Genomic DNA, 56,098 nt, shown 5'->3' with positions numbered 1-56,098 from the left:
GCCACGCCCTCCCTCAACCACGGGGTCACCACCGTCGCCGGCGGGAACTGCGGGTTCACCCTCGCGCCGCTGCACCCGGGCCGTCCGGAGGACGCCGACTACACGCGGCGGATGATGTCCAAGGTCGAGGGCATGTCGCTGGTGGCGTTGGAGGAGGGGGCGCCCTGGAACTGGCACGGCTTCGGGGAGTATCTCGATGCCCTGGAGGGGCGGATCGCCGTCAACGCCGGGTTCATGGTCGGGCACTGCGCGCTGCGGCGGTACGTGATGGGGCCGGAGGCCATCGGCGGGCAGCCGTCCGGTGAGCAACTGGCGGCGATGATCCGGCTGTTGCGGGAGTCCATGGACGCCGGGGCCTGGGGATTCTCCACCACCCAGTCGACCAGCCACTCCGACGGCGACGGGAAACCGGTCGCCTCCCGGCACGCCGGGCCCGCCGAGCTGCTGGCGCTGTCCCGGGCCGTCGGGGAGCACGACGGCACGCAGATCGAGGCGATCGTCGCGGGCTGTCTCGACCAGTTCAGCGACGCGGAGATCGACCTGTTCACGGAGATGAGCGCGGCGGCGGGGCGGCCGCTGAACTGGAACGTCCTGACCATCGACGCGGCCGTGCCCGAGCGGGTGCCCCGGCAGCTCCTGGCGAGCGAGCAGGCGCGGAAGGCGGGCGGCCGGGTCGTGGCCCTCACCATGCCGATCCTCACGCCGATGAACATGTCGCTGGGGACCTTCTGCGCGCTGAACCTCATCCCCGGGTGGGGGCCGGTTCTCGGGCTGCCCGTGCCCGAGCGGATCGAGAGGCTGCGCGACCCGGACGTACGGGACGGGATGCTGCGCCGCGCCCGGTCCAAGGAGGCGGGCGTCTTCCGGCGGCTGGCGAACTTCGGGCGGTACGTCATCGGCGACACCTACAGCCAGGCGAACGCCGGGCTGACCGGCCGGGTGGTCAAGGACATCGCCGAGGAGCGCGGCCAGGAGCCCTTCGCGTGCCTGGTGGAGATCTGCGCCAACGACGAACTGCGCACGGTGCTGTGGCCGATGCCGCCCGACAACGACCCGGCGTCCTGGGCACTGCGGGCGGAGACCTGGCGGCACGAGGACGTGCTGCTCGGCGGGTCCGACGCGGGGGCGCACCTGGACCGGATGTGCGGGGCGCCGTACACGACCCGGTTCCTCGGGGACTGTCTGCGCGGCCGGAAGCTGGCCGGTCTGGAACAGGCCGTGAAGATGCTGACCGACGACCCGGCCCGGCTCTTCGGCCTGCGGGAGCGGGGGCAGGTGCGGGAGGGCTGGCACGCGGACCTCGTCCTGTTCGACCCCGAGCGGATCGACGCGGGCCCCGCCACCCTCGTGCACGACCTGCCGGGTGACAGCCCGCGGCTGGACTCCCGCGCACTGGGCGTGCGGGCCGTGTGGGTCAACGGGGTCGAGGCGATCCGGGACGACGTGGTGACGGGCGCCGTGCCGGGGCGGGTGCTGCGCTCCGGCCGGGACACGGAGACGGTGAGCACGAGGTGACGGCACGGCAGGCGCTGTTCGTCGGCGGTTCCTGGGTGGAGCCGGACGGGGGGCACTACGAGGTGATCGACCCGGCGACCGAGCAGACCGTCGGGTGGGCGCCGGAGGCCTCGCGGGATCAGGTGCACGCGGCCTGCGCCGCGGCCCGCGAGGCCTTCGGGCCGTGGTCGGCCACGCCTCCTCAGGAGCGGGCGGCGGTCCTCGCACGCGCGGCGGACATCGTCCGGGACCGTCTCGTGCCGTACGCCGAACTGGCCCGGGCCGAGACCGGCGCGACCACCGCTACCGCACGCGGCATGCAGGTCGGGGTCGCCGCCGCCCGGTTCCGGCGCTACGCGCGCGTGGAGCCCGCCGAGTGGGCGATCCCGCCGCAGATCAACGAGGCCGGGCCGATGGGGCGGGCGGGCGTCGTGGGCGCACTCGCCGTACGCCAGCCCGTCGGCGTCGTCACCTGCGTCACCTCGTACAACAACCCCTGGGCCAACCCCGCCGGCAAGATCGCCCCCGCCCTGGCCATGGGCAACACGGTCGTGGTGAAGCCGGCGCCCCAGGACCCCCTGTCGGTCTACCGGATGGCTCAGGCGCTGGAGGCCGCCGGTGTGCCGCCGGGCGTGGTCAACGTGGTCAGTGGTGCACGGACCGAGGTCGGCGAGGCGGCCGTGGCGTCGCCGGACGTCGACATGGTCAGCTTCACCGGGTCCACCGCGGTCGGGCAGCGCATCGCCGAGGTGTGCGGGCGCGGCATGAAGCGGCAGTTGATGGAACTGGGCGGGAAGGGCGCGGCGGTCGTCCTCGACGACGCCGACATCGGCTCGGCGGTCGCCGGGATCGGCACCACCTTCTCCTTCTACAGCGGCCAGATCTGCACGGCGCCGACACGGGTGCTGGCGCAGCGCGGGATCTACGACCGGCTGGTCGGCCAACTGGCCGCATACGCACGCCGGTTGAAGGTGGGCGATCCACGGGAGCCGGACACGGTCGTCGGGCCGGTGATCTCGGCGGCGCACCGGGACCGGGTGGAGTCGTACGTCGAACTGGGCCGGAAGGAAGGCGCGGTGGTCGTCACGGGCGGCGACCGCCCCGGCCTGCCGACCGGCTTCTACGTCACCCCGACCCTCCTCGCCGACTGCACCAACGACATGCGCGTGGCCCGCGAGGAGATCTTCGGCCCGGTGGTGGTCGTCATCCCCTTCGAGGACGAGGAGGAGGGCGTGGCGCTCGCCAACGACACCGACTACGGCCTCATCGACTACGTCTGGTCGGCCGACGTGGCCAGGGCCTTCCGGCTGGCCCGGCGCCTGCGGGCCGGCGGCGTCGGCGTCAACACCGTGGGCCGCAACATGGAGGCCCCGTTCGGCGGCTTCAAGAAGAGCGGCGTCGGCCGGGACGTCGGCTCGTACGCCCTGCACTCGTACAGCGAGGTGCAGTCCATCGTCTGGCCGGGGTGAGGGCCGTGCGCCAGGGGGCGGTCAGTCCGCCAGATCCACCCGCACTGTCAGCAGGTCCGTCCCGAACGCCCGCACCCCCAGCCCGTTGAACCTCGGCAGCCGCCGCAGCCGCGCCACCGGGTCGTCGTCCGGCAGCAGATGTGCGACCCCCGTGTGCCAGCGGCCCCGGATCCGCACGCGCACCCGCGGGTCGGCCTTGATGTTGCGCACGTACTGCGACCGTTCGCCGAACTCCGACACCAGCCAGAAGGAGTCGCCGGCGCGGCGGCCGCCCACCGGTGTGCGGCGGGGCAGGCCCGAGACGCGGCCCTTCGTCTCCAGCACGCTCTGGAGGGGGAGGCGCCGCATCAGCGGGTTGACGCGGCGCTGGAAGGACGTGGCGGCGCGGAACCTCCGGTCGCTGAGGCGGGACATCGTCGGTCTCCTTCGCACGAAGCTCTCACGGTTTCTGCAACGGTTCCTGCTTCAATGATCCCTGACGCGGCGGGACGAGAGCGGGTGGCTGCGGATGCGGATCGTGACGTGGAACCTGTGGTGGCGCTTCGGGCCCTGGCAGGCACGGCAGAAGGCGATTCTCACGGCCCTGAGGGAACTGCGCCCGGACGTCGTCGGCCTCCAGGAGGTGTGGGCCGCCGACGGCGAGAACCTCGCCGAGTGGCTCGCCTGCGAGCTGGGCCTGCACTGCGCCTGGGCCGCCTCGCCCGCCCCGGAGCGCTGGCGGCGGCGGATCGGGGACCCCACGGTGGACATAGGCAACGCCGTGCTCAGCAGATGGCCGGTGGTGGACCGGGCCGTGCTGCCGCTGCCCGCCCCGGCCGACACGAACGACGGCCGGCTGGCCCTCTACGCCCGCCTGGCCGGCCCTCACCACGAAGTGCCCTTCTTCACCACCCACTTCACCTCCCCCGTGCACGCCTCGGCGGTCCGCTGCCGCCAGGTGGCCGCGCTCGCCGAGTTCGTCGCCCGGCACCGCGGCGACACCCCGTTCCCGCCCGTCGTCACCGGCGACCTCAACGCCTGGCCCGACTCCGACGAGATCCGTCTCCTCGGCGGCTACAAGTCCGCCCCGGCGGTGCCCCGCCAGGTCCTCCTCGACGCCTGGGAGTACGCCGACCCGGCCGCCCCCTCCGCCACCTGGGACAGGGCCAACCCGTACGTGGCGCCGACCCACGAGCCGAGCGTGCGCATCGACTACATCCACGTGGGCCCGCCCGGCCCCGGCGGACTCGGCCACGTACGGGACGTCCGGCGGGCGTGCGACGGGCCGGTGGACGGGGTGTGGCCCTCCGACCACGCGGCCGTCCTGGCCGACCTGGCGGACCGGGCCGACCCGGACGGGGCCTGACGTCCCGCGTCAGTCGACAGGGCGCCCCAGGAAGATCGGGTTCGTGAACGCCGCCAGCGCACCCGGCACCGGCCCCGCCGCCGCCTCGTGCCGCAGTTCCGCCCGTACGTACGCCGCGTACGACGGTGTCGTCCGCCACTCGACGACTCCCGAGCCGGACACCGGCAGCGGGGGACTGGTGTGCAGCACGCCCTGGTCGGTGACGAAGCGGACCGTGCAGCGCGGGGCGCCGGTGACCTCCAGGCGGACGGTGACCGGGGTGTCGCGGTCCACCCGCAACCGCTCGCCGATACCCGCGTGTTCCCCGCGCCCGCCGGACGCCCCGAACGACAGCTCGACCTTGGCGGACTCGGCGACGTACGACCGCCCCGCCCGGATGCCCTCCTGGATCGCCCGGCGGGTCAGGTCGTCGGCCAGGACGACCGTCTGGGGCCGCCCGACGGCGTCCGGGTCGCGGTGGGCGTCGCTGCTGCCCATCGCCGGGATCCAGTCGCGCCCGTCCCGTACGGACGCCACCAGCATGCTGTCCCAGTCGGCGAGGGCCACCTCGTCGTCGGGCGTGTAGGGGCCGTTCCACACCTCGACCGCGTCCGCCTCGCCGAAGCCGAACTTCCAGTTGCAGCCGACGCACGTGGCGTGCGGATGGGCCGGGACGACCAGGCCCCCGGCGCGGCGGATCTGGCGGGCGAACCGGCCGAAGCGGTTGTCGCGGGCCCGGTAGCGCCAGTCGACGAAGGTGCCCGGGTCCGTGCCGAGCGCGACCACGTGACCGTTGCGCGTGGTGACCTCCTCGCCCAGCATCACCAGCAGGTCGTCCCCGGCCACGTCCGACCAGTGGGCGTGCGCCGAGTGCGTGTTGTGCTCGGAGGAGTTGATGAAGTCCAGCCCCGCCGCCCGCGCCAGCGCCCCGATCTCGGCGGGGGTGCGGCGGCCGTCGGAGTACCAGGAGTGCAGATGGCAGTCGCCCCGGTACCAGGCCCGGCCCCGGCCCTTCGCCCGGTCCGGCGGGTACACCGGCTCGGCGGCCTCGCCCGGCTCGCCGTACGTCAGCGTGATCGTGATCTCGTACGACAGGCCCTGCGGGGCGACCGTGTACGGGCCGAGCGCGATGTGCCAGGTGCCCTCGCGCACCGGGCCCGGGAGGTAACCGGGCGTCGCCTCGTCCGCGCGGAGGAAGAACTCCGTGCGCGCCCCGCCCGACCAGCCCCTGAAGCCCCGGCCGCCCAGCTCGGTGCCGCGCTCGTCGAAGATGCCGATGTCGAGGGCGTTGCCGGTGGTGCCGGCCGGAACGGACGGGCGGTCGTAGGTGTAGGCGACCTTGATCTCCCGGACACCGGCCGGGACCTCGACGGGCACGTACACGAAGTCGGGGGAGCCGGGCGGCAGGGTGCCGCGCACCGTTCTGCTCTCCTGGAGCCCGTCGTCCTGGTTCCCGTCGGCCGCTGAAGCGAAGCTCACGCTTCCCAACGTAAGCGCGGCGGCCGCTCCCGTCACGAACAGAGCGCGCCGGCCGAGCCCGCCGCGGTTGTCCTCGCACATGCTGCTGCTCCCAAGGTGTCGTCGGTGACCAGGCATGGGTGGTGCAGGGGTGGTGCGGTGCAACCCTTGTACTGAGCCGTGAACCGGCGGGCAAGGGAAGGGAATCCGGCGGCGGGAAACAGCCGAACGGGCCGCGTCGGCCGGGGAGTTCAGGCGGTGAGGCCGGCGTCCCGGGCCAGCAGGGCCGCCTGCACCCGGTTGGTGACCTCCAGCGCGGTGAGGATGCGGCTGACGTGGGCCTTGACGGTGCTCTCGCGCATGCCGAGGCGGTCGGCGATGTCGGCGTTGGTCTCCCCCCGGGCGAGCAGGGTCAGCACATCGCGTTCCCGGGGTGTGAGCTTGTCGAGCCGGGCACGGGCGGCGGTCGCCTGCGGGCCGCCCGAGCGGTGGTAGCGGTCGATGAGCCGGCGGGCGGCACGGGGGTGGAGCATCGCCGAGCCCGCGGCGACGAGGTGGACCGCGCGCAGGATCTCGGCCGGGTCCGTGTCCTTCAGCAGGAAGCCGTCGGCCCCGGCCGCGAGGGCGTCGTAGACGTACTCGTCGAGATCGAAGGTGGTCAGCGTGATCACCCTCGGGGGGTGGGGCAGGACGCGCAGCCGGGCCGTGGCCGTGATGCCGTCCATGCGGGGCATGCGGACGTCCACGAGGGCGACGTCGACGCGGTGCGCGGTGGCCTGCTCGACGGCGTGCAGGCCGTCGGACGCCTGGGCGACGACCTCGATCCCCGGGTCGCCGTCGAGGAGGTCGGTCAGGCCCAGGCGGACCAGGGCGTCGTCGTCGGCGATCATGGCGCGGATCATGTGGGGGTGCCGTTCTGTTCGAGGGCGGCGGGATGCGGGATGCGGGCGGCCAGCCGCCAGCTGCCGGCCCCGCCGGGCCCGGCGTGCAGGTGGCCGCCGAGGGCGGTGACGCGCTCGCGCAGGCCGACCAGCCCGAAGCCGGAGGCGACGGCGTGTGCGGCCGGGCTTCCGGGGGCGTTGGTGACCTCCACGGTGGTGGCGGGCGGCCGGTAGCTGAGCCGGATGCGCACCGGGGCGCCTCCGGCGTGCTTACGGGCGTTCGTCAGTGCTTCCTGGACGAGCCGGTGGACGGCCAGCCGGTGCGCGGCGGGCGCCTCCTCGGGCCGGCCGTCGACCCGCAGCTCGGCCTGCTGCCCCGCCGCCCGCGCCTGCTCGACCAGTGCGGCCACATCCCGCAGGACGGGGACGGGAGCGGCCTCGGCGGGCTCGCAGCCGTGGTCGCGCAGGGCTCCGAGGACGTCGCGGAGGTCCGCCAGGGCCTCGGTGGATGCGGTGCGCAGCAGGGCGAGGCGTTCCACGACCGGTGCGGGCAACTGCTCGTCGCGGGTGGCGAGGACGCCGGTGTGCAGCGCGATCAGGCTCAGGCGGTGGGCCAGTACGTCGTGCATCTCCGCGGCGATCCGGGACCGCTCGGCGGTCCGGGCGGCCTCCTCGCGCAACGCCCGCTCGATCCGCAGATGCTCGACCTGGTCGCCCAGCGCCTTCAGCAGCCGGCGGCGGCTGCCCACCCACAGCCCGGCCACCAGGGCCAGCAGCACGAACAGGGTGGAGCCGTACTGCTGCGGGGTCCACAGCGAGATCGCCGGCGGGATGAGCAGGTTGGCGCCCAGCGCTGCCGCGGCGCAGCCCACCGCGACCCGGACGCGCCGGTGCGCCGCCAGGTCGAACAGCGCGACGAGCAGCAGCGGCAGCAGCGGCCATCCCCACAGCCCGGTCGCCGCGGTGGCCGGCACGGCGGAGGCGTACCAGGGCCACCGGCGCACCAGCAGGGCCGCTCCGCACGGCACCGCCGTGACGGCGGCCGGTGTGACGTACCGGCCGTCGGCGGTGGAGGCGCTGTTCAGCACGGCGAGGGCGGTCAGCAGCACGACCAGGCACCAGCGCCCGTACGTGCCCCACGGCAGGCTCACTCTCCGCATCACGCCCCGGATCCTAGGCGGAGCGGGCCCCTCCGGCCTCCGACCTCGGTCGCCCTCGACCCCCTACTTTCGTAGGGGAAGGCCGCCGCACAACGATGGATTTCCGGGCGCGGACTGCTTCCTAGCGTCGAAACCATGGATTCCCGAACCATGGACTGGACGTTCCTCACCGAAGCGGCCCGTGACCCGCGCACCACCGGCGCCGTCGCTCCCAGCGGCAAGGCCCTGGCCCGTGCGCTGACCGATCCGGTGCGCGCCCTCGCGCCCCGGCCGCTGACCGTCCTGGAGGCGGGCGCCGGTACCGGTGCGGTCACCCGCGCCCTGATCCCGCAGCTGCCACCGGGCAGCCGCCTGGACGTCGTCGAGGCCAACCCCCGCTTCGCCGGCCGGCTGCGCCGCCTGGTCGACACGCACCCGCTCCTGGCCGGGGAGCCCGACCGGGTCCGGGTCCACCGCTCCTACGTCGAGGACCTGCCCGGCGAACAGCGCTACGACGTGATCGTCTCCGGCCTGCCCCTGACCAACTTCACCCCCGGCCAGACCGAAACGATCATGACCCGGTACCTGGAGCTCCTCCACCCCGGCGGCACCCTCACCTACTTCGCCTACCGGGGCACCCGGCAGGCCCGCACTCTGCTGTCCTGCCGTGCGGAAGCCCGCCGGCACCACGCCGTCGAAAAGGTCATGGCCGCCTACCAACACCGGTACGCCACCGGCCGCTGGTCGGTGTGGGCGAACCTGCCTCCGGCCAGGGTCTGGCAGCTGCGGCGCCCGGACCGCGAGGCGCCGGACGGGGCGGACGCGCTGTACGGCGTCGCCGGAGCCCGCCGGTGACCTTCCCGTCGGACCTCCTCGGCCAGGTTCCCGCCACCGCCGCCTACGCGGTCCTGGCGGCGGCGGTCCTGGCCGAGTCCGTCCTGCTGGTCGGCGCGTTCGTCCCCACCCTCGGCCTGCTCCTGGCGGCCGGGGCGCTGGCCCGCGCCGGGCAGCTGAGCCTGCCGCTCGTCGTCGGGGTCACGGCGGGCGCCGCGGTCGCCGGTGACCTGCTCGGCCATCGCACCGGAGCCCTGCTCGGCGACCGTCTGCGCACCGGACGCCTCGGCAGCCGGGTCCCCGCCACCGCCTGGCGCACCGCCGAGACCCGGATGGACCGCCGCGGCGGACAGGCCGTGTTCCTGGCCCGGTTCGTCCCCGTGCTCCGCACGCTCACCCCGCACCTCGCGGGCGCCACCCGCCTGCCCTACCACCGCATCGCGCCCTACAGCGCGGTCGCCGCCCTGCTGTGGGCCACCGCCGAGGCCGGCACCGGCTATGCGGCGCTCGCGACGGTCACCTGAGACGGGACGAGGAATGCCGACCGGTCGGTATGGACAGTCGAGTCGACCTCGGGTACAGATGAGTCATGCGCATCGCCGTAACGATCTTCCTCACCGACGAGACGATCACTCCGACCCGGCTCGCACGTGAGCTGGAGGACCGCGGTTTCGCCGGGTTGTACCTGCCCGAGCACACGCACATCCCCGTCGAGCGGACCACCCCGTACCCGGCGGGCGGCGAGCTGCCGCGCGAGTACGGCCGTACGCTCGACCCGTTCGTGGCGCTCGGCCAGGCCGCCGCCGTCACCGAGCGGCTCGGGCTCGGCACGGGCATCACGCTCGTCGCCCAGCACGACCCGATCGACCTGGCCAAGCAGGTCGCGACCGTCGACCACCTGTCCGGCGGCCGGTTCACGCTCGGGCTCGGCTTCGGCTGGAACGTCGAGGAGGCCGCCGACCACGGCGTACGGTGGGGCACCCGGCGCGAGCTGGTCCGGGACCGGATGGCGCTGATGCGGGCGCTGTGGTCGGAGCAACCGGTCGCGTACGGGGGGGAGTTCGGCAGCGTCCGGGCCAGTCACGCGCATCCCAAGCCACTCCAGAAGCCGCGCGGCCCGGTCGTCGGACCGCGCACCCTCCTCGGCGGGGCCGCCGGGCCCAAGCTGTTCGCCCACATCCGCGAGTACGCCGACGGCTGGCTGCCCATCGGCGGGCGCGGCCTGTCCGAGTCCCTGCCGCTGCTGCGGACCGCGTGGACCGACGCGGGCCGCGACCCCGAGGCCCTGCACGTCGTCCCGTACGCCGTCCACCTGAACCCGGGCAAGCTGGCCCACTACGCGGACCTGGGCATCGAGGAGGTCGTGGCGCAACTGCCGCCGGCGGGCGAGGCGGAGGTGCTGAAGGCGCTGGACCACCTTGCGGAGTACGTGTCCGGCTCCTGATAAGAGAGAGCCATGAGAATCGCTTGGTTATCGTGGCTCTTCCGTCACTTCAACGAATACGGCTACAGCCAGGGGCTGTTGCGCGCCGCGATCGGCACGCTGGCCGTGCTCGTGACCGCCGCGCTGGTCTGGTTCGCCCTGCACCGCAACAGGCCGGCCGCCGTCATCGCCGCCGGCCTCACATCCGCCCTGGGCATCGGGTGGCTGGCCTTCCACTGACGGGTCCCGGCCGAGTTGATCAGGGCGATCGTATGCTCGAAGGATGACGACTTCCGCGACCTCCGGAACCGGCCCCACCGAGAACTCCATGCGTCGCGCCCTGAAACGGGCGAGGGACGGCGTCTCCCTCGACGTCGCCGAGGCGGCCGTCCTGCTCCAGGCCCGGGGCGCGCACCTGGAGGACCTGGCCGCCTCGGCCGCCCGGGTGCGGGACGCCGGCCTGGAGGCGGCCGGCCGGCCCGGTGTCATCACGTACTCGAAGAGCGTCTTCATCCCGCTGACCCGGTTGTGCCGGGACAAGTGCCACTACTGCACGTTCGTCACCGTCCCGGGCAAGCTGCGCCGCGACGGGCACGGGATGTTCATGTCCCCCGACGAGGTCCTGGACATCGCCCGCAAGGGCGCCGCCCTGGGCTGCAAGGAAGCCCTCATCACCCTCGGCGACAAGCCCGAGGACCGCTGGCCCGAGGCGCGCGAGTGGCTCGACGCGCACGGCTACGACGACACCATCGCCTACGTCCGCGCCATCTCCATCCGCATCCTGGAGGAGACAGGCCTGCTTCCCCATCTGAACCCGGGCGTCATGTCCTGGACCGACTTCCAGCGGCTCAAGCCCGTCGCGCCCAGCATGGGCATGATGCTGGAGACGACCGCGACCCGCCTGTGGTCCGAGCCGGGCGGCCCCCACCACGGCTCCCCCGACAAGGAACCGGCCGTCCGCCTGCGCGTCCTGGAGGACGCCGGCCGCTCCTCCGTCCCCTTCACCTCGGGGATCCTCATAGGCATCGGCGAGACCCACGAGGAGCGCGCCGAGTCCCTGTTCGCGCTGCGGAAGGTGTCCCGGGCCTACCACGGCGTCCAGGAGCTGATCATCCAGAACTTCCGCGCCAAGCCGGACACCGCGATGCGCGGCATGCCCGACGCGGAACTGGACGAACTGGTCGCCACGGTGGCCGTCGCCCGCCTGCTCATGGGCCCCTCGGGCTGTATCCAGGCCCCGCCCAACCTCGTCGACGACGAGTACGAGCGGCTGATCGGCGCCGGCATCGACGACTGGGGCGGGGTGTCCCCGCTGACCATCGACCACGTCAACCCCGAGCGGCCCTGGCCGCAGATCGACCAGCTCGCCGAGAAGTCCCGGGCCGCCGGTTTCGAACTCCGCGAACGACTCTGCGTGTACCCCGAGTTCGTACGGCGCGGTGAGCCCTGGCTGGACCCGCGGCTGCGCCCGCACGTGGCCGCGCTGGCCGACCCGGAGACCGGCCTGGCCCGCCCCGAGGCCCTTCCGCGAGGTCTGCCGTGGCAGGAGCCGGAGGAGGTCTTCGTCGCTTCCGGCCGCACCGACCTGCACACGTCGATCGACTCCGAGGGCCGTACCTCGGACCGCCGGGACGACTTCGACGAGGTGTACGGCGACTGGGGCGCCCTGCGCGAGGCCGCCGCCCCGGGCATGGCACCCGAGCGCATCGACACCGACGTACGGCAGGCCCTGCGCACCGCGGCCGACGACCCGACCAGGCTCAGCGACGACGAGGCGCTGGCCCTGCTGCACGCGGACGGCCCGGCCCTGGACGCCCTCGCGCGGGTCGCCGACGACGTACGGAAGTCGGCCGTCGGTGACGACGTCACCTACATCGTCACCCGCAACATCAACTTCACCAACGTCTGTTACACGGGCTGCCGTTTCTGCGCCTTCGCCCAGCGCCGCACCGACGCCGACGCCTACACCCTCTCCCTGGACCAGGTCGCCGACCGGGCGCAGCAGGCCTGGGACGTCGGCGCGGTGGAGGTCTGCATGCAGGGCGGCATCCACCCGGACCTGCCCGGCACGGCGTACTTCGACATCGCGCGGGCGGTGAAGGAGCGCGTCCCGGGCATGCACGTGCACGCCTTCTCGCCGATGGAGGTCGTCAACGGCGCGGCCCGTACCGGCATGTCCGTCCGCGAGTGGCTGACGGCGGCCAAGGAGGCCGGCCTGGACACCATCCCGGGCACGGCAGCCGAGATCCTCGACGACGAGGTCCGCTGGATCCTGACCAAGGGCAAGCTGCCCGCGGCGGAGTGGATCGAGGTCGTGACGACGGCGCACGAGCTGGGCATCCGGTCGAGCTCGACGATGATGTACGGGCATGTGGACCAGCCCCGGCACTGGCTCGGGCACCTGCGCACCCTGGCCGGCATCCAGCAGCGCACCGGCGGTTTCACCGAGTTCGTGACGCTGCCGTTCGTGCACACCAACGCGCCCGTGTACCTGGCGGGGATCGCCCGGCCCGGCCCGACCATGCGGGACAACCGCGCGGTCACGGCCATGGCCCGGCTGCTGCTGCACCCGTACATCCCCAACATCCAGACCAGCTGGGTGAAGCTGGGCACCGAGGGCGCGGCGGAGATGCTCCGCTCGGGCGCCAACGACCTCGGCGGGACGCTCATGGAGGAGACGATCTCCCGGATGGCGGGCTCGTCGTACGGCTCGTACAAGTCGGTCAAGGACCTCATCGCGGTGGCCGACGCCGCGGGCCGCCCGGCGAGGCCCCGGAACACCCTGTACGGGGAGGTCCCACAGGAGCGGCAGCGGGCGGCGCGGGCGTCGGACGGACACCTGCCGGAGCTGCTGCCGGTGCTGGACTGAGCGGCCGGCCGGCTACTGGCCCCCGGCGTCCGCAGGCTGACGTGCCGTCACGGCGCGGTCGGCGGTGGCGCCGGGGGGTGCCGGTCGTGGGGGAGGCGTGCGCCGCCCGAGCCAGAGCAGCAGGAGGCCGAGGGAGCAGGCGATGACCGGCCAGTAGAGGTAGCGGAAGTTCGTCGCGGGCATGATCGGCAGATAGCCGAGGATGTAGGCCGCCGAGCTGATGCCCAGCGCCCGGACCGGCATCGCGAAGGCGCCCTTGCCGGGGCGGATCGCGAGCACCAGCGCGACGGCCAGCCAGAACCAGCCCCGGAACAGCCACCGCACGTCCGTGACCATGCCGGTGACGTACGTGTCGAGCATGTCCTCCAGCCGGGGGTGCGCCACCTCGATGCCCAGGTCGTTGCGGCTGACCCCCGCCTTGTACGGGTAGTCGGTCTCGAACAGCAGACCCGCGAAGAGCCGCAGCCGGTACTGGAGATAGTGCGGCACATGCCCGCTCATCTCGCGCAGCCACAGGGACGTGATCTCGCCGGAGTCCCCGCGCAGCCCGTCCGCGGGGCGCTGGTAACAGGCCCAGTAGGCGTCCGACAGGGCGCCGACGCGCCGGCACTCCCGCGCCGCGGCCACGAGGCGGTCGCGCAGCTCGGGTGACACGTCCGCCGTGCGGAGCTCCTCCACCTTCAGTACGTGGACCAGGTCGTCGAGCATGATCTGCGCGCCCTGTTTCGTCTGGAGGGGCCGCGCGAACAGGGAGATGGCGGCGGCCGGCACGACGAGGGCCGCCACGAGCGCCGCCGTGCACGTCACCCACGTACGGCGTCCGGGGGCGCGCCACAGGGCGAGGACCAGCATGACGAAGACGGGGATCGCGGCGACGAAGGCGTTCTTGCGCACCAGCATGGCGTACGCGAGGAACAGCACGCCCAGCCAGAGCAGCCCCCACCGCACGGCGGGCCGGGTGCGGCCGTCCCGCAGCCGCAGCCCGGTCAGGGCGACCGCACACGCGGCGAGCAGCGCGAACGCCGCGTGGACGTCCTTCCACACCACACCGACGAACGTCAGTACGAAGGGGGTCAGTCCGAGCCCCAGCACGGCGAGCGAACCGGCCCGGCTTTCCGTCAGCTCCCAGACGCACCAGGTCAGCACCCAGAGCGCTCCCCAGAGGACGACGGACTGGAGGACGGCCATGGACGCGAACGAGCCGGTCACCGCGATGAGCGCCCGCCACACCAGGCTCAGCACGGGCGGATGCCAGTCGGTCAGGGGCGTCTTGCCCTCGGCCTGCCGGAGCTGGTCGAGGCTGTCGGGACTCAGATAGCCGGGGGCGAAGACGAGGATCGTGCCCAGACAGCAGAGCGCGGCGACGGCGGCCAGTCCCCAGACCCAGCGCAGCGCACGCGACAGCCATGGCATTTGTCCCATATGCCGGATGCTAGCGGGTCGGTACCGACGGCTCAGGGTGCGACGAAGACGTAGCGCCGGTAGGCGTAGAAGCGGAACAGGGTCGCGAGCACCCAGCCGAGGATGCGGGCGGTGTTGTCGCTGAGCGGCGAGTCGAGCCCGAGCAGGTGCCGGGACGCGAAGACCGTGCCCGCGGTGATGGCGAGACCGACGCCGTTCGCGACGAGGAACAGGCCCAGTTCGCGGGACACCTTCTCGCGGTGCTGGTCGCGGTAGGTCCAGTAGCGGTTTCCGGCCCAGCTGAAGAGCGCGGCGGCGCCCGTCGCGACGACGGACGCCTGGACGGGGGAGTTCCCCATCGGCCCGTCCTCGGCTCCGCCGGGCAGGCCGAAGACCAGCAGGTTGTAACCGCCGTTGTCCACGACGAAGGCCAGGGCCCCGACGACCGAGAACTTGGCGGCCTCACGCCAGATACCCCGTACGGCGTCACGGACGGAACGTGTCACAGAGGCGAGAACCGGCACAGAGCGAGCGTAGCCACACGGCGCGCCCCCGCCTCACGGACGCGCTCATATCGCATGATTTACCCATATAGGAATCTCGACACCGGCTCAGATGAGGAGTGGCGAGTGGTCGTGGAACCGACGATCGCGTGCGTCGTGCCGTGCCACAACGAGGAGGCGGCCGTCGGCAAGGTGGTCCGCGACCTGCGCGCGGCCCTTCCCGAGGCCCTCGTCTACGTCTACGACAACGCCTCCACCGACCGCACCGCGCAGGTCGCCCGTGCGGCGGGCGCGATCGTCCGGCAGGAGTCCCGCAAGGGCAAGGGCAACGTCATCCGCCGCGCCTTCGCCGACGTCGACGCCGACGCCCTGCTCATCATCGACGGCGACGACACCTACGACGCCTCGCGCGCCCGGGACATGGTGGACGTGCTCTTCGAAGGGCCGTACGACCAGGTCGTCGGCGCCCGCCGGGTGACGGACGACGGGGCCTACCGGACGGGGCACGCGGTCGGCAACAAGCTGCTCACCGGGGCCGTGCGGTCCCTGTTCGGCAACGACGTGACCGACATGCTCAGCGGCTACCGGGTCTTCTCACGCCGCTTCGTGAAGTCCTTCCCCGCGCTGGCCCGGGAGTTCGAGACCGAGACCGAGATGACGATCCACGCCCTCCACCTCCGTCTCCCCACGGCGGAGGTCGTCGTGGACTACCGGGTCCGGCCCGCCGGCGGCGAGAGCAAGCTGCGCACCTACCGGGACGGCTGGCGCATCCTGCGGGTCATCCTCGACCTGGCGCGCCGGGAGCGCCCCTCCCTCGTCCACACGGTGATCGCCGGTGTCCTGGCCCTGGTCTCGGTCATCCTCGGCATCCCCGTGATCGCCGACTTCGTCCGCACCGGCACGGTGCCCCGCGTCCCCACGGCGATCCTGGCCGCCGCGATCATGACCATCGCCGCGCTCGTCCTGCTCGTGGGCTACATCCTCGAGTCGCTCACGCACATGCGGCAGGAGCAGACCCGGCTCGTGCACCTCGCGTATCCGGCCCCCGCCCGCACCCCTCGCTACACCGCCCACGGAGTCGGCACCGGCCCCGTACCGGTCCGGAAAACCGCCGACGGCCCCTGAGCCGTCCGGGGGGAAGCGGGCTCGCAGTACGATGATCGGAACCCCGGTTGTGCGGGGTCCCGTGACTGAGGAGATGCGTGCCCGTGCCTGCCCGACTTCCTTCGTGGGCCTGGGTGACCGGGCTGACCGTGGGAGCGATAGCCGCGGTGACGGTCCTGGCCGTGCAGGCGGACCGGGGCCCGCACCCCACCGCCACCTCGGCCAAGCCGAGCACCTCGGCGTCGGCGGGCGTGCGGCCCACCCCCACCGCGTCCGTCCCGGCCCGGGTGCCCGACGGCTCCGGCACCGGCCGGCGCATCGTCTACTCCCTCGGCGAGAAGCGGGTGTGGCTGGTCGACGCGAGCGAGGCGACCCGCCGCACGTTCACCGTCTGGCCGGGCACGGTCAGCCCCGACCCCGGCACCTACTCGGTGTCGTCCCGCAACGCGGCCACGACCGGCTCGGACGGCGTCCAGATCGAGCACATCATGTACTTCGCCGCGAAGTCCGGCGTCTCCGTCGCCTTCTCCAACGCGGTCGACGGCGCCTCGCCGCCTCCCGCCGACCCGGGCGCCAAGACGGGCGGAGTCAGGATGCGGAAGGCGGACGGCACGGCGCTGTGGGCGTTCGGCACGGTCGGTACGACGGTGACCGTGGTCAAGTAGCGGCCGGGATCAGGTGGTCGTGGTCTCCGTCCGCGGGGACGGCAGGTGGTTGACGATCAGCACGAGCCCGCTGAACAGGAACACCCGGGTCGCCGCGTCCAGCCCGTTCCAGCTCTTCGACTGCCACATGGAGAACCACTCACCGCCGATCGCGATGAACCCGGCGCCGAACAGCAGCAGCACCATCAGCAGCCCGTAGGTGGACATCCGCCGGGCCTGCTGCTGATCCCGTCTGGCCCACAGCCAGGTCCCGTATATGAGGACGAGCGCGGCGACGGTCTCCCAGACGATGATCAGGACGTAGGCGGTGTCCTGAAGTGCCGTACTGGTGATGGCCCGCCACATCAGGTCCTCGTCCTTGAACGTGGTGTCCATGGCGAGAACATGACGGACGAACTGCTGGTTGGTCCCGAAGTCGGTGATGTTCCCGAACGCGACCAGCGCCATGTAGAGGGCGACGGAGGCGGTCAGCAGGGCGGCGGCGACAGGCAGCGCGCCGCGGCGTGAGGTGGGGGAGGTGGCCATGCCGATCATTCTTCCATCTTGAGCATCGGCTGAACGGGCTTCTCGCCGAGTGAACAGCGTGCGAATTACCTGTGTGCGGACGTAACTCGACCGTGACGTCATACCTGATGGCGGGGTAATCTTCGAGTCACCTTTTCAGTCATTTTTCGCCCTCAACTCCCCTGTATTCAAAGGAGGTTCCGTGTTCGACGAGCGCAAAGAAGCAGAAATGAGGCTGTACTCGGAAAGGCTGGCCGAGGAACTCGCCCTGAAGAAGGAGCGCGACGAGGCCGGTGAAGGCGACGTGGTCATGGAAACGGCCCCGGTCCAGGACTGATGCCGACCCCGTTTCGGCACCGCCGTGCGCGTGGACGGCACCGAGTGGCACAGCGCTCGACACGGCACTCTGCGCCAGCACCTGAGACGGACGACGGCTTCAGCGTCCCCCGCCGTCGAGGGCCGCGACCTCGCGTGCGGCATCGGCGACGGCCCGGAAGTCCTTCTTGAGGATCGCGCCGTGGTTGCTGGTGACCTTCGCGGCGATCCGGATGTTCGGGTTCTGCGCGGTCACCGCGTCGAGGCCGGCGCGGATCCGTTCCTGTTCGTCACCGCGGCTGCCGAAAGAGGTTCCCGAAGCGACCACGTACCGCACCGGGACGGTGATCCCTTCCAGCACGGGACCCAGTTCGCCCTCCCGGGACAGCCTGCCGAGCTCGATGTTGCTGTCGGCCTGCTGTGCGGCCGTCATCCGCGGGGTCAGGCCCGTCGGGCGCAGCAGCGGCATGAACCAGCCCAGCCGCCGGAACAGCTTCCGGATGCGCTGCTCCATGGCCTCGTCCAGCCAGTCGTACGGGAACGCGCCGTCGACCAGCACCGCCCCCACGGCGCGTTCCGGGTTCCGGTCGGCCCAGTGCGCCGCGACGACCGCCCCGTAGGACCAGCCGACCACCAGCGCCCGGTCCACGCCCCGGGCCGCGAGAACGGCGTCGACATCCCGGACGGCGGCCTCGAAGGAGTAGTCCGCCGAACGCTTCGACCTGCCGCGGGCCCGCTCGTCGTAGGTGAGGTGCCGCCACCCCGTCCCGAGTTCGGCGACGACCCGCCGCCAGTACCCCTGGGTGGCGAACTGGCCGTTGAGGTAGACCACCGGGATCCCGGGGCCGCCGGTGTCGGTGACGGCCAGGGCCGTGTCGTCGACCGGCACCATGCCGGTCCAGGTCGAACCGGTCGCGGACGTGCGGTTCTTCGTCATGTGTTCCCCCTGGTGGTGGGCTCGGCCGGACAGTTCTGGCGCTGCTCGTTCAGAGGCTGCGGGCGGTGATGTCGCCGTGCGAGGTGGTGGCGCGGATGTCCAGTGCGGTGGTGCCGTCGTTCTTGAGGGAGTTGCTGACGCGGCCGTGGTCGGTGCCGGCGTCCAGGGCGGCCGAGACACCGGCGGCGGCGACGACCGAGATGTCACCGGACCGGGTGCGGAGCACGACCGTGCCGCCCAGGGCCTCGGCGATCCGGATGTCACCCCTCGCGGTGCTGATCTCCGCCGGGCCGCCCAGCCTGCCGACCTCGACGTCGCCGTCGACCGCGGTGAGGCGGACGCTCGCGGCCTCGTCGATCCTGATCCGGCGGTACGCGCCCTCGAAGGCGACGTCGCCGAGCCGCCCGACGCCGCGCAGCTCGGTGCTGTCGGCCTTGGCTTCCACGTGGGAGCCGACGGGCAGCCGGACCGTGACCTCCACGGCCCCGGAGGGGCCGATGAGCTGGTTGCCGGCAGCCGAGGCCCTGATCCGCAGGACGCCGTCGGCGTAGGCGACGGTGGTCTGCTCGGCGGCCTTGGTGTCGCGGCCCTTGGAGGGGTCGGCGGGCAGAACCTCGACGGTGGTGTCGGCGCGGTCCGCGGCGATGAACTGGACGCGTCCGGCCGGGATGTCGAGGACGGCGGTGATCGGGGCGGGGGTGTCGAACTTCTGCATCGTGCTCTCCTCGGACTCGTTGTTTCGAACGATGGAAAAGCTACGTTGCGTTCGAGGATGAGGCAACATTATCACGGCATTTGTTTCCTATTCCTGCAGGTCAATGGCAAGTAATCGTTGCAATGGCTCAAGAATCAAAGCAACGACTGAGGCGTGATCGTTGCAATGGATAGAAAGTGAACGCACTACTGGAGGCCCACCCCGCCCGTTCGATTACAGTGCTGAGCTGTCGTACGTATGGACGGTCCCTGGGAGGTCAAGGTGGGTGCGACTGCCGGTGCCGTCTGGGGGCGTACGGAGCAGCAGGACTTTCGCAGCAGGGTGCGGGGCACCCTGCTCGGGCTGGCCGTCGGGGACGCGCTGGGCGCGCCCGTGGACGGGCTGGGCATCGACGGGATCAGGGAGGCGTACGGGGCGGAGGGGCTGGTCGATCTGGCTCCCGCCTTCGGCAGACGCGGTGCCGTCACCCACCTCACCCAGCTCACCCTGTTCTCCGTGGACGGGCTGATCCGGGCCCAGGTGCGGCGGGACACCGGCGCCTGGCACCCGCCGACCGACCTGCACCGGGCCTACCTGCGCTGGGCCGCCACCCAGCGGGACTGGGGGCCCGACGAGCGGCGCAAGGACGACGGGTGGCTCGCGCGGGAGGAGTGGCTGTACGCGCGCAGGGATCCGAGCCGCGCGCTGCTCCTCGGGCTCGCCGACGAGACCATGGGGACCCCCGAGGCGCCCAAGAACCCCGGTGAGCTCGGGCCCGAGGCCGCCGCCCGGTCCGCTCCGTTCGGGCTGCTCGTGGGCTGGGAGCCGCAGCTCGTCGTCCAGCTCGCGGTGGAGTGCGCGGCGCAGACCCACGGTCATCCCACGGCGTATCTCGCGGCCGGCGCGTACGCGGTGATCGTGCACGCCCTCGCGCTCGGGGAGAGTCTCGACGGTGCCGTGCAGCGGGGCTTCGCGCTGCTGGCCGCCCGGCCCGGGCACCAGCCCGTGTCGGACGCGCTCCAGCACGCGCTGGGTGCCGTGCGGCAGGGGCTGCCCGGGCCCGAGCGCGTGGCACAGCTGTGCGGGGCCGGTACGGCGGAGAGCCTCGTCGGCGCCGCCGTGTACTGCGCCCTCGTCGCCGCCGACGTCCGGCACGGACTGACCCTCGCCGTCAACCACGACGGTCCCTCCGCCGCCACCGGCGCGCTGACGGGCGCGCTGCTCGGTGCCCTGCACGGCGAGACGGCCCTCCCCCCGGCCTGGCTGGCCGAGCTGGAGGGCCGTCCCACGATCCTGGAACTGGCCGACGACTTCGCCATGGAGATGACCCAGGGCCCGGCCCTGCACAGCCCGGCGGGCGCGTCCCCGGGATGGCTGGCGCGCTACCCCCGGGCGTGAACCGCAGGGCGCCCGCCCGCGTAGGACGACCGCCCCTCCCGGCGTTCGTAAGCGGCCGGAGTGTTTGAGACTCGGGGGGTGTGCTGAGCCGGGGTGTTGCGCAGCCCGGCGTAGCGGGGTGCCGCTGCGCCCGCCCGTGCCGCCCCGAGCGGCACGGGCTGCCCGCAGCCGAGTCGGCCGCTACTCCTTGCGCGCCGCCCCCACCACGCCGTCCGCCGCCCCGGCCGGCGCCGGGATCGCGGCCGACGCCGCCCCGTCCCCGTCTGTGTTGATCTTCTCGATGAGCGCCAGCCGCTCCGGGGTGTCCTCCGGCTTGATGTAGCCGACGAGGACGTAGAGGACCAGCGACACCGCCAGCGGGATCGACACCTGGTACTGGAGCGGCACGCCGCCCTCGACGTTCCAGTTGATCGGGTAGTTCACGAGCCAGAAGGCGAGCAGGCCCATCGACCAGCTGACGAGGGCGGCCGTCGGGCCGGAGCGGCGGAACGCCCGCAGCAGGCCCAGCATCATCGGGATCGCCATCGGACCCATCAGACCGGCCACCCACTTGATGACGACCGTGATGATGTCCTTGAACGCCGGGGAGTTGACCTGCGTCGCCGCCGCCATGGACAGACCGAGGAAGACGACCGTCGCGACACGGGCCACGCGCAGGCCCTGGCTCTGGTTCCAGGCCCGTGCCCGTGCCCAGATCACCGGCGCGCAGTCCCGGGTGAACACGGCCGCGATGGCGTTGGCGTCCGAGGAGCACATGGCCATGGTGTGCGAGAAGAAGCCGACGATGACCAGACCCAGCAGGCCGTGCGGCAGGAGCTGTTCGGTCATCAGGGCGTAGGAGTCGGAGCCGTCGGCCTTCTGCGACTCGACCAGCAGCGGGGACATCCACATGGGGAAGAACAGCACCAGCGGCCAGACCAGCCAGAGGATCGCCGACAGCCGGGCCGACCGCTCGGCCTCCTTGGCGTTCGGCGTGGCCATGTAGCGCTGGGCCTGGTTGAGCATGCCGCCGTTGTACTCGAAGAGCTTGATGAAGAGGAACGCGAGCAGGAAGACCGTGCCGTACGGGCCGACCAGCGGTTTCTCGTGGCCCTGGAGCTCGGGGGAGTCCCACACGCCGAAGAAGCCGCCGTGGTCGTCGAGGCGTACGAACACCGCCACGAACATCGCGACGCCGGCCAGCAACTGGATGACGAACTGGCCGAGTTCGGTCAGCGCGTCCGCCCACAGGCCGCCGATGGTGCAGTAGACCGCGGTGATGCCGCCGGTGATGAGGATGCCCTGGTTGAGGGAGATCCCCGTGAAGACGGACAGCAGCGTCGCGATCGCCGCCCACTTCGCGCCCACGTCCACGATCTTCAGCAGCATGCCGGACCAGGCCAGCGCCTGCTGGGTCTTCAGGTCGTAACGGTTCTTCAGGTACTCCAGCGGGGAGGCCACATGGAGTCGCGAGCGGAGCCGGTTGATGCGCGGCGCGAACAGTTTCGACCCGATGGCGATGCCGAGGGCGATCGGGAAGGACCAGGTGACGAAGGACGTGACGCCGTAGGTGTAGGCGATGCCCGCGTACCCGGTGAACATCACCGCGCTGTAGCCCGACATGTGGTGGGAGATGCCGGAGAGCCACCACGGCATCTTGCCGCCCGCGGTGAAGAAGTCGCTGACGTTGTCCACGCGTTTGTGCGACCAGACGCCGATCGCGACCATCACGGCGAAGTAGCCGATGAGCACGGCCCAGTCGAGACCGTTCATGTGCGCCCTCCCAGGGATCAGCCCGGCGCTCATCGTGGGCGCTGTCGCGTGAACACGACAAGTGAGCGTAGGGTCAAAGGGAGGTAAAGATGTTCGACGTGCTGGCCTTGGTTCAGCTATCTGAACTCAACGCATCAGCTCTCCCGCGTTGACCAGCAACGACTGTCCGGTGATGGAACGGGCCCGGTCCGACGCCAGGAACACCGCCGCGTCGGCCACATCCGTGTCCGTGGCCAGCTCGGGCAGCGCCATCCGCCCCGTCAGCCGCTCCAGAACGGCCGCCTCGGACGCGCCCTCGGTCTGCGCCGTGAGCCGTACGAACGCCCGCACCGGCGGGCCCCACATCCAGCCCGGCAGCACGGTGTTGACCCGGATCCGGTACGGCCCGAGTTCGCGCGCCAGCGAGTACATCACGCTCGTCAGCGCCCCCTTCGACGCCGCGTACGCCGCCTGCCGCACCTGTGACGGAGCCGCGACGGCCGACTGCGTCCCGATGAACACGACGGACCCGCCGCCCTGTTTGAGCGACGGCAGGCACGCACGGGTCATCCGCAGCGTGCCCAGCAGGTTCACGTCCAGCACCGCGCGCCAGGTCTCGAAGTCCGCGTCCTGCAGACCGCCGAAGTGGCTGTCCAGCGCGGCCACATGCACCACCGCGTCGATCCGCCCGAACCGCTCCCGCGCCAGCCCCGCCAGCGCCTCGCACTGGGCCTCGTCGGCGATGTCGGTCGCCCGGTACGCCGTCCGCGACCCGTCCGGATCGAGCTCGGCCGCCGTCTTCGCCAGGTTCGCCTCCGTACGGGCCCCGAGCACGGCCCGGCCACCGTCCCGTACGACGGCCGCCGCGACCTGCCGCCCGAGCCCGGCCCCGACCCCCGACACGACGACCGTCTTCCCCGCGAGCAGTGACATCGAAGCCTCCCGGAACCCTGGCGCATCATCTGACGGAGCGTCAGAGTATGAGCGAGCCGCCACGAGAGGGGAAGGGCATGAGCGACGACACCCGCAGCGAGCTGTACGCCGAACTGGCCGCCGTCGGCCCCTACGGCACCCACCCCGGCCACGCCCTGATCACCCTGGTCGAACCGCACCCGGGCCACGAGTACGCCTACAACCGCTGGTACGAGGACGACCACTACTACGCCGGCGCGATGGCCATGCCCTGGATGTACGCCGGCCGCCGCTGGGTGGCCACCCGGGACCTGCAACTCCTGCGCTACCCCGAGAAGTCGGCGGTCGCCCGGCCCGTCACCACGGGCTGCTACCTCTCCACGTACTGGATCACCGACGGCCGCTACGACGACCACATGCGCTGGACGGTCGCCGTCAACAAGCGCCTCAACCGCGACGGCCGCGTCTACCACGACCGCACCCACGTCCTCACGGCGTTCCAGGACCACGAGGCGACGGTCTACCGGGACGGGGCGGCGGGCCCGCGCGACGTCCACGCCCTCGACCACCCCTACGCCGGCCTGGTCCTCCAGGTCGTCGAGGCCGGCACGCCCGAGCACCGCCCGAGGCTGCTGGAGTGGCTGCGCTCCCGCCACCTGCCCAAGCGGCTCGCGGGCTCCCCGGCGGCGCTCGTGACCGTCTTCCGCCCGACCCCGCTCCCCGGCGACCGGATGACCTACGTCAAGCAGGTCGAGGGCGTCGACACCCGGCTGACGCTGCTGTGGTTCCTCCAGACCGACCCGCGCGAGTGCTGGGAGGCCTTCTTCACCGGCCTGGACACGGCCGTCGGCGAATCCGGGCTCGGGCGGGTGGAGCTGGTCGCGCCCTTCGTCCCGACGGTGCCGGGAACGGACCGGTACGTCGACCGGCTCCGCTGAGAGCCCGGGGTCAGCGCAGCTCCTCCGGGCACGGCGTACCCCGGGGCAGCTGGTAGGGCGCCGCCAGGTGGTAGGTGCCCGGCTTCGGCGCGACCAGCACCGTCCACCGGTCGCCGTTCTCGTCCTCCTCCGTCTCCGCCAGGCAGCCGTTGACGTTGACGTACGTCTTCGGCTCGCCCTCGGGACGCTTCTTGGAGGCCTCCGTCTCCTGCGGTGGCTTCAGGCTCTTGCCCTCCGCGTCGACGATGCTCAGCCAGGGCGAGTACGGGATACGGACGAGGATCCGGCCCGCCTTCCGCACCTGGAGGATCATCTCGCCCTGCTCGGCCCGGTCGACCACCGCGTTCGGCTCGGCCAGCGGGGTGGGGTCGGTCACCTTGAACAGCTGCCAGTTGGCGTCGCCCCAGACCTGGGTCAGGTACGGCAGCCCGCGCCGCACCAGCGCCCGCTCCCGCTGACCCCCGTCGCCGTCCGGCTCGTCCTTCGGCAGCACCACGTAGTGCACCGCCCAGCGCTTCAGCCACTCGTGGTAGTTCGCCGAGTTGAGCGTGTCGTCGTAGAAGAGGGGGTTGCGCTCCATGTCGGCCTGCCGGTTCCAGCCGCGGGCCAGGTTGACGTAGGGGGCGAGGGCGGAGGCCTCGCGGTGGGAGCGGGCGGGGACGACCTCCACACGGCCCTTCTCGGCGCCGACCTCCTGCAACTCGTTCACCAGCGGCGCCAGCTCGCGCGACCAGGACGCCGCCGGGGCCGTGTGCACGATGTCGTCCACCGTCTTGAAGCCGATCCATCCGCCGAAGCCGACGAGCGCGACGACGGCCGCGTACCACCTGCGGCTGTGCGGCACCGTGAACGGCAGCGCGGCGACCAGCGCGACCCCGGCGAACAGCATCGCCAGCCGCGTGATGTTCGAACCGATCTGGGAGCTGACCAGCCACACCAGCACGACACCCAGCCCGTACACCGCGGCCGTCAGCCGGACCGTCGTCCAGTCCTTCGGCACGAGGGCGAAGACGAGCACCGAGTACGCGAGCGGCAGCAGCACCGAGCCGATCGTCATCGGCTGCGTCCCCGAGAACGGGAACAGCCACGCCGACACCGCCACCACCGCACTCGGCGCCAGCCCCAGCGCCCACGCGCCCGGCCGCCGCTTCTGGAGGAACAGCGCCGCCGCGACCAGGCCCACGAACAGACCCGCGACCGGTGACGCCATGGTGGCCAGCGCGGCCAGCGGCGCCGCGCACAGGGCCTTCGCCCAGCGCTTGTAACGCCACCGGTACGGCCAGCAGAACACGACCGCGACCGCACCGAGCGCGAACATCATGCCCAGGCCGAACGTCACCCGCCCGGACACCGCGTTGCAGAACAGCCCGAACACACCGGCCAGCGACGCCCACAGGGGGTTGCGGACGGACCGGCTGCGCAGGAGGAGCAGGGTCAGCAGCCCCGCCGAGACCGTCCCCGCGATCATCATCGTCGTCCGCACGCCGAGCACCGACATCAGATACGGCGACACCACGCTGTACGACACCGGGTGCATCCCGCCGTACCAGGCGAGGTTGTACGCCGAGTCCGGGTGCCGGCCGACGAACTCGGCCCAGGCGTCCTGCGCGGCCAGATCGCCGCCGCTGTTCGCGAACGTGAAGAACCAGAGGACGTGGAGCGCTCCGGCGAGACCTGTGATGGACAGGACCGGATGGCGCAGCATGCGCTCACGCAGCGTCAGTACGGGGGCCGGCCACTCGAACCGCGCCCCGTCGTCTTCAGGCGCCCCGACTTCCGGCGTTTCGGGCAGGCGTATTCGCGTGCCTGATACCGAGCCCGGATCGGCGTCGTCTGCGCGTGTCGGCTCCGCAGTGGCCACTCGAAGGCACTCCCCGTGTCCCGTCTTCTGTTCTCGGCTTCCGCCGCCGCGCCGCCGCGACGGCGACCTGTCCCGATTCGGGACGCTAGCACGCACCCCGCCGGGCGGCGCCCGGATTACGGGCCGTCACCGGCGGGGCGCGGTGGTGCGGGCTCGCGCCCCGGCTCAGCCGAGGCGGGTGAGCTTGTCCGCGAAGCCCGGCTCCACGAGGTCCTTCTGGAGGGCGACCGGGACCTTGACCGCGCTGGTGCTGCCGTCACCGACAGTGAGCGTGCCCACCTTCGTGCCGGCCTTCGCCTGGTGCGGCAGCTCGTCCGCGGCGAACGTCAGCTTGACGGACAGGCCCGCCCAGCCGACGGCCGTGACGTCCTCGGTGGCGACGACCGGCGTACGGCCGCCGAGACCGTCGTCCGCGTACCCGACGACATCGCCCTTCTTCAGGATCGTCGCCGACTCCAGCGCGCCCTGCGCGGCCTTGATCAGCCGGTCGCCCTCATAGAGCGCGGCGCCCAGGATGGTGTTGTCCGGGCCGCCGGCGGGCTGGCGCACCACGGCGCCGACGATCCGGCGCGTCTCGCCGTTGACGTCCTTCTTCGCCGAGAAGACGAGGTTGCCGAGTGCCGAGGTGGTGGTGCCGGTCTTGATGCCGGTGACGTCGTTGGAGCCGACCAGGCGGTTCCAGTTGTCGTGCTTGACGCCCTTGTAGTCGACGTACGACATCATCGCGGCGACCTCGCGGAAGGCGGGCTGCTGCATGGCCGCCTTGGCGAGCTTCACCTGGTCCACGGCCGTGGACACGGTGGTGTTGTTCAGGCCCGACGGATCGGTGTACGTCGTGTTCTTCATGCCGAGGTCCTTGGCGGCGTCGTTCATCTTCTGCACGAACGCCTTCTCGGAACCCGCGTCCCAGCGGGCCAGCAGCCGCGCCACGTTGTTCGCGGAAGCGATCAGGATGCTCTCCAGGGCCTCCCGCTCACTGATCTTGTCGCCCTTGGTGACGTCGACGGTGGACTCCTGGCCGGCGTCGGACTGGTCCTCGGCGGCCTGGTCGATCTCGATCTTCGGCCCGTCCTCACCGCTCTTGAGCGGGTGCTCGCGGAGGATCAGATAGGCGGTCATGACCTTGGCGACGCTCGCGATCGGCACGGGCTTCTGCTCGCCGGACGACCCGAACGTGCCGATGCCCTGCACGTCCAGCGCGGCCTGGCCCTTGGCCGGCCAGGGGATGTCGACCTTGCCGCCTTCGAAGGTGTAGCTGTCCTCGGCGGTGAGGTCGAGGGTGGGCGCCGGCAGGGGGCGCACGCTCTGCACGACGCCGAGGAGGACCACCAGCAGCAGTACCAGCGGCGTCCAGATCTTCACCCGCCGCACGGCCGTCCGCAGCGGGGTGTCCGGCGGCGGCGGGGTGTTCGTCAGCTCGGCCAGCAGATCCAGCGGAGGCCGGGGCGGCAGGGGCTGCTGGGTGGTCCGCTCCGGGCCGACGGTGGGCACGGGGGCGGTGGCGTCGGCCGGGGCGGGCGCAGGGGCCTGTCCGGCTTGTGCGCCGGACGCCGGCTTCCGCGTCGACGGATCGTCCAGCGGCTTGAGCGCGACGAACTTGCTGGTCCGCTCGGCGTCCTTCTCGGGCGCGTCCTTGGCGTCCTTGGCGGCCCCGCCGAGCTTCAGCATGGTGGTCGGCTGATCGACCGGGGGCCGTACGGCTTTGAAGACGGCGGTGGGCTGGTCGACGGGGGGCCCGGCGTCGCCCTTGCCGCAGTCGGTGTCGTCCGACCCGGGGGCCTCGTCCGCGCTGCCGCGGGTGTCGTCGGCTTCGGTGCCCTGGGTGTCGTCGGTGTCGTCGGCGGTGGTGCCGGTGGCCGAGTCGGCCTCGGAAGCGCCCGTGCCGCCGCCGGTGGCGGAACGGTCCGCCTCAGGCTCGTCGGCACCGTCCTTCCCGCCCCGGTCATCGGCACCGACCTCGGCACCCTCGTCCGCGCTTTCGGTCTCCGGCCGGTCCTGGACGCCGGCGGCGGCCTCGGCGTCCTCGTCCGTGTCTTCGGCCGCTCGGTCGTCCCGGGCGTCCGTGTCGGCCCCAGCAGGCTTCGCAGGCTTCTGGGCGTCCGTATCGGTCTCTGCGGCCTCTGCGGGCTCTTCCGCCCGCTCAGCCGCCTCCTGGCCGCTCCCAGAGCCCTTGTCGGCGTCCTTGGCTGACGAGGGCTTCTCGTCCCGGTCGGCCGACGCGACCCACGCGGCCACGGCGTCCCGCAGCCGCCCGTCACCGGCGCCGGCGTCGTCCCCCCGCTCCCCGGAGCCGGAGGACTCGGCAGGCTCCGAGGAGTCGCCGGGCTCGGCCGACTCGGCAGGCTCGGACGACTCGGCAGGCTCCGAGGACCTGGCAGCCTCCGAGGACTTGGCGGAAGCCGAAGTCCCCGCCGCCCCCGAAGACTCGCCGGAGCCCTTCACCGGCTCCTGCGCAGACTCCTGGGACCCGTCGGCCGCCGAGTCCTCGGCGCCGGCGTCGCTCTCGCCCTGCTCGGCGCCGGCCGCCGTGCCCTTGCCGCTCGCGTCGCTCTCGTCCTGCCCCGCGGCACCCGCGTCGTCGGCCCCCTGCTCGGCGTCAGCAGACGCCCCCTCGACGCCGGTGTCGCTCTCGTCCCGCCCGGAGTCGGCCGTGGCGCCCGCGTCACCGGCGTCCTGCCCGGCGTCCGCCGCCGAGTCCGCCTGGGCCGCGTCCTGCTCGGCGTCGGCCGACGTCCCTCCGCCGCTCGCGTCGCTCTCGTCCCGCCCGGAGTCGGCCGTGGCGCCCGCGTCACCGGCGCCCTGCCCGGCGTCCACCGAGTCCGCCCGGCCCGCGTCCCGCCCGGTGTCGTCCGCGCCCGGGGCATCCGCCTCACCGGCGCCCCGCCCGGCGTCGGCCGGCTGCTCCGCCGTTCGGGTGGAGAGCACGCGGGTCGCCGTGTCGGCACCCCCGCGCTTCGCGGACCTCTCCGCGTCCCGGGCCACCGCGAGGCGCGGGTCGCGCCGGGGTGGGGCCTCGCTCCTGGCCTCGGGAACCGGACTCGCGCTCCCCGACGTCGGTTCTGCCGACGACTCGCGCTGCTTCGACCTGTCGGGGGACTCGCCCGCCACCGATGCCTCCTCCTCGCGCCGCACTCCCCGCGTGCGCGTACCGAACCGTGAACCGCCGCCCGTGACACCGCTCCAGGCGCTGTCCGAACCATGTACCAGTGTCCTGTGCGCGGACCGAACCCATCCGGTAGACGAGAACGACATACCTACTGGTTCCACTACGAACCGGTCACGCACCCTCGACAGACCAATGTGAGAGGGGTCACCCTGTCATTCATCCACGCGGGGAGGCATGGATGGGCAGGAGCCGCAGAACACTTCCGGAGGAGCTTCTGTTGCTGGCACTGGACCCGACCACGGGTACCACTGCGCAGCCGCAGTCGCTCGACCTCGGTCTGGCCGGAGCACAGCTAGTGGAGCTGGCGCTGGCCGGACGGATAGCCCCAGACGGGGATCGTATCGCCGTGGTTGTACCACGGCCGACTGGAGATCCAACGTTGGACTGCGCGTTGGAGCTGCTGCGTAGGCGCGGCGCTCCCGTGCGGGCAGTGAACTGGATTGGCGGGCCGCGTCTCGGGCTCCGCCAGACCTACCTCTCGCATCTGGAGCGGTGCGGCATGGTGCATGCCGTGGCGGGCCAGATGTGCGGAGTGCTGCCGACGACTCGCTACCAGGCGACGGACACGGAGATCAGCCGGGAGATCAGGGCCCGGCTGGACTCGGCGATCCGCACCGGCGTACCGCCGGACCCGCGGACCGCCGCGCTCGCCGCCCTGGCCCACGCGGTCGGACTCGGCAAGCACCTGTATCCGGGCAACGAGGGGCGTTCCTCTCGGTCCCGGCTGCGGGACCTGATCAGGCACGACCCCATGGGCGGTCTCGTCGCGCACGCCGTGATGGACGTCCAGAACGGCGTGGCGGCACAGCCGCGCCGCAGCCCGGCCCCGTCCGGCCGTCAGGCCGCCGCCGGAGCCAGGTCCGCAGCGGAACCCGCCCGAGGCGTTCCGATGCAGCCGCGCCACGGAAGCATGGCGCGCGCCGTGGCCCACTGAGCGCCGCCGACCCACGGCACCACGCAGTACCCCAGAGCCCGGTCACGGGAGCCGCTGTCCGAGCGGGGCGGGGAGAGCACACACTCTCCCCGCCCCGCTCGGCGTGCCCGCCCGAACTGGCGTGTACCCGTCGCATATCCACCGTTTCCCAGCGGTAGGAAGCCCCTTGGTGGCAGTCTGCTCAACAGCAGATACGCAAAGTAGAGGCACGCAGCCGGAGGTGCACGTCCCGTGGCGTCCAATGTCAATCCCACCGTCAGGCGGCGCCGGCTGGGCCAGGAGCTGCGCAGGCTCCGTGAGCTCAAGGGCATGACGGCCGAAGAGGTCGCCGAGCGGCTGCTGGTGTCCCAGTCGAAGATCAGCCGGCTGGAGAACGGCCGGCGCAGCATCAGCCAGCGCGACGTACGCGACCTGTGCGGGGTCTACGAGGTCGAGGACCAGCGGATCGTCGACTCGCTGATGCAGATGGCCAAGGACTCCCGCCAGCAGGGCTGGTGGCACGCCTTCGGGGACATTCCGTACAGCGTCTACATCGGCCTGGAGACGGACGCCGAGTCGCTCAGGGTCTACGAACCCCAGATCATCACCGGTCTGCTGCAGACGCGTGCGTACGCCGAGGCCATCATCCGGGGCGGCTCGCCCGAGGCCTCGGAAGCGGACAACGACAAGCGCGTCGAGGTCCGGCTGCGCCGGCAGGGCCGGATCACCGCCGAGACGGACCCGCTGCGGCTGTGGGTGGTCCTGGACGAGGCGTCCCTGCACCGGATCGTCGGGAGCCGGCAGGTGATGCGCGAGCAGCTGGAGCACCTCATCGAGATGTCCCAGCTGCCCCACATCACCGTGCAGGTGCTGCCGTTCGAGGTCGGCGCGCACGCCGGTATCAACGGCCAGTACTCGATCCTGGAGTTCGCCGACGCGGCCGACTCCAGCGTCGTGTACATCGAGGGCGTGACCAGCGACCTGTACCTGGAGAAGCCGCTCGACGTGCAGAAGTACACGGTGATGTACGAGCACCTGCGCGCGCAGTCGCTGAACGTGGACCAGTCGCGGCAGCTCATCGAGCGTCTGGCGAAGGACTACGCACGCTGAACCGCCACCGGAAGAGGCCTTCCACCGGGCAAAGCGCGGGATGTTACACCCCTGACACACCTGACTGGAAGTCTCCCCTGGAATATGCCATCCGGTCGAGTGAATGACTGCTCCGGACGAGGATGTTGGCGAGTAGCGTCGATCACGCCAACCACCAGCACGGGTTGGCGTAAACGCAACTGGCTACGGAGCGAACATGGCAATTCGTCTGGGCGCCACGGAAACGTGGACGACGTCCTCCTACACCAACAACAACGGCGCCTGTGTGATGGTCAGGTCGACCGTCGAAGAGGCCCTGGAACTCGGGGACACCAAGATCCCCGAGGGGCCCAAGCTGGCGTTTCCCGCCGACGCGTGGAGCGCCTTCGTGGCCTCGGTCAAGGCCTGAGCCACGGCTCGACAACAGCACAAGCACCACCGAAAGAGCCCTCTCGACCAGCCTCGCCGTCCTTGCCGAGAGGGCTCCGCTTGTGCCCGGGAAGCCCGTGGGGCTGCTGGGCTCAGCTCACCGGGAACGCCACGTCACACACCGGGTCCTCGGGGCCCGCCGCCTCCCAGTCCGCGAAGTACAGCTCCCGGCAGGGGCCGGTCGCCGTCAGCCCCTCCGCGGCCATCCACTCCTCCACCGCCTCGAACGCGGCCAGGATCTGCGGGTGCGCCACCTGTGCCTTGGTGATCCGGGTGTACGCCAGCCGCTGGGCCGGCACCACCCGCACCGCCGTGCCCCGGGCCCGCCCGTGCCGTTCCGCCCAGGCACGTGCCGCCGTCGCGTCGGCGACCGGCACGCACGCCTCGGCGGGGCCGTCGCTCTCCATCGACACCTCGGCGTGGTAGGCGACGTACGGCACACCGGTCATGCCCCCGCACTCCCGGGCCGCCTCCTCCAGCCGGCCCAGCGCCGCCCCGATCCACGCCGGCAGCTCGTCCGCCAGAATGTGCCGCTTCTCGGTGATCACCACCTGCTCGGGCACGTCCACCGTCTCGATCGCGAACTTCTGGTACATCTCGGAGCTCCTCCCCGACAGTCGTCCACGGAGATAGCCGGCGAGCGTCCGCTGGCCCGCGACCCGCGCCTCGACCTGCGCCCAGTACGCGCCGAGCAGCTCGGCCGCCGTCGGCCCGTCGCCCGCCGCGACCACCTCGGCGATCCGGGCGAGCGGCATGTCCAGCTGCCGCAGCATGGCCACGAGCCGGGCCCGTTCGACCTGGCCGGCACGGTAGTAGCGGTAGCCGGTGGCCTCGTCGACGAACGCCGGGGACAGCAGCCCCAGCCGGTCGTACAGCCGCAGGGCCTTGGCCGACAGCCGGGCGCGCGCGGCGAACGCCCCGATGGTGAGCAGTTCCCTGTCCGGTACGTCCACCACGGCATCCTCCGTCATCGGGCGGCTCCTCCGCCCGACGACGAGGACGCTCGGCCCTGCCCCAGGGGCAAGGTCAACCGGGGTGGGTCAGGCCAGCTGTGCCTCGATCGCCGCCACGACCTCCGTCGACTCCGGCTCGGTCTGCGGGGAGAAGCGGGCGACGACCTCGCCGTCCCGGCCGATCAGGAACTTCTCGAAGTTCCAGCGGATGTCCCCGCTGTGCCCGTCGGCGTCGGCGAAGCCGGTCAGGCGGTCGTACAGCGGGTGCCGGTTCTCGCCGTTGACCTCGACCTTCTCGGTCATCGGGAAGGTCACGCCGTACGTCGCCGAGCAGAACTCGGCGATCTCCTCGGCGCTGCCGGGCTCCTGCCCGAGGAACTGGTTGCAGGGCACGCCGAGGACGGTGAAGCCGCGCTCGGCATAGCGCTCGTGGAGCTTCTCCAGCCCGTTGTACTGCGGGGTCAGGCCGCACTTGGAGGCCACGTTCACCACGAGCACCGCCTTGCCCGCGTACTGGGACAGGTCGGCGGAACCGCCCTGGAGGGCGCCGATCTCGACGTCGAGGGGAGAGGAACCGTTGCTAGTCGTCATGAGCGGATGCTAACTCCGGCGGATGCCGGGCCGGTTCCGGCTTCCACCAGAACCTGTCCCGCCGCCGTCCGTGAGTACAGCACCGACCGGCCCGCCCGGCCCCGTTCCACCAGGCCCGCGTCCAGCAGGACCCGCAGATGCCGCCCGACCGAGCCGAGGCCCTGGCCCGTCACGGCGACCAGCTGACTCGTGCTCAGTGGGGTGTCCAGCAGGACGAGGACACGGGCCCTGGCGGTGCCGAGCAGGGCGGCGAGGCTCGCGGGCACCGGCCTGCCGCCGCTGTCCGCGAGGACGCCCGCGCAGGGGTAGACCAGGGCGTAGCGGTCGGTGCCCTCCCACGACACCCAGCCGACCCGCTGCGGGGTGACCGGCACGAACACCAGCTCCGCGCCGGAGATCTCCCGCGGCGGGTACTCGTGCGCGTTGACCTGCAACCGGTTCTCGCCCAGCCACCGTGTGCCCGGCCGCAGCGCGTCCAGCGCCGCCGCCCAGCCGCCCCGGCCCACCTGCGCGGTCCGACCGGCGACGTCGGCTTCGAGCACGCGCCGGCGGCGGGGCCAGTACGGGCGCACGGTCTCCTCCCAGACGTACGCCAGGAGCCCGGCGGCGCGCTCGGGCAGGTCGTCGCGGTCCAGCCGGGGCGGCAGCGGGCCGCGCAGGGACACGGTGAGATGGGCGCGGGCGGCTTCGGGGGAGGCCTCCCGGACCCGTGCGACCTCGTCCGCGAAGGTCTCCCCGGCACGCGGGGTGGGGGTGAGGAAGTCGGCGATCCACTCCGGCCCGAGCCCGCAGCGCACGAGCAGCGCGGTGACCGGGTCCCGCGCGAGCCGTCGCCGGTAGGCGGGCAGGTGGGCGTCGAGCCAGCGCCGTTCGCCGGGGTGCGTGGCCACACCGGTGTGCAGCAGCCGCAGACTCGCGAAGGTCTCGGCGAGCGGGGAGAGGACGAACCGGCTCCCCGCGAGGGTGTCGGCGTTGACCTGCCACCAGCCCATGAACCGCCCCCCGAGCACGACCTTTCGCGTCTGCGCGAAACAATAACCACGCCCTACGGGCCGGCCGGAGACTCGGGCCATGCGCAGTTACCGCGAACTGTTCCGTACCCCCGAGTTCACCCCGTTCTTCCTGGCCGCGTCGGCGCAGACGGTCGCCCAGACGATGGGCGGACTGGCGCTGGGCACCCTGGTGTACCGGGCGACCGAGTCACCGCTGCTGTCCGCGGTGAGCATGTTCGGCTCGTCGCTGGTGCAGGTCCTGGGCGCGACGCTCCTGCTCTCGGCGGCCGACCGCCTGCCCCCGCGCGCGGCCCTCACCGCCCTGCCCCTCCTCTTCGCGGCGGGCACGGCGGCCCTGGCCCTGCCCGGCCTGCCGATCTGGTCCCTCTTCGCGATCGTCCTGGCCATGGGGCTGGCGAAGTCGGTGGGCGGGGGAGTGCGCTGGGGCCTGCTGAACGAGATCCTCTCCAAGGACGGCTATCTGCTGGGCCGCTCGGTCTTCAACATGATGAGCGGCCTGATGCAGATCGCCGGATACGCGACCGGCGGCGCGCTCGTGGCCCTGCTGTCCCCGCGGATCTCCCTGCTGGCGGCAGCCGCCCTCTATGGTCTGGCGGCCGTGGTCGTCCGCCTCGGCCTGACCAGCCGCCCGCCCCGTACGGCCGGGCGCCCCTCGGTGTCGGCGACGTGGCGGGCCAACGCCCTGCTCTGGTCGTCCACACCCCGCCGCCAGGTCTATCTCGCCCTCTGGATCCCCAACGGCCTGGTCGTCGGCTGCGAGTCGCTCTACGTCTCCTACGCCCCCGGCTCCGCCGGCACCCTGTTCGCCTGCGCCGCCCTGGGCATGCTGGCCGGGGACGTACTGGTGGGCCGCCTGGTCCCACCGCGACTGCGCCCCCGCCTGGGTTTCCCGCTCCTGCTGCTCCTGGCCGCCCCGTACGTGCCCTTCCTGCTCCGGCCCCCGCTGCCGCTCGCGGCGGTCGCCGTCACACTGGCCTCGGTCGGCTTCGGCGCGAGCCTCGTCCAGCAGGAGCGCCTGGTGGACCTCACGCCCGACGCCCTCACGGGCCACGCCCTGGGGCTGCACTCGGCCGGCATGCTCACGATGCAGGGCGTGGCCGCGGCCCTCGCGGGCTCGGTGGCCCAACTGACCTCCCCGGCGGGGGCGATGACGGCGATGGCGACGGTGTCGGCCGGGGTGACGCTGGCGCTGATGGCGGCGGGGAGGCGGGAGCGGCGGATGATGGCCCCGGTGCCAGGACAGTGAGCTTCCCTCAGGACAGGTCGCTACTCGGCTCCGGACACCTGCCCGGCCTCCACGAACACCTCGGGAACCTCGTTGTCGGCCACGACACGCGACAGCAGTACGGCCAGCCGCTCCCGCTCGGCGCCGCTGAGCCCCGAGGGCAGGACCTCCATCCGGCGGCAGGTCTCGGCGTAGAACTTCTCGGCGAGCGCGGCGCCCTTCTCCGTCAGCCCGACCCGCACGGCCCGCCCGTCGCGCGGGTCGGCCTCCCGCCGCACCAGTCCGCGCCGCACCGTCCGGTCCACGAGCCCGGTCAGGCTCGACTTCGCCAGCCCGAGCGTCTCCCCGAGCTCCCCCATCCCGTACGGCTGCGGCATCAGCACGCACAGCAGCTGTCCCTGCTGCGGTGTCAGCCCGTACGTCCGGCTGGCCTCCGCGTACACACCGTCCACCAGGAACGCCGCCCGTACGAGCGCGGCGACCACCCCCACCTGCCCGGTTGCCCCTTTCCCCATCCGCTCAGGGTACCGACCGGTCAGTCCCCGCGCGGGTCACTCCTCGTCCGGGGCACTCTCGTCCGGGGCCCCGCCCTCGATGAGCCGTTCCGCGATGTCGTCGGCCCACTCCTGGGCCCAGCGGCGCAGTGCGGCGACGGACTCGGCGTCGAGGCCGTGCGCGGTGAACGCGCTGTCGTCGATCCAGTCCGTGCCGGTCAGCCGGGCCTGGAGGTCGGTGAGGTCGAAGGGCTCCGGCGCGTGACGGCGGCCCAGTTCCTCCAGTTCCGGGTGGCTCCAGCGGGCCGAGGCGGCGTGTACGTCGACCAGGTCGCGGGCGAGTCCGCGGTCGGCCAGGTCCCGCACCCGGGTGCCGACGAGGTCGTCGAGGGAGAGCGCCCGCCCGAGCCCGGTCGCCACGGACGGGCGCCACAGCACCTCCTTGTGGACGCCGACCCCGTACTCCGCACCGGTCGCCGCGTCGGTGACGAGGAACTGGGCGGTCAGCGGATCGCTCTCCAGCGTCTGCACGAGCCAGCCGCGCGCCACCAGCCCCGTCCGGACGGTGTCGGCGATGCCGTCCATCCCGGCGGAGTGCTCGGTGGCGACGTCCACGTCCCGGCCGCCCCGCGACACCAGCCCGTGGGCCAGCACGGCGTACCCGCCCGCGAGGACGAGGCCGTACGCCTCACCCACCGCGAGAAGATCATTGATGAGCCGCCGGACCGGCTCGGGGGCGGCGGGTGGTGCAGACATGTCCTGATTATCGCGCGGGGGATCATCACGGGCGCGGTCGCATCGATGCCTACGGCTTGCGGCCGACGCCGCAGTACGCGTCCACACCGGCGGCGTCGGCGTCGGCGGGCTCCGGCCGCCACTCCGGTACCCGCACCACTCCCGGCTCCACCAGCTCCAGCCCGTCGAAGAAACCGGTGATCTCGGCAACCGGACGGACGTGATACGGCACGGCCCCACTCGCGTTGTAGGCCTCCGACGCGGCGATCATGCCCTCACTCGTTGCGGTGCTGTCGCTGATCACCAGGTGGCTGCCGGCCGGCAGGCCGGCCATGAGCCGGCGCACGAGCTCGCGCGCCTGCTCGTGGTCGGCGACGTGCCCCAGCGTGTTGAGGATCATCAGGCCGACCGGCCGGGACAGGTCGAGCGTGCCCGCGGCGGCCTTCAGGACCGCCTCCGGGTCGTACAGGTCGGCGTCCAGATAGGCGGTCCTGCCCTCGGGCGTGCTGGTGAGCAGGGCGTTCGCGTGGGCCAGCACGATCGGGTCGTTGTCGACGTACACGATCCGGGAGTCCGGTGCCACGCGCTGGGCGACCTCGTGCGTGTTGTCGGCGGTCGGCAGCCCGGTGCCGATGTCGAGGAACTGCCGAACGCCCTGCTCTACGGCCAGATACCGGACGGCCCGTCCCAGGAACCGGCGGCTCGTGACCGCCACGTCGACCAGGCCCGGGAAGATCGACTTGATCTGGTCGCCGATCTCGCGGTCGACCTCGTAGTTGTCCTTGCCGCCGACGAAGTAGTTCCAGAAGCGGGCCGAGTGCGGCTTGGACGTGTCGATACGGGCACGCAGGCTGTCGTCGGGCATGGCGGGGCCTCCTGGGGGTGGGAAAGGGGGACCGGTCCACCAACCTAGGTGAACTCCCTGGTGGGATACGGATGTTGTCCGGCCCCGTCACCGGTCACCGTGGGGTTTCGGCCACGCGGAAGCGAGCCGCCGCCCGTCACACCCCGCCGGAGGCGAAACCGCCCAGGCGCCGGCCGCCGGCCCCGCCGCCGTTCCCGTGCCGTCGCGTCGCCAGCCAGACGCCGCGCCCCAGCGCCCACAGGACGAGCCCGGCGGCGACCGGCGTACCGAAGATGAGCAGCAGTCCGGCACCGATGTTGGCCCCGACGACCCCCGCGGTCAGGATCCGCCACCCCACACCGGCCATGAGCCCGACGACCACCAGCGGCCCGAGGACTCCCCACCAGCGCCGGTCCATCGCCCCGCGCCGCGCACCCCGTACGAGCACCGTGGCGCCGAGCCCCGCCAGCACCAGCGCGAGCCCGCCGACGCCGGCGGCCACACCGTCCCCGATGTCCCACGGCTGGTACGCGTAGTCGAGCTCGCTCGCCGGCAGCCCGTCGTGGTTCTGCTGTCCCATCAGCCCCCAGGCTGCGACAGGCACCCCGAGGACGAGCGCGACCCCGGCCGAAAGCATTCCCCGTTTCTTCATACGGCCATGGTCACGCCGGTGGGGCGGGGCCGTCATGAGCACGCGTACTCAAGTACGCCGGCCTACTCGCCTCCCGGCCCGAGGGGCGCGGCGGGCAGTCCGAAGTGCTCGGCGATGATGCGGATCGTGTGGGTGCCGTCCGGGTTGAACTCCGGGTCGGTGTCGTACCGGGTGGTGCGCCCGACGATCCCCTGCTCCAGGAACTGCCGTATGAACAGGTCGGCCTGGCTGCCGAAGCGGCGGGACTCGCGACGCGCACCGACGTTGAAGAGGGAGACGGCGAAGCCGCCGCGGCTGTAGGCGAACTGGTAGGGATGGTCGGCGCAGTGCGGTACCGCGTACCGGTCGCCGCACGAGCAGGCGGGCGTGGACGCCAGGAACACCATGTCGACGTTCCGCTGGTCACGCACGCGGTCCTGGTACCGGAAGCCGGTGATGTACTGGCCGAGCTGCTGGACGGCGCCGCCGTCCGGGGTGGTGTCGGGGTGGTGCGTCAGCCAGGCCCACCCGTCCGCCGTGCCGGAGGTCGTGGGCGGCAGGCCCGCCTCGCTGAAGAAGCCGGTGACGTCGGCCAGGGGGATCCCCCGGCAGAACGTGAGGAACGTGTCCGGGGCGAGCCAGGTCACCGGTCCGTCACCTCCGTCGACAGCGGCGGCGAGGGCAGCGCGAAGAAGCCGGCGATCGCCCGGACGATGCGGTTGTGGTCCTCGTAGTGGTGGTCGAAGCAGTCGTGCCCGCCCTCATCCGCCTCCCGGCACCCGGCGTCGGGTCCGATCAGCCTCGCGGCCAGCAGCTCGGCGGACAGGTGGTCGGGGTTGTCCCCCGGCCGCTGCGTCAGGTCCTCGAAGCTGAACCAGGTGATCAGCCGCCCGTCCCGGTAGTACTCGAAATGCGGCGCGTGCGCCTTCGCACTGCACGGCTCGGTCACGAAGACCACGAGCTCGGCGCCTGCGCAGATCTGCCCGTAGGGCACGGGGTCGAAGTCCTCGATCTCGGCGTTGAGCATGTCGTGGACGACCCACACCCACCCGTTGCCCGCCCCGCTCACCAACGGCTCCCGCCGCAGTCCGCGCAACCCCTCGGCGAGCGTGTCCGGCTCCATCCCGCGAGCGAACACGAGATTCACCTCGTCGTGCCAACCGGATTCCAGGACCGGGCTGGACACATGCATCCATTCAGGCATGCGGCGAATCGTAGGAGCAGGCACTGACAACGGGCCGTCCGGTCCCGCCCGGGTGGCGCGATGGCGCTGGAGGCCATCGCGCCGTTCGCTCAGCCGGGAGCCACCGCGCGGCCCGTCTGCGGCGAGATCATGCCCGCGCACAGGCCCCGGGACGCCAGCCCCTGGGCTATGCGGGGGATCGCCGCGAGGGTGTTGGCGGACCAGTCGTGCATGAGGATGGTCTGGCCGTTGGTGAGGCGGCCGGCGGCCTGGACGATCGCGTCCGTGCTCGCGCCGTTCCAGTCCCGGGAGTCGACGTCCCAGATGATCTGGGTCAGGCCGTGGCGGGCCGCGACCGACTTGACCGTCGCGTTCGTCTCGCCGTACGGGGGGCGGAAGAGTTTCGGTGTGCCGCCTCCCGCGTTGGCGATGGCCTGCTGGGTCCGGGAGATCTCCGCGTCGATCTGGGCCTGGCTCAGGCCGGTCAGGTGCGGGTGGGTGTAGCTGTGGTTGCCGATCCACATGCCGGCGGACACCTGGGCCCGCACCAGGGACGGGTTGGCGGCGGCGTTCTGGCCCTGGTTGAACATCGTGGCCCGCAGCCCGTTCCGGCGGAGTACGTCGAGCAGTGCGGTCGTGCTGCCCGACGGGCCGTCGTCGAAGGTGAGGCCGACGTATCCGGTGCAGGCGGCGGCCCGGGACGGGGTGGCGGTGGCGGCTGTCGTGGTGGTGGCCGTGAGCGTGGCGGCGGCGGCCGTCGCGAGGACGGTCAGCCTCGTGAGCCGGGCGCGGAACGCGGACCGTGGTGTGGTTCCCATCGTCAGCGCACCGTGATGCTGGAGCTGCCGCTGCTCTGGTAACCCTCCGTCGCCATGATCATGTAGTACTTGAAGCTGCCCATGGGCATGCCGGCCCGGGCCCAGGCGTCGAAGTGGTTGCCGGCCGTGATGGTGCCGCCCGTCCTCTTGGACTGCCGGACGCTCCAGTACTGGTCGAAGGTCCGTACGCCCTCGACGGACGGGGCGTTGTACCGCGTCGTCTTGTAGATGTCGTACGTACCGCCGTCGCTGGTGACGGTGCCCTTGTACTGGCCCGTGGGCCGGTACGTGCCCCAGTTGTCGACGATGTAGTACTCGACCAGCGGGTTCGCCGTCCAGCCGTAGAGGGTCAGGTAGGCGTTGCCGGACGGGTTGAACGTGCCGGAGTAGGTCACGCTGCGGCGGGCCCCGGTGCTCCAGCCCTTGCCGGCGACGAAGTTCCCGGTGTTCCGCCAGGAGGTGCTGTAACTGCCGCCCGCGGACAGGGTCATGGACACCGTGCCCGGAGCGTCCGTCCAGAACGAGTAGTAGTAGCCGTTGTCGGTGCCCGTCTGGTTCCTGGTGATGACGGTGTCGGCGTGAGCGGTGCCCGGCATGGTGAGGGCCGCGGCCGCGACCAGCAGCATCGTGCAGACGCTGCTGATGAGCAGCCGTAAGCGCCCGGATGACTTGTTCATGGGGTGCTTCCTCCATGTCCTCGTGGGGTGGGTCGATGGGGGAGCTCTGTCATCCGGGAGTGTTGGCCGGGCCCTGTCAAGTGTCAATAGTTTCGGCAGGAGTTACGAAATGTTCGGGGCCGTCTGCGTCCTGGTTACTGTGGATTCGGGCGGTTCGCAGGGCGCTTGATGGCCATGGACGGGCAAGTCCTGGGAACCATCCTGCCCTTGCCGTGGGGAGGGCAGGATTCCGTTCCTCGAATGTTTCGAAGGATTTCCGGATCAAGCGGGCACCACGCTGCGCCCCGTCTCGTGGGCGTAGAGCGCCGCCCGGTCGTGCAGGGCCGCGTGGACCGCCATGTGGGCGTCCCTGCGGCGCTGCGCGGGGCCGTCGGGGAGGTGCAGGATGCCCGCGTTGCCGCGGGAGCCGCGCTGGACCTCGGCGGTGCGCGGGATGCGCAGGGACTCGTAGCGGGACAGGCGTTCCGGGATCGCCCGGACCGGCGCGTCCGCCAGGCAGGCGGCCAGGTCCATCGCGTCCTCGATCGCCTGGTTGGCGCCCTGGGCCATGAACGGGAGCATGGGGTGGGCCGCGTCGCCGAGGAGGGTGATGCGGTTCGTGGACCAGGTGCGCAGCGGCGGCCGGTCGTGCAGGGCCCACTGGTGGGTCGACTCGACCGCCTTGACCATGTCGCCGACCAGGCCCGCCCAGGTGCCGAAGACCGCACGCAGCTCGTCCGGGTCGCCGGGCCGGGACCAGGACTCGCGGGGCGGTGCGTCGGACGGCAGCGGCACGGTCGCGGCGTAGCTGAGGTACGCGCCGGACGCGACGGGATAGCACACGAAGTGCCCGCCCGGGCCGAGCCACAGCCGCACCAGTCGCTCGCGGGCCTCGGCCGGCAGCGCGTCCACCGGGACCAGGCCCCGGTAGATGCCGAGGCCCGAGTAGACCGGCTCGTCGCGGCGCAGCGTCTCGCGGACCGTGGAGTGGATGCCGTCCGCGCCGACCACCACGTCCGCCTCGCGGACCGTGCCGTCGTCGAAGGTGAGCCGGACGCCCGTCCCGTCCGGGAGTTCGCGCGCCGAGTTCAGCCGCTGGCCGAGGCCCAGACGCTCACGGTCGATCAGGGAGAGCAGAGCGTCGTGCAGATGCGCCCGGTGGATCGTCAGGTACGGCGCCGCGAACACGCGCTCGCACTCCGCGCCGAGCGGCGTGCGCGCGATGGGCCGCCCGTTCCAGCCGCGTACCTCCATCGCCTCGATCCGCACCGCGTGCTCCTCCAGCGCCGGGCCCAGGCCGAGACGCAGCAGGGGCCGGATCGCGTTCGGGGAGAGCTGGACGCCGGCGCCCACCTCGGCCAGTTCGCGGGCCTGTTCGTGGATCACGTACGGCGTGCCGTTCGCGGTCAGCGCGCCCGCCAGGGTCAGTCCGCCGATGCCCGCGCCGACGACGGCGACCGCCGGCCGCTCCACGCCGGCCGGGCCCGCGGAGTTCCCGGGCTGCCGCCGCCCTTCTGTGTCTTCGCCCAACAGCACCTCAGGGACCGCCTTCCGGGTCTTCGCGCCACATCCGTGCACCGTCGCGGTGCGAGCTCTCGCGTGGACGCACTGTCATCGGTCGTGTCCCGAGCATGTGGCGCCCGCCACCGGGCGGCAACGTCCCGCCCCGCCGTGCTGACAACTGTCGCCGCTTGCGTGACGGACGTCATCGAAACCCCCGTCACACCTGCTGCCGCACCCCCGCCCGGCCCTAACTTCCAGGAGGAGACGACCCGTTACGCACGACACCTGGAGGCACGCCGTGACACGCGAACGACGAGTGGAGCGACCGCGGTGACCGCGGTGGCCGTTGAGGGCCTGCTCAAGAGGTACGGGGACCACGAGGCCGTACGCGGCGTCGACTTCACCGTCGAGGAGGGGGAGATCTTCGCCCTGCTCGGACCGAACGGCGCCGGCAAGACCACCACCATGGAGATCCTGGAGGGCTTCCGGCACCGCGACGGCGGTGACGTGCACGTCCTCGGCCGCGATCCCGGCGACAAGGCGGACGGGCGCCTGCTGCGCGGGCAGATCGGCCTGGTGCTCCAGGACATCGCCGTGGAGCCCTACCTGTCGGTGCGGGAGACCATCGCCCGCAACGCGGGCTACTACCCGGCCCCGCGGGGTGTCGACGAGGTCATCGACCTGGTGGGGCTCCAGGAGAAGCGGGACGCGAAGGTCAAGGACCTGTCCGGCGGGCAGAAGCGGCGGCTCGACCTCGCGCTCGGCGTGATCGGCGACCCGAAGCTGCTGTTCCTCGACGAGCCGACCACCGGCTTCGACCCGGGCGCCCGCCGCGGGGCCTGGGAGGTCGTACGGAGCCTGCGTGACGCCGGCACGACCATCCTGCTGACCACCCACTACATGGACGAGGCGCAGGCCCTGGCCGACTCCGTCGCCGTCATCGCCGCCGGGCGGATCGTCGCCACGGGCACGCCCGACACCATCGGCGGGCGGGACAGCGCCCTCACCCGGATCCGGTTCGCGCTGCCGGCCGGTGCCGCCATCGACGACGTGCCGATCCCGGTCAGCGACGCCGAGGACGGTCTCGTCACCGCCGAGGCGAAGGATCCGACGGCCGCCCTGCACCGGCTCACCTCCTGGGCCCTGGACCGGGGCACGCCGCTGGCGCGGCTCACCGTCGAGCAGCCCACCCTGGAGGACGTCTACCTGGGGATGACCAGCTCCTACGTCCAGCAGGACGCCTCGTCACCGTCCGCCGGGCGGGACCGCACACCCTCCTCGGCGGCGCGTGCGCGCCGAGGGCGCCGACCCGGACGGAGCAGCCGATGACCAGCACCCTGCCCCCCACGACCACCGCCACCGGGCGGCGGGCCGAACGCCCCGGGCGGGAGCGGCCCGACGAACGCGGCTCCCTCGCCCTGCTCGCCCACCAGATCCGCTACGAGCAGCTGTCGTTCTGGCGCAACCCGCAGTCGATGGTGTTCACCTTCGTCCTGCCGATCGTGATCATCTCGGTCTTCGGTGCCGTGTTCGCCGGCAGCGAGGGCCAGGACTTCTTCTTCGGCATGAGCGGACTCCAGTACTACACGCCGACCATCGCCGCCGTGTCCGTGCTGGGCGCCTGCTACGGCCAGCTGGCGATCGTCCTCGCCATGCGCCGCCAGACCGGCGTCCTCAAACGGCTGCACGCGACCCCGCTGCCCGCCTGGGTGTACTTCGCGGGCCTGCTCGTGCACTGCGTCGTCGTCAGCGTGGTCGACGTGGCGCTGGTCATCGGCATCGGGCGGCTGTACGGGGTGCCCTGGCCCGCCGACTGGGCGGCCCTGGCGCTCACGTTGGTGCTCGGCGCGGCCAGCTTCTGCGCCCTCGGCGTCGGGGTGGCCTCGCTGATCCGCAACTCCGAGGCGGCGCCCGCGGTCGTGCAGTTCATCCAGTTCCCGCTGGTGTTCATCTCCGGCAGCTACTTCCCGATCCACTCCGAGGTGATGAACAACATCGCCGGGGTGCTGCCGGTGAAGCCGTTCAACGACGCCATGCTCGCGCCGTTCGCGCACGACGCCGGCTTCCAGTGGAAGGAACTGGCCGTGCTGGCGGCGTGGGGCGTCATCGGCGCCCTGATCGCCGTACGCAGCTTCCGCTGGGACCCGCGTCCCGAGTAGAGCCGGCGCGTCCCGACCACATCGAGGGGGCCTCCCGGAGGCCCCCTCGGCGCTTCCCCCCCCAAAAAAAAGACCCCCACACCCAGAAGGGACCCCCACCATGTCCGTGGACCACAGCGCCCGCCCGCAGATCACCTCGTTGGGAACCTGGCGTCTCGAACCGGCCGCCTCCACCGTGGAGTTCACCGGCCGGCACTTCTTCTTCCTCCCCGTGCGGGGTTCCGTCCCGGTGCGCTCGGGCCGTGTCGAGCTCGGCCCGGACGGCGTGCTGCTCCACCTCGACGCCGCGGTCGGGGCGGCGGGCTTCGAGAGCGGCAACCCGCAGCGGGACGCGGCCGTGCGCGGCCCGAGCCTCCTGGACGCCGAGCGCTTCCCCGAGCTGCGTCTCACGGGTGAACACCTCTCCACGGACGGCGACCTGACCCTCACGGGCCTGCTGGAGGTCAAGGGCCGTGCCACGCCGGTGACCTTCACGGTCGACGAGCTGACGGTGCGGGGCGAGCGGGCCGTCGTACGGGCCGGCGCCCGGGTCGACCGGCACGCGTGCGGGGTCGGCGGCATGCGCAGCCTGGTCGGAGCGGAACTGCGGGTGCGGGTACGGGCCGAGTTCGTACGGGAGGGATGAGCCGTACGACGCAGACGACGAAGAGGCCCGGCCGGTGAGGGGAATCCGGCCGGGCCTCTTGCGCAGGCGCCCGCGGGGCGCGGGGGATCACCCCGTGGGCGCCGGGTCGGGTACCGGTGTCCCGGTCGGTGCCGGTGCCGGGAAGACGTGGGACAGCCAGGCGTAGGTGCGCAGTTCCTCCAGCATGCTCAGGCCGAGCCGGTTGTGGAGCATGTGGGCGTGCGAGAAGAGGATCATGCCGGGGTGCACCGGCGACTGACGCCGGATCTCGGCGGCATGGGCGGTCAGGGCCTCGTACCAGTCGGTGAACGGCCCGTGGGCGTCCGGTGAGACGCCCGCCGTGGCCGGGTCCTGGCCGACCTCGGTGATCCGGTCGAGCAGCTCGCCCGGGTGCCCGGCGTCGCGCGCCCAAGCCTGCCAGGCGTCCCGGCCCCGGGCGAAGTAGTGGGCGCGTTCGGCCGGGCCGCCGAGGGCGACGGCGGCGGACAGCGTGCCGCGCAGGGCGAGCCGGGCGCGCCGCGCCTCGCCGGTGACGAGCGGGACCAGCCGCAGGACGAGTGTGCTGGAGAGGTGGAAGAGGGACTCGGCGGCCGGCATCAGCGTGCGGCCGCCGTAGCGCTCGTACTCGGGGTCGTAGTCGGCGCGGTGCACGCCGGGCGGCAGCAGTGCGTGGACGGTGGTGTTGACGCCGGTCTCACCGGCGGCGGCGAGCCGGGCCGCACCCTCCTGGTAGGCCTCCGGTGCCAGCGGCTCCTCGCCGGGCGCCGGCCGTCCCGCCACGGCGAGCCGGTCGCGCAGGGACTGCTCCACGCGCGCGTACGCGTCCGGGGAGAGGCCGGCGATCCGCAGCCGCAGGTGAGGCCCCGACTGCCAGTAGCGGATGAAGAACCAGGGGGTGCCGGGCGGCAGTTCGCCGACGGTCGGGCCGATGACGTCCGTCAGGACGCGGTCGTGGGCGCTGCGGGCGGTGGTGCCGAGGTGCAGGTGCCAGGCGCTCCAGCCGTGCGGTGTGGTGGTGGGCATACGCGTTCCTTGTCGGTCGGTGGGGCTGCTCCGGGGCCTTACGTGCGCAGGTCCAGCACGGCACCCCCGGTCTCGCGCGGTACGCCGACCACCGCGGACAGGACGATCGTCTCGTCCTCGCCGAGGCCGACGACCTCCTTGGTCTGGATCTCCTTGAACGCCCGGACCGGCCGGGCGAAGAGCCCCTCGGCGGCCGCGGCGAGGCACAGGCCGTGGACCGCCCAGCCGCAGGCGTGCTGGGCGGCGCTCCAGCCGGTGGGGCCGAAGCGGGCGAAGAGTTCGCGGGGGCGGACCGAGAAGAAGACGGTGAGGGGGGCGTTGGCGATGCCGCAGCCGTTGACCGGAGTCAGGCCGTAGCCGTAGTTGGCCTCCAGGCCGGCGGGGGCGGTGGGGTCGTCCCGGACCAGGTGTGCGGAGCCGTCGCGGACGCGGTGCACGCCGGGGGTGTGGCCGTCGACGTGCTGGACGACCGCGGTGACGGTGACCGCGTCGAAGGCGGCGGCCAGGAGCGGGTGCGGTGGGGGGACGCCCAGCCAGGCCAGGGTGGTGGCCAGGGTTCGGGCGGGCAGGGGGGTGTGGCACTTGGCCGAGTCCATGCCGTGCAGGGATCTGGGCATGCGGCCGGAGTGGCGGTGCCAGAGCAGTTCTGACCAGGTGGGGGTGCGGAGGGAGTGGGGCAGGGTGGGGGGTACGGCTGTGGTGACGGGCGCGGGTCGTGTGTGGCTGGTCGCGCCCACGCGGCGGTAGCCGCGTATCGGATGCGGCCCCGTGCCCCTCACGGCACTTCTGTCCACGTCGATGACCTGGGTGAGGGACGGATCTCCGTCGGGGACCGGGGATTCCGGCCCAGCCGGTCGGTGTACGGCGGGGCGTGGCTCACCCACGTCGATCAACCACGGCAGCGACCACTCCCAGGTGTGCTCCACACCCAGTTCGCGCAGCAGGCCCGATGCACCCTCGGTCGGGGGTGTCAGTGTCGCCGGCACCCCGAAGAGCTCCAGGCCCAGCGTCAACGCGCGCAGCACCATGCCCGTTTCGATCGCCACCAGCGAGCCCCGGAACCACTGGTACGCGAGTGGGATCGCCGTGTAGCGGCCGGTCAGGGCGATGCGGCTCGGGGTCCCTGTGCCGGGGCCCGTGAGGGTGTGCCGGGTGGGTTCCAGCAGCCGCCACGCGTCACCGTCCCCCACGAAGGCGTGGACCGGGAAGAGGCAGCGCGGTGAGGCGTAGGGGCGGTGTTCGTTGTACGGGTTCTCCGGTTCGCGGCGCAGGGGTGCGAACGTGGCGGTGAGGGCGTGGAGCAGGGCGTCCGGTGCGGGGTGGGCCCCGGCCGGGAGCCGGGGGTACGGCATCGCGGACAGCCGGTCGGTCGTGCCCAGGGGCAGGAGGGTCGCCGGTCCCGCCGGGCGCGGTGGCGGGGGCGGCACGTGGGAGTCGGGCGGGGGCGTGGCCGCCCAGGTCCACGGCGGTGGTTCCGGGCGGTCGTCGCCGGCACCGTAGGCGTACCACAGGGGCTCGCGGGCGATGCTGTTGTCGCCCTCCGGGCCCGGGAGGTCGACCGGGGCGCGCCGTGCCCAGGCCTCGGCGGGGGCCGTCACGGGAACGGGTGGGGGTCGTAGGGGATCGCCCGGTGCTCCTGGTCCGTGCCGCGCAGGGCGGCGCGGAGCCGGGGCAGTCCGGCCAGGCGCTGCTGGGCGTGGCCGAAGCACATCGGCACGATGCCGGGGACGACGGCACGGGCGACCGCGATGCCGGCGTCGGCGTGTTCCCGGCTGGTCTGGTCGACGACGACGATCCGGTCCAGGCCCGCGTCGGCGAAGAGCGAGGCCACGTACTCCAGGGTGCCGCGTACGTCGCCGCCGGCCGCCCGCTCCAGCCGCCCCGGCCAGTCGGGGAACGCCTCCTGGAGCGTGACGGCCGGGCCGCCGAGTCCGGCCAGGGCGCGGTCGCGGGTCTCGGGGACGGAGGAGAACCGGACGTGGTCCTCCAGGTCCTCCACGAGCCACGGGTCCTCGACCATCCGCTCGACCTGCTCGCGGGTCCAGTCGACCGGGTTCGTGACGAGCTGGGCGACCTCGCGCAGCGCGCCGCGGATCGCGGATTCGGGCTCGGCCCCGGAACCGGCGGAGGAGAAGGTCGCCGGGAAGGGGTTCTCCTCGTTCACGGCGATGACCCACACCACCGGCAGGCCGATGTCCCGGGTGGCGACCAGGAGGTGGACGTCGTAGCCGCGGGCCCGGATCAGTTCGACCATGGCCCGGCTCGTGGGGTCGGTGAGCGTGGAGACCGGGACGTGGGGGAGCGGGCGGGCCCGGTACCAGGACGTGAGGAAGGCGTCCCGCTCCGCGAGTTCGAACAGCGCGTGCAGGGCGGCCTCTTCGTAGTTGGCGCCGACCGCGCAGCCGCTGGAGCAGTCGAAGAAGTAGTGCCTGCGGTTCGCGGCACTGGCCACGCGGGCGGCGCGCCGGTCGCGGCGGAAGGCGTACTCGTACTGGTAGAAGGCGTGGTCGGCCGGCACCAGCAGGGGAGTGCCGTCGGCCAGGTCATGGCCCCAGGCCCAGTCCATCGGGGTGTCGGCCGTGAACGGCGTGGCCCTGCTGGTGGGGTGGGCGAGCTGCTCGGCGGTGTAGCGGCCGAGGCTGCCCGGGTCGACGGCCTGCCCGGCGACCTCGCGGTAGGAGCGGCCGGTCACCAGGGGGACGTCGTACGGGTAGCCGCCGAGCCGCTCGTACGCCTCCAGGACGGCGACCGGTTCGGTCTCCGCGAACGTACGGGCCCTGCCGTGGCCCATCGCCGGGGCGTCCGCGACGACCGCCATGCTCATCGCGAACGGGGCGTGCGACTCCCGCAGGATCGCGCGGACCGGCCCGAAGCGGTCGTCGACGAGCCGGTCCCGCAGGAAGCCGGGCTCGACGAGACGGCCGGCGGCGGTGCGCGTCGCGTCACCGGGTACGGCGGGCCGGGAGCGCAGGGAGCGGGGGGCCGGGGGCACGGTGCTCACCAGGTCCTCGGGGGACGGGCCGCAGACCGGGCAGTGGAAGCTGCGGGCGATGCGGTGCCGGCGCGTGCCGTGGACGGTCACCGAGTAGGCCTCGCCGGGCGCCAGGGGGCGGTCCGCCAGGTGCTCCAGGCCGGTGCGCAGCAGATCGGGCAGCAGGGGGGCGGGGGCGGCGGGGACCCGCGTGGCCTGGGTGAGGTCGCCCACGAGGGGGTGGTCGAGGACGGTGCGCTCGCGCACCTCGGCGCAGGCGGCACAGCCGGAGGAGGTGCCCGGCACCGACAAGGGGCCGACCATCACCTCGTCGTCGTACACCCGCACGGACAGGTGCGGTCCCCGTGCCTTCGTGAGGAGGTCGCGCTCCCAGGCCAGGTCCCAGCCGAGGTTGACGGAGACGGTGGCCCCGGTCGCTCGGGCCAGGGGGGCGAAGGCGGGCAGCCAGTCGTCGTAGGCCGTCGGGGGCAGTGCGGGGCCGGCGTGCACCGCGGTGGTCGGGTCAGTGGTCGGCATCGGCGGACTCCTCGGCGGTGAGGTCGGTCGGGACGGTCACCGGGCCGTACCAGAAGGGGAGTTCACCGAGCACCGGGTCGGTGCGGCGGGGCCGCCCCCGGTAGCCGGCGAGCGCGGTGAGCTGTTCCCGCAGCGCGGCCCGGACGGCGTCGTCCGCGGTCAGCAGGGCGTCGGTGGAGAGCCGGCCGGCCGTGCCGCCGGTCTGCGCGGCGGCGAGTGCCGTGCACAGCGCGGCGTACGTCGCGTCGGTGGCGGTCGGGCCCCAGCCGGCGCCGAGCGTCCGCCCGTCTAGGGTGACCTCGGCCAGCGGCCAGCCGACACCGGCGTGCCGGGCCAGGACGAGGACGGGTTCGGCTGCGTTCCCTCCCTCCCTTTCCCTGCCGAGCAGCGACCACAACTCGGCGTGGACCCGGTGGCCTTCGGCGTGCAGTGGGGCGTCCGCGTCGGGGACGAAGGCCTGCTTGGCCCCCGCGAGGTGACGCAGGGCGCCGTCGAGCAGCCAGTGCTCCCTGGTGAGGCCCGCCGCCGGGATGCCGGGTGTGCCGCCGGCGCGGTCGCGCAGGGCGGCCAGGGCGGCGGCGATGGTCGCCGTCTCCTGGTGGGCGGCCCAGGCGGTGACCGTGCCCGTGCGGTCCGCCCGGTGCTCCGCCGCGCGCAGGGCGAGGGGCATCTGCGGCAGGTGCTCGCCCTGCGCGGAGGCGAACAGGCCGGTCCAGCGGGCGGTGAGGACACCGGCGGCGTCGAGCGCGGCCTCGGGGGCGGGAAGCGGCTCGGCGGGCGCGTCGCCGAGACGGACGGCGACCGCTTCGTGCACGGGGGCGCCCGTGACGGTGACGCGGTCGGCCGTCAGATCAGGGCCGTGCACGACGTGGGCCTCACCGGGCTCCGCGACACCCGTGAGGGCGTCGGTCAGGAGCTGTGCGGCGAGGGCTCCCGCGAGGGAGTGGGCGATGGGCCCGGCCGCCGGTTCGACGCCCTCGGCGTCCGCCCAGGCCCTGGCCCGGTTCCGGAAGACCTCCCAGACGCCGGGCGCCACTCCGACGGGCCCGACGAGCACCGGCCCGGGACCGAGCAGCACGGGCACGTGCAGCGTTCCGTCCTGCTCGGTCCAGGTCCGGTCACCGTCGAGGAACTCGACGACGGCCCGTGGCACGCCCTCGGTTCCCACGGGTGCTGTCACCGCCGGGGCGCCGACGGGAGTTCCAGCACCGAATCCGTACACCGCCGGGTCGCCGACGGGAGTCGAGGTCTCGGGCTCGCGCGCCGCCGGGTCGCCGGCGGGGTTTCCGACACCTGGGCCGTGCACCGCCGGGTCGCCGGCGGGAATCAGGGCCCTGGATCCGCCCACGGACCCGCCGCCGGACAGCAGCGAGGGGTCCGCGAACATCGCGGGGTCGCAGACGGGGACCAGCGGCTTCGACGCGTCGGGGACGGTTGTCGCCGTCACGTCGGTGACGCCTGCCCGGCGCAGTCCGCGCAGGGCCGGAGCCGTCGCCGTCGCCGGGCCGTGCAGCCGTACCCGGGCGCGGCGCAGGCGTGCGAACGCCGCGTACGGGTCGTCCAGGCGGGCGGTGAGACGCGCCAGCGTGCCGGCGTGCAGGGCGGCCACCTCGGCCGGCGGCTCCGGCTCGGTGAGCGCGGCCGGGTCGAGCAGCAGGCCGTTCTCGCGGAGCTTGGTGAGCAGGTGCCGTACCGCCGGCCGGGCACGCTCGGTGCCGAACTCGGCGACCAGGGCGTCCTCCGTCGTCCCCGCCCGGAGCAGCGGCACGCAGCCGTCCGCCACCGCGTACAGCAGCTCCGAGCCGCGCAGCACGAACTGCCCGCGCGTCCCGCTGAAGTAGACGCCCCCCGGCACGGGCGCGTAGTGCAGCCCCGGCCGGGCCTTGAGGGACGCGGCACCGGCGCCTGCGGCCGTCCTCGCCGGGGTCCTGTCCACATCGGTCACCGTCACGGCCGGACTCCTTCCGCTTCGCCGTTGTTCACCGGGTCGTACACGAACCGCCCCCCGGCCCTGCGCCCGACTTCCAGCACCCACTCCGTCGCGTGCGTGCCGTCCGTGACGCCGGGCAGGGCCTCCTCCAGGTAGCTGGTCCCGGCCCCGCGGCGCTCCAGCATCCGCGGCAGGACCCGCACCGCGAGCGCGCTGGACAGGTCGACGTACTGCGGCTTCTGCGCCAGGCGCTTGGACTGGACGTCGGGGGCTCCGACCGACAGCGGGCCCTCGTCCTCCGGCGTCGACTTGATGACGACCTCCTCGGGGACGCCGTACCGGGCCCGCCACGCGGTCAGCGCGAGCAGCCGCTCGTGTTCGTCGGGCCCCGTGGCCACCGCCGTGTCCAGTTCGGCTCCGCCGTACCAGCGCCGCCGACCGATGAGGACGTCGCCGACCGCCATGCGCGGCGCGACACGGGTCTGCTTGCCGTCCCACGGGGTCGCCGCGTGCCAGGAGTTGGGCAGACTGTTGAAGAGCCGGCCGCTGATCACCAGGCCGGAGGCGACCGACAGCGGCGGCGGGAACAGGCCCGGGTGGCCCGTGCCCAGCGGCAGCACCCGCAGCGGGGCGCCGTCCGCGTCCTCCACCCGCAGCGTGTCGGACTCCGGGTCGTGTGCGAGGCGCAGGCCGAACCAGTCCTCCGCCGTGAGGCCGCCCGGCAGCACCGGCGTGTGCGCGTTGACGTTGAGGCGGTGCAGGCCCAGGTCCTCGGTGATGCGGGTGCCGTCGTGGCCGTAGAAGCGCCGCAGGTGGTCGGCCAGGCGGGGCAGGGCGCGGCCGCCCTGGCGGCGGTCGGCCTCGAGGAAGCGCGCGTACAGCATGCCGTGGCCCGGCAGCCCGTCGTTGAGCACGAGCTGGTCGCCGGCCTGCTGGAGCAGCACGCCGTAGATCAGCGGGTCGCTGCGGAAGCGGTCGGGCAGCGACCGGGTCAGCTCGGCGACGTCCCCGGCGGTGAGCCTCAGGGTGTCCTCACCGGCCTGGGCCGTCTTCGTGAGGAGGGCGTGCACCTCCTCGGACAGCTCGCGGCGCAGCAGGTACATGCGCTCCAGGCAGCCGTCGGCCGGTCCGATCCCGGACAGCGCGGCGGCCTGCCCCGTGCCCTCGGGCCCGTACACGGCGGCCATCGCGGCGGCCCGCCGGGAGACCTCCCCGACGATGAACGCCGCGTGCTCGGCGAGCGGCACGTTCGCCCCGGCGCCGAACCGCTCCACGAACGCGGCGGTCATCAGGACCCGTACGTCGTGCAGCCAGTCGAAGACCGTGAGGAGCTCCACCGCGGGGCCGAGGTCGGCCAGCGGGGTGTGCCAGTCGGAGGCCGCCACCTTCAGCGGCGGCATGACGTAGTCCTCCTCGACGGTGATCTGCGCGGGGCGGCCCACCGCCTGGCTGAACCGGCCGAGGTCCCCGCGCAGTTCCGCCAGGACCGGGCCCCGCTCGGCAGCCGGCGCCTCGGTCACCCGGGGCAGTCCGGTCCGCACCCGGTCCGCCAACTCCCGCACCACTTCCCGTTGTTCGGACTCGGGCAGGGTCAGCAGGTCGTCGTAGTCGCCTGCGGCGGTCTGCTCCTCGGGCCGGCCGAACGTGCACAGCACGCCCTGGTGCAGGGCCTGCCGTACGCGCCGCTCGGCCTCCTCGGCGGAGCAGCCGGCCCGGCGGGCGACGTGCGCCACGACCGCCGGGAACCTGCGCGGCCCCATGGACAGCGCGTCGAGCAGATCGCCGACGGGCCCGTCGAGCGGCACGGCGAGGCGGTGCATGCCCTGCTCGGAGAACTTCAGGAAGAACAGCTTGCCCGTCTCCGGGTCGGGCGCCGAGGTGGGCGGCATCCCCACCCACAGGCCGGTGAGGTCCGTGCCGTCGGCCGGCAGGCCGCCGAGGACGTAGTGCAGCATGACCCGGTCCAGGCCCGGCACGGCCCGCGCGCCGGTGAAGGGCACCTCGCCGGGGCGGACGGCCTCCGGATCGCCGGCCGGGGCCGGTTCGGCGATGCCCACCGCGGTGAACCGGGAGAGCGGGCTGGTGCGCACCATCGCCCGGGTCACGTACTGGATCAGTCCGCGCTCCGACTTGCGGGTGCGGGCGGACACCTTGCCCGGGCCCTCGACCGCGGCCCGGTAGCGCTCCGCCTCCTGGTGCACCTCCGGGGCGACGAGGGCGAGGGAGCGCAGCAGGTCGCCGTCGCCCAACAGGGCGGCCAGGACGGTGCGTTCGCGGTCGGCCGCAGCCGGGTAGCCCTCCGTGATCGCGGCGCGGAGCCGCTCCCGCCCGGCGTGGGCGGCCAGCCAGCGGGTCACCGAGGGGGTCGCCTCGGGGCCCTCGGGCGTCTTCTTGGGGGCGCGGCCGTTGTGGATGGCGCGGCGCAGCGCGATGAGCTCGCGGCGCTCGGTGTCCGAGGCGGCCGCGCCGATCCGCTCGTACAGCTCCTGCGAGCACGTCTCGGCGGCGTCGGCCAGGTCGGCCTCGGCGCGGGCGAGTTCACGGAGCAGGCGGCGCTGCTCCGGGTCGGCGAGGCGGGCCCTGCGCAGCGGGTTGACGCGCAGGAACCACTGGGGCTCGGGGCTGGTCATCGCGGGGCTCCCGTCTCCGTGGTGGTCAGGCGCTCCCGCCAGCTGCTGCCGAGTACCTCGTCCACCGTCTCGGCGAGGGCGAAGCACATGTAGTAGCGCTGCATCGGCGAGACCGTGAGCAGGGGCAGCTGCTGGTAGAAGAGGTTCGTCAGCAGGCGGTAGGCGGCGAAGAACGGGGACGGGGTGCTGATCGCCCCGGAGCCGTGCACGGTCCGGTGGAAGTCGGTGTCCGGCTGCTCGCCGCGCGGCACCGCCGTCTCGGCCCCGGGCGGGCCCATCCGGCTGCGGTCGACGCCGTCGGTGACGGAGTCCAGCAGGTCCGGGGTGAGGGCGCCGGTGGCGACGGCGTGGTCCAGGACCCCGGCGCCGTAGGCGAACGCGGTGCGCCACTGGGCCGCCGCCGGCGACACCGCACCGTTCAGGCGCTGTTCGACGACCTCGCGGATCCGGGGCGCCTCCTTGGCGAGGCGCTCCTGGAAGACCGGGCGCATGTCCTTGCGCGGAGCCGCCCAGGCGAGGAACGCCTCCACGTGCGACCGGGGCGAGAACACCCCGTACGCCGGTCCGAGCGCATGCGTGTCGACGAGGGCGGCGAACGCCTCCGCGAGGCGGACCGTGCCGCTGCCCGGTTCCTCGGCCAGGCCCTCGATCATCGACAGCACCGGCGTCGCGAGGGCGCCGTACACCACGGTGCGCAGGGCGTCCAGGCGCGGTTCCCGGGAGCGCAGCGCGGGGTCGCCGGGGCCGACGCGCAGCACCGCGCCGTGCTCGCGCAGCGGCAGGTACGGGGGCTCCACCGCTTCGAGCCGGCCGAACTCCCGGGCCTGCTCCAGATACACCTCCTCGGTCAGCGCCCGGGCCGGATCGAGGGGGCCGGCGTCCAGCCCGGCCTCGATCCCCGCCCAGTCGACGGCCCCGCCGGGCGCCCCCGCACCCACCGGGGCGAGCACGTCGACGTGCGGTCCGTGCAGCCAGCCGCGCCGCACCTGTACGCCGGGTACGCCCCGCTCGCCCAGTCCGCGGGCGACCGGGACGACGTGCCGCGCAAGCCAGGCCGGTGTCACCGGCATCCGGGTATGGAGTCGCACACCCGTCAGGCCGGCGGAATCCGGCCTCACGGCAATGCGCTCCGGAGCGTCAACCCCCATGTCCTTTCACCTTCCGAGAAGAACCGCAATGAATTCGAGAACGTGCATCACATCATTGGTGCGGGGAATTCGAACCGGAAGGGAAAACGGTCCGGGGCTTACATACGTCATCGTTTCCGTGACGCCCGGCTGGGGCCGGGATATCGGAATGTTCTATTCCGTTTCGAGGGTGTCCGAGGGCTGGCCGAAAACCGCCAAGAAGGCAGATCGGCCGGTGTATTCTCCGCGAGTGACATCTACGTCCCCCGCAACGCCCCCCACCCCGTCCGCCACGGACGCCGAGTGCCTCGCCCTCACCCGTAACCTGCGCCGCAGGGGAACCCTCGTGCTCTCCGTGTTCGCCCTGGTGTGGGCCGTCGCGGCGGCCTCGGGGACCGGCTCGGCGACCGACGTCGCGCCGCTCGGCATCGAGGTGGCGGCACTCGTGCTCACGGCGGCGGCGATCTACCTCGGATACCGCAAGGACGCCCGGCCCTCGCCTCGCACGGTGAGCCTGCCGGCGAACTGGGCGCGCGGCGTGGGCATCGTCAACTCCGTCGAGCTGGTGGCCATCTTCGCCGTCATCGCCGTGTCCAACGCCTCGGGGCACCCCGAGGCCGTCCCCGCGGGCATCGCCCTCGTCGTGGGGCTGCACTTCTTCCCGCTGGCCCGTCTGTACGACCAGTGGCAGTACCGGTGGACGGCGGCGCTGCTGACGGCCGTCGCGGTCGCCGGCTTCGTCCTCGTCGCGGCCGGCCTCGCGAGCGAGACCGTGCGGATCGTGGTCGGCCTGGGCAGCGCGGTGGTCCTGTGGGCCTCGTCGTACCACCTGGCCGTGCGGGGCTGAACCCGCCCGGCGACCCGAACGCAAGGATGTGCCCGACCGGCCGAGGCCGGGCAGGCGCATCCTTCTGCGTTCACGCTGTCGTGCTCATGCGGTCACGCTGGTTCAGCAGGCCGAGCAGGTGCTGGACGACGAGGAAGAGGTGCCGATCGAGC

52 protein-coding genes (1 of these 52 only partly in view) are annotated in these 56,098 nt (G+C 72.8%); 21 read left to right on the top strand and 31 right to left on the bottom strand.

Annotated elements, in window-relative coordinates:
• Together GTY47_RS11070 and GTY47_RS11065 are read left to right on the top strand one after the other, a co-directional pair.
• On the top strand, nt 1-1,515 hold the 3' portion of the coding sequence (locus tag GTY47_RS11070) for a D-aminoacylase (protein WP_010035641.1). Its footprint begins 216 nt before the window's first position; only the last 1,515 of its 1,731 coding nucleotides appear in the window; its start codon lies beyond the left edge, outside the window; it ends in the stop codon at nt 1,513-1,515.
• Nucleotides 1,512-2,963 (top strand): aldehyde dehydrogenase family protein, encoded by a 1,452-nt coding sequence (locus GTY47_RS11065; RefSeq protein ID WP_010035635.1) that lies wholly within the window; start codon nt 1,512-1,514, stop codon nt 2,961-2,963. Before GTY47_RS11070 ends, GTY47_RS11065 begins: the two co-directional genes overlap by 4 nt.
• A 21-nt stretch (nt 2,964-2,984) precedes the next feature.
• Here the strand turns inward: GTY47_RS11065 and GTY47_RS11060 are convergent, their stop codons facing one another.
• Nucleotides 2,985-3,377 (bottom strand): nitroreductase/quinone reductase family protein, encoded by a 393-nt coding sequence (locus tag GTY47_RS11060; protein ID WP_010035629.1) that lies wholly within the window; start codon nt 3,375-3,377, stop codon nt 2,985-2,987.
• Nucleotides 3,378-3,471: 94 nt separating this feature from the next.
• Here GTY47_RS11060 and GTY47_RS11055 point away from each other — a divergent pair, with 94 nt between their 5' ends.
• Nucleotides 3,472-4,308, top strand: coding sequence for an endonuclease/exonuclease/phosphatase family protein (locus GTY47_RS11055; protein WP_010035628.1), 837 nt, complete (start codon nt 3,472-3,474; stop codon nt 4,306-4,308).
• Nucleotides 4,309-4,317: 9 nt separating this feature from the next.
• On the opposite strand, the gene GTY47_RS11050 is transcribed toward GTY47_RS11055, so the two are convergent.
• The 3 genes from GTY47_RS11050 to GTY47_RS11040 form a co-directional block, all read right to left on the bottom strand.
• A complete protein-coding gene (locus GTY47_RS11050) occupies nt 4,318-5,847 on the bottom strand; it encodes a CehA/McbA family metallohydrolase (RefSeq protein ID WP_010035626.1) in 1,530 nt (509 codons plus the stop codon).
• 149 nt (nt 5,848-5,996) lie between these two features.
• Nucleotides 5,997-6,647: a response regulator transcription factor gene (locus GTY47_RS11045; RefSeq protein ID WP_010035623.1), complete on the bottom strand. Its 651-nt coding sequence runs from the start codon at nt 6,645-6,647 to the stop codon at nt 5,997-5,999.
• Nucleotides 6,644-7,786, bottom strand: coding sequence for a histidine kinase (locus GTY47_RS11040; protein ID WP_040902651.1), 1,143 nt, complete (start codon nt 7,784-7,786; stop codon nt 6,644-6,646). The genes GTY47_RS11045 and GTY47_RS11040 overlap by 4 nt, the downstream gene beginning before the upstream one ends.
• 135 nt (nt 7,787-7,921) lie before the next feature.
• On the opposite strand from GTY47_RS11040, the gene GTY47_RS11035 reads away from it, so the two are divergent.
• The 5 genes from GTY47_RS11035 to GTY47_RS11015 all read left to right on the top strand — a co-directional run bounded on the left by GTY47_RS11035 (nt 7,922) and on the right by GTY47_RS11015 (nt 12,891).
• Nucleotides 7,922-8,620, top strand: a complete 699-nt coding sequence (locus GTY47_RS11035; RefSeq protein WP_050810184.1) for a methyltransferase domain-containing protein — start codon at nt 7,922-7,924, stop codon at nt 8,618-8,620.
• Complete coding sequence (locus GTY47_RS11030; protein ID WP_010035620.1) at nt 8,617-9,123, top strand: VTT domain-containing protein; 507 nt, start codon at nt 8,617-8,619, stop codon at nt 9,121-9,123. The genes GTY47_RS11035 and GTY47_RS11030 overlap by 4 nt, the downstream gene beginning before the upstream one ends.
• A 65-nt stretch (nt 9,124-9,188) precedes the next feature.
• A complete protein-coding gene (locus GTY47_RS11025) occupies nt 9,189-10,043 on the top strand; it encodes an LLM class F420-dependent oxidoreductase (RefSeq protein WP_010035613.1) in 855 nt (284 codons plus the stop codon).
• A 12-nt stretch (nt 10,044-10,055) separates the two neighbouring features.
• The gene (locus tag GTY47_RS11020; RefSeq protein ID WP_029180880.1) at nt 10,056-10,262 is read left to right on the top strand and encodes a hypothetical protein; all 207 of its coding nucleotides are present in this window, start codon (nt 10,056-10,058) and stop codon (nt 10,260-10,262) included.
• 43 nt (nt 10,263-10,305) lie between these two features.
• Nucleotides 10,306-12,891, top strand: coding sequence for a bifunctional FO biosynthesis protein CofGH (locus GTY47_RS11015; protein WP_010035611.1), 2,586 nt, complete (start codon nt 10,306-10,308; stop codon nt 12,889-12,891).
• 12 nt (nt 12,892-12,903) lie between these two features.
• Here GTY47_RS11015 and GTY47_RS11010 read toward each other — a convergent pair whose 3' ends face one another.
• Together GTY47_RS11010 and GTY47_RS11005 are read right to left on the bottom strand one after the other, a co-directional pair.
• The gene (locus GTY47_RS11010) at nt 12,904-14,313 is read right to left on the bottom strand and encodes a hypothetical protein (protein ID WP_102514848.1); all 1,410 of its coding nucleotides are present in this window, start codon (nt 14,311-14,313) and stop codon (nt 12,904-12,906) included.
• A gap of 32 nt (nt 14,314-14,345) precedes the next feature.
• Complete coding sequence (locus GTY47_RS11005) at nt 14,346-14,798, bottom strand: GtrA family protein (protein WP_010035606.1); 453 nt, start codon at nt 14,796-14,798, stop codon at nt 14,346-14,348.
• Nucleotides 14,799-14,927: 129 nt separating this feature from the next.
• Here GTY47_RS11005 and GTY47_RS11000 point away from each other — a divergent pair, with 129 nt between their 5' ends.
• A complete protein-coding gene (locus GTY47_RS11000) occupies nt 14,928-15,920 on the top strand; it encodes a glycosyltransferase family 2 protein (protein ID WP_231911160.1) in 993 nt (330 codons plus the stop codon).
• Between the two features lie 83 nt (nt 15,921-16,003).
• Nucleotides 16,004-16,564: a hypothetical protein gene (locus tag GTY47_RS10995; protein ID WP_078602770.1), complete on the top strand. Its 561-nt coding sequence runs from the start codon at nt 16,004-16,006 to the stop codon at nt 16,562-16,564.
• 9 nt (nt 16,565-16,573) lie between these two features.
• Here the strand turns inward: GTY47_RS10995 and GTY47_RS10990 are convergent, their stop codons facing one another.
• Nucleotides 16,574-17,089 (bottom strand): DUF2165 domain-containing protein, encoded by a 516-nt coding sequence (locus tag GTY47_RS10990; protein ID WP_010035597.1) that lies wholly within the window; start codon nt 17,087-17,089, stop codon nt 16,574-16,576.
• Between the two features lie 181 nt (nt 17,090-17,270).
• On the opposite strand from GTY47_RS10990, the gene GTY47_RS41595 reads away from it, so the two are divergent.
• On the top strand, nt 17,271-17,405 hold the full coding sequence (locus GTY47_RS41595; RefSeq protein ID WP_267880832.1) for a hypothetical protein: 135 nt from the start codon (nt 17,271-17,273) through the stop codon (nt 17,403-17,405).
• Between the two features lie 99 nt (nt 17,406-17,504).
• Here the strand turns inward: GTY47_RS41595 and GTY47_RS10985 are convergent, their stop codons facing one another.
• Both GTY47_RS10985 and GTY47_RS10980 read right to left on the bottom strand, forming a co-directional pair.
• On the bottom strand, nt 17,505-18,320 hold the full coding sequence (locus GTY47_RS10985; protein WP_010035594.1) for an alpha/beta hydrolase: 816 nt from the start codon (nt 18,318-18,320) through the stop codon (nt 17,505-17,507).
• 49 nt (nt 18,321-18,369) lie between these two features.
• Nucleotides 18,370-19,035, bottom strand: a complete 666-nt coding sequence (locus GTY47_RS10980) for a DUF4097 family beta strand repeat-containing protein (RefSeq protein WP_010035591.1) — start codon at nt 19,033-19,035, stop codon at nt 18,370-18,372.
• Nucleotides 19,036-19,296: 261 nt separating this feature from the next.
• Between GTY47_RS10980 and GTY47_RS10975 the strand changes: the two genes are divergently transcribed.
• Nucleotides 19,297-20,412, top strand: coding sequence for an ADP-ribosylglycohydrolase family protein (locus GTY47_RS10975; protein WP_010035589.1), 1,116 nt, complete (start codon nt 19,297-19,299; stop codon nt 20,410-20,412).
• A 180-nt stretch (nt 20,413-20,592) separates the two neighbouring features.
• Here GTY47_RS10975 and GTY47_RS10970 read toward each other — a convergent pair whose 3' ends face one another.
• Nucleotides 20,593-22,164, bottom strand: a complete 1,572-nt coding sequence (locus tag GTY47_RS10970; protein ID WP_010035588.1) for a sodium:solute symporter family protein — start codon at nt 22,162-22,164, stop codon at nt 20,593-20,595.
• Nucleotides 22,165-22,290: 126 nt separating this feature from the next.
• Nucleotides 22,291-23,076: an SDR family oxidoreductase gene (locus tag GTY47_RS10965; protein WP_010035585.1), complete on the bottom strand. Its 786-nt coding sequence runs from the start codon at nt 23,074-23,076 to the stop codon at nt 22,291-22,293.
• Nucleotides 23,077-23,153: 77 nt separating this feature from the next.
• On the opposite strand from GTY47_RS10965, the gene GTY47_RS10960 reads away from it, so the two are divergent.
• Entirely contained in the window at nt 23,154-23,993 is an 840-nt protein-coding gene (locus tag GTY47_RS10960) for a hypothetical protein (RefSeq protein ID WP_010035583.1), read from the top strand.
• Nucleotides 23,994-24,003: 10 nt separating this feature from the next.
• Here the strand turns inward: GTY47_RS10960 and GTY47_RS10955 are convergent, their stop codons facing one another.
• Together GTY47_RS10955 and GTY47_RS10950 are read right to left on the bottom strand one after the other, a co-directional pair.
• Nucleotides 24,004-25,854, bottom strand: a complete 1,851-nt coding sequence (locus GTY47_RS10955) for an MFS transporter (RefSeq protein ID WP_029180878.1) — start codon at nt 25,852-25,854, stop codon at nt 24,004-24,006.
• 165 nt (nt 25,855-26,019) lie between these two features.
• Nucleotides 26,020-28,962: a D-alanyl-D-alanine carboxypeptidase gene (locus tag GTY47_RS10950; RefSeq protein ID WP_010035580.1), complete on the bottom strand. Its 2,943-nt coding sequence runs from the start codon at nt 28,960-28,962 to the stop codon at nt 26,020-26,022.
• A 236-nt stretch (nt 28,963-29,198) separates the two neighbouring features.
• On the opposite strand from GTY47_RS10950, the gene GTY47_RS10945 reads away from it, so the two are divergent.
• From GTY47_RS10945 to GTY47_RS10935, 3 genes are all read left to right on the top strand, one after another.
• Nucleotides 29,199-29,954: a GPP34 family phosphoprotein gene (locus tag GTY47_RS10945; RefSeq protein WP_010035579.1), complete on the top strand. Its 756-nt coding sequence runs from the start codon at nt 29,199-29,201 to the stop codon at nt 29,952-29,954.
• Nucleotides 29,955-30,185: 231 nt separating this feature from the next.
• Nucleotides 30,186-31,043 (top strand): helix-turn-helix transcriptional regulator, encoded by an 858-nt coding sequence (locus GTY47_RS10940; RefSeq protein WP_010035577.1) that lies wholly within the window; start codon nt 30,186-30,188, stop codon nt 31,041-31,043.
• A 196-nt stretch (nt 31,044-31,239) separates the two neighbouring features.
• Nucleotides 31,240-31,431, top strand: a complete 192-nt coding sequence (locus GTY47_RS10935) for a DUF397 domain-containing protein (protein WP_010035575.1) — start codon at nt 31,240-31,242, stop codon at nt 31,429-31,431.
• 112 nt (nt 31,432-31,543) lie between these two features.
• Here GTY47_RS10935 and GTY47_RS10930 read toward each other — a convergent pair whose 3' ends face one another.
• The 3 genes from GTY47_RS10930 to GTY47_RS10920 all read right to left on the bottom strand — a co-directional run bounded on the left by GTY47_RS10930 (nt 31,544) and on the right by GTY47_RS10920 (nt 33,987).
• Nucleotides 31,544-32,422, bottom strand: coding sequence for a MerR family transcriptional regulator (locus GTY47_RS10930; RefSeq protein WP_010035573.1), 879 nt, complete (start codon nt 32,420-32,422; stop codon nt 31,544-31,546).
• A 69-nt stretch (nt 32,423-32,491) separates the two neighbouring features.
• Complete coding sequence (locus tag GTY47_RS10925) at nt 32,492-32,995, bottom strand: glutathione peroxidase (protein WP_010035571.1); 504 nt, start codon at nt 32,993-32,995, stop codon at nt 32,492-32,494.
• Nucleotides 32,992-33,987 carry a winged helix-turn-helix domain-containing protein gene (locus GTY47_RS10920; RefSeq protein WP_010035569.1) on the bottom strand — a complete coding sequence of 332 codons (996 nt, stop codon included), beginning with the start codon at nt 33,985-33,987 and terminating at the stop codon, nt 32,992-32,994. The genes GTY47_RS10925 and GTY47_RS10920 overlap by 4 nt, the downstream gene beginning before the upstream one ends.
• 79 nt (nt 33,988-34,066) lie before the next feature.
• Here GTY47_RS10920 and GTY47_RS10915 point away from each other — a divergent pair, with 79 nt between their 5' ends.
• Complete coding sequence (locus GTY47_RS10915) at nt 34,067-35,254, top strand: MFS transporter (RefSeq protein ID WP_010035568.1); 1,188 nt, start codon at nt 34,067-34,069, stop codon at nt 35,252-35,254.
• Between the two features lie 20 nt (nt 35,255-35,274).
• Here the strand turns inward: GTY47_RS10915 and GTY47_RS10910 are convergent, their stop codons facing one another.
• From GTY47_RS10910 to GTY47_RS10870, 9 genes are all read right to left on the bottom strand, one after another.
• The gene (locus GTY47_RS10910) at nt 35,275-35,748 is read right to left on the bottom strand and encodes a MarR family transcriptional regulator (protein ID WP_029180877.1); all 474 of its coding nucleotides are present in this window, start codon (nt 35,746-35,748) and stop codon (nt 35,275-35,277) included.
• Nucleotides 35,749-35,784: 36 nt separating this feature from the next.
• Nucleotides 35,785-36,483, bottom strand: coding sequence for a hypothetical protein (locus tag GTY47_RS10905; RefSeq protein WP_029180876.1), 699 nt, complete (start codon nt 36,481-36,483; stop codon nt 35,785-35,787).
• Between the two features lie 49 nt (nt 36,484-36,532).
• The gene (locus tag GTY47_RS10900; RefSeq protein WP_010035562.1) at nt 36,533-37,327 is read right to left on the bottom strand and encodes an SAM-dependent methyltransferase; all 795 of its coding nucleotides are present in this window, start codon (nt 37,325-37,327) and stop codon (nt 36,533-36,535) included.
• 136 nt (nt 37,328-37,463) lie between these two features.
• Nucleotides 37,464-37,958 carry a hypothetical protein gene (locus GTY47_RS10895; RefSeq protein WP_158688391.1) on the bottom strand — a complete coding sequence of 165 codons (495 nt, stop codon included), beginning with the start codon at nt 37,956-37,958 and terminating at the stop codon, nt 37,464-37,466.
• Between the two features lie 62 nt (nt 37,959-38,020).
• A complete protein-coding gene (locus GTY47_RS40770) occupies nt 38,021-38,584 on the bottom strand; it encodes a hypothetical protein (RefSeq protein ID WP_010035559.1) in 564 nt (187 codons plus the stop codon).
• Nucleotides 38,581-39,141 (bottom strand): hypothetical protein, encoded by a 561-nt coding sequence (locus GTY47_RS10885; protein ID WP_231911161.1) that lies wholly within the window; start codon nt 39,139-39,141, stop codon nt 38,581-38,583. Before GTY47_RS10885 ends, GTY47_RS40770 begins: the two co-directional genes overlap by 4 nt.
• 89 nt (nt 39,142-39,230) lie before the next feature.
• Nucleotides 39,231-39,938: a polysaccharide deacetylase family protein gene (locus GTY47_RS10880; protein WP_010035557.1), complete on the bottom strand. Its 708-nt coding sequence runs from the start codon at nt 39,936-39,938 to the stop codon at nt 39,231-39,233.
• Nucleotides 39,939-39,940: 2 nt separating this feature from the next.
• The gene (locus GTY47_RS10875) at nt 39,941-40,615 is read right to left on the bottom strand and encodes a glycoside hydrolase family 11 protein (protein WP_010035556.1); all 675 of its coding nucleotides are present in this window, start codon (nt 40,613-40,615) and stop codon (nt 39,941-39,943) included.
• Between the two features lie 261 nt (nt 40,616-40,876).
• Nucleotides 40,877-42,124 (bottom strand): FAD-dependent monooxygenase, encoded by a 1,248-nt coding sequence (locus GTY47_RS10870; RefSeq protein ID WP_231911162.1) that lies wholly within the window; start codon nt 42,122-42,124, stop codon nt 40,877-40,879.
• A 303-nt stretch (nt 42,125-42,427) separates the two neighbouring features.
• Between GTY47_RS10870 and GTY47_RS10865 the strand changes: the two genes are divergently transcribed.
• From GTY47_RS10865 to GTY47_RS10855, 3 genes are all read left to right on the top strand, one after another.
• A complete protein-coding gene (locus GTY47_RS10865) occupies nt 42,428-43,426 on the top strand; it encodes an ABC transporter ATP-binding protein (protein WP_010035553.1) in 999 nt (332 codons plus the stop codon).
• Nucleotides 43,423-44,256 carry an ABC transporter permease gene (locus GTY47_RS10860; RefSeq protein WP_010035551.1) on the top strand — a complete coding sequence of 278 codons (834 nt, stop codon included), beginning with the start codon at nt 43,423-43,425 and terminating at the stop codon, nt 44,254-44,256. The genes GTY47_RS10865 and GTY47_RS10860 overlap by 4 nt, the downstream gene beginning before the upstream one ends.
• 100 nt (nt 44,257-44,356) lie before the next feature.
• A complete protein-coding gene (locus GTY47_RS10855; RefSeq protein WP_010035549.1) occupies nt 44,357-44,881 on the top strand; it encodes a YceI family protein in 525 nt (174 codons plus the stop codon).
• Nucleotides 44,882-44,968: 87 nt separating this feature from the next.
• On the opposite strand, the gene GTY47_RS10850 is transcribed toward GTY47_RS10855, so the two are convergent.
• From GTY47_RS10850 to GTY47_RS10825, 6 genes are read right to left on the bottom strand one after another with little or no spacing between them, the layout of a single operon-like run.
• The gene (locus tag GTY47_RS10850) at nt 44,969-45,904 is read right to left on the bottom strand and encodes a thiopeptide-type bacteriocin biosynthesis protein (RefSeq protein ID WP_010035547.1); all 936 of its coding nucleotides are present in this window, start codon (nt 45,902-45,904) and stop codon (nt 44,969-44,971) included.
• Nucleotides 45,905-45,942: 38 nt separating this feature from the next.
• On the bottom strand, nt 45,943-47,502 hold the full coding sequence (locus GTY47_RS10845; protein WP_010035545.1) for a nitroreductase family protein: 1,560 nt from the start codon (nt 47,500-47,502) through the stop codon (nt 45,943-45,945).
• The gene (locus GTY47_RS10840) at nt 47,499-49,412 is read right to left on the bottom strand and encodes a TOMM precursor leader peptide-binding protein (RefSeq protein ID WP_010035543.1); all 1,914 of its coding nucleotides are present in this window, start codon (nt 49,410-49,412) and stop codon (nt 47,499-47,501) included. Before GTY47_RS10840 ends, GTY47_RS10845 begins: the two co-directional genes overlap by 4 nt.
• Nucleotides 49,399-51,363 carry a hypothetical protein gene (locus GTY47_RS10835; protein ID WP_010035541.1) on the bottom strand — a complete coding sequence of 655 codons (1,965 nt, stop codon included), beginning with the start codon at nt 51,361-51,363 and terminating at the stop codon, nt 49,399-49,401. The genes GTY47_RS10840 and GTY47_RS10835 overlap by 14 nt, the downstream gene beginning before the upstream one ends.
• Nucleotides 51,360-53,972 carry a lantibiotic dehydratase gene (locus GTY47_RS10830; RefSeq protein ID WP_010035540.1) on the bottom strand — a complete coding sequence of 871 codons (2,613 nt, stop codon included), beginning with the start codon at nt 53,970-53,972 and terminating at the stop codon, nt 51,360-51,362. The genes GTY47_RS10835 and GTY47_RS10830 overlap by 4 nt, the downstream gene beginning before the upstream one ends.
• Complete coding sequence (locus GTY47_RS10825; RefSeq protein WP_010035539.1) at nt 53,969-55,042, bottom strand: hypothetical protein; 1,074 nt, start codon at nt 55,040-55,042, stop codon at nt 53,969-53,971. The genes GTY47_RS10830 and GTY47_RS10825 overlap by 4 nt, the downstream gene beginning before the upstream one ends.
• A 307-nt stretch (nt 55,043-55,349) precedes the next feature.
• On the opposite strand from GTY47_RS10825, the gene GTY47_RS10820 reads away from it, so the two are divergent.
• A complete protein-coding gene (locus GTY47_RS10820) occupies nt 55,350-55,946 on the top strand; it encodes a hypothetical protein (protein WP_040902644.1) in 597 nt (198 codons plus the stop codon).
• The last annotated feature ends 152 nt before the right edge of the window (nt 55,947-56,098 follow it).

The sequence above is a fragment of the Streptomyces sp. SID5464 genome (assembly GCF_009862985.1).
Taxonomy (GTDB): domain Bacteria; phylum Actinomycetota; class Actinomycetes; order Streptomycetales; family Streptomycetaceae; genus Streptomyces; species Streptomyces chartreusis_D.
Note: the sequence above shows the minus strand (reverse complement) of the source record. Positions and strands in the feature narration are given on the sequence as shown.

Bases quoted from the DNA above. Each gene is read 5' to 3' on its own strand.
- GTY47_RS11040 (WP_040902651.1), bottom strand. From the start codon at position 7,786: ATGCGGAGAGTGAGCCTGCCGTGGGGCACGTACGGGCGCTGGTGCCTG.
- GTY47_RS10885 (WP_231911161.1), bottom strand. From the start codon at position 39,141: ATGCCTGAATGGATGCATGTGTCCAGCCCGGTCCTGGAATCCGGTTGG.
- GTY47_RS11015 (WP_010035611.1), top strand. From the start codon at position 10,306: ATGACGACTTCCGCGACCTCCGGAACCGGCCCCACCGAGAACTCCATG.
- GTY47_RS10915 (WP_010035568.1), top strand. From the start codon at position 34,067: ATGCGCAGTTACCGCGAACTGTTCCGTACCCCCGAGTTCACCCCGTTC.
- GTY47_RS10960 (WP_010035583.1), top strand. From the start codon at position 23,154: ATGAGCGACGACACCCGCAGCGAGCTGTACGCCGAACTGGCCGCCGTC.
- GTY47_RS10880 (WP_010035557.1), bottom strand. From the start codon at position 39,938: ATGGGAACCACACCACGGTCCGCGTTCCGCGCCCGGCTCACGAGGCTG.
- GTY47_RS10900 (WP_010035562.1), bottom strand. From the start codon at position 37,327: ATGCCCGACGACAGCCTGCGTGCCCGTATCGACACGTCCAAGCCGCAC.
- GTY47_RS11055 (WP_010035628.1), top strand. From the start codon at position 3,472: ATGCGGATCGTGACGTGGAACCTGTGGTGGCGCTTCGGGCCCTGGCAG.
- GTY47_RS10910 (WP_029180877.1), bottom strand. From the start codon at position 35,748: ATGGGGAAAGGGGCAACCGGGCAGGTGGGGGTGGTCGCCGCGCTCGTA.
- GTY47_RS11020 (WP_029180880.1), top strand. From the start codon at position 10,056: ATGAGAATCGCTTGGTTATCGTGGCTCTTCCGTCACTTCAACGAATAC.
- GTY47_RS10970 (WP_010035588.1), bottom strand. From the start codon at position 22,164: ATGAACGGTCTCGACTGGGCCGTGCTCATCGGCTACTTCGCCGTGATG.
- GTY47_RS11060 (WP_010035629.1), bottom strand. From the start codon at position 3,377: ATGTCCCGCCTCAGCGACCGGAGGTTCCGCGCCGCCACGTCCTTCCAG.
- GTY47_RS10850 (WP_010035547.1), bottom strand. From the start codon at position 45,904: ATGCCCACCACCACACCGCACGGCTGGAGCGCCTGGCACCTGCACCTC.
- GTY47_RS10945 (WP_010035579.1), top strand. From the start codon at position 29,199: ATGGGCAGGAGCCGCAGAACACTTCCGGAGGAGCTTCTGTTGCTGGCA.
- GTY47_RS10980 (WP_010035591.1), bottom strand. From the start codon at position 19,035: ATGCAGAAGTTCGACACCCCCGCCCCGATCACCGCCGTCCTCGACATC.
- GTY47_RS10935 (WP_010035575.1), top strand. From the start codon at position 31,240: ATGGCAATTCGTCTGGGCGCCACGGAAACGTGGACGACGTCCTCCTAC.
- GTY47_RS10830 (WP_010035540.1), bottom strand. From the start codon at position 53,972: ATGACCAGCCCCGAGCCCCAGTGGTTCCTGCGCGTCAACCCGCTGCGC.
- GTY47_RS11050 (WP_010035626.1), bottom strand. From the start codon at position 5,847: ATGTGCGAGGACAACCGCGGCGGGCTCGGCCGGCGCGCTCTGTTCGTG.
- GTY47_RS10920 (WP_010035569.1), bottom strand. From the start codon at position 33,987: ATGGGCTGGTGGCAGGTCAACGCCGACACCCTCGCGGGGAGCCGGTTC.
- GTY47_RS10860 (WP_010035551.1), top strand. From the start codon at position 43,423: ATGACCAGCACCCTGCCCCCCACGACCACCGCCACCGGGCGGCGGGCC.
- GTY47_RS11035 (WP_050810184.1), top strand. From the start codon at position 7,922: ATGGATTCCCGAACCATGGACTGGACGTTCCTCACCGAAGCGGCCCGT.
- GTY47_RS10825 (WP_010035539.1), bottom strand. From the start codon at position 55,042: ATGCCGGTGACACCGGCCTGGCTTGCGCGGCACGTCGTCCCGGTCGCC.
- GTY47_RS11010 (WP_102514848.1), bottom strand. From the start codon at position 14,313: ATGGGACAAATGCCATGGCTGTCGCGTGCGCTGCGCTGGGTCTGGGGA.
- GTY47_RS10895 (WP_158688391.1), bottom strand. From the start codon at position 37,958: ATGAAGAAACGGGGAATGCTTTCGGCCGGGGTCGCGCTCGTCCTCGGG.
- GTY47_RS10840 (WP_010035543.1), bottom strand. From the start codon at position 49,412: ATGCCGACCACTGACCCGACCACCGCGGTGCACGCCGGCCCCGCACTG.
- GTY47_RS10925 (WP_010035571.1), bottom strand. From the start codon at position 32,995: ATGACGACTAGCAACGGTTCCTCTCCCCTCGACGTCGAGATCGGCGCC.
- GTY47_RS11025 (WP_010035613.1), top strand. From the start codon at position 9,189: ATGCGCATCGCCGTAACGATCTTCCTCACCGACGAGACGATCACTCCG.
- GTY47_RS10930 (WP_010035573.1), bottom strand. From the start codon at position 32,422: ATGACGGAGGATGCCGTGGTGGACGTACCGGACAGGGAACTGCTCACC.
- GTY47_RS10965 (WP_010035585.1), bottom strand. From the start codon at position 23,076: ATGTCACTGCTCGCGGGGAAGACGGTCGTCGTGTCGGGGGTCGGGGCC.
- GTY47_RS10905 (WP_029180876.1), bottom strand. From the start codon at position 36,483: ATGTCTGCACCACCCGCCGCCCCCGAGCCGGTCCGGCGGCTCATCAAT.
- GTY47_RS10855 (WP_010035549.1), top strand. From the start codon at position 44,357: ATGTCCGTGGACCACAGCGCCCGCCCGCAGATCACCTCGTTGGGAACC.
- GTY47_RS10875 (WP_010035556.1), bottom strand. From the start codon at position 40,615: ATGAACAAGTCATCCGGGCGCTTACGGCTGCTCATCAGCAGCGTCTGC.
- GTY47_RS10990 (WP_010035597.1), bottom strand. From the start codon at position 17,089: ATGGCCACCTCCCCCACCTCACGCCGCGGCGCGCTGCCTGTCGCCGCC.
- GTY47_RS10985 (WP_010035594.1), bottom strand. From the start codon at position 18,320: ATGACGAAGAACCGCACGTCCGCGACCGGTTCGACCTGGACCGGCATG.
- GTY47_RS11045 (WP_010035623.1), bottom strand. From the start codon at position 6,647: ATGATCCGCGCCATGATCGCCGACGACGACGCCCTGGTCCGCCTGGGC.